Here is a 57671-nt window from a genome sequence, read left to right on the forward strand (position 1 = left end):
TGCATGTATTAGGCACGCCGCCAGCGTTCGTCCTGAGCCAGGATCAAACTCTCCAAATTGGTGTTTGACTTGCTCAAAAACTTTTATCGCTTTTTCGCTCATCCCGAAGGATTTGCGAGGCAGTTTGTTACTCGTTGTTCAGTTTTCAAAGAGCAATCTTATCTTTCTTGTTTTGCTTGCCGTCCGCGTGTATCTCTCGGCCGGAATTAGAATATACCATGTATGCCTAGACTATTGCAAGTGTTTTTTTAAAATAAATAATAATTAGTTCTTTTATAATCATTTATTTAAGCATTTTAATATTAAGTCTACTATTAAAGAAGTATAGAAGCTCCAATATATCTTTATATAATAATTAATTTCACCTATTCCCCATTATAATACGATTCTATTTCATAATGAGACCGTCTCTAAATGAGAGAGTTACATGTCATTCACTAAGTACTTGGAAATGTGATAAAAAAAAACACTCCTTCCCTACATTTTTTTGATAAAATCAATCCATAGATAACTTTGCTTGAGAGTGGGCGTTGCCTCCTTGGATACAATCACTATTGTGCAACATGCAATCGATTATATAGAAGAACATCTCTACGACCCTATCGAGCTGGATCAAATAGCTGATGCTGCGGCAATATCAAGACCTCAGTTATATCGGATCTTCTACACCGTATCTGGTCACTCCATTAAAGAATACGTCCGAAAACGTAGAATAAGCGACTCTGCACGTATGCTGCATAAAACAACTGCACCTATTATTGAAATTGGTTTTTAGTTTGGGTTTGAATCCTATCAGATAGCCGACTATTGTTCCAAAGGCACTTAAACTAATTCATGGAGGGATTGCAATGAATGATCAGCAGCAGTCCGTAACGAATGCCGTCAAAAAAAGCCCAATAATGAATAAAATCGGTAGTGTATTCATTCCCGTTAGAGATATCCAGAAAGCTCGAAGCTGGTATTGCCGAGTGCTTGGCTTTCAGGAAAAGGACTGCGAAATCATTTTTGACCACCTATGCCCGCTTCCGATGCAAGGCCCCGGAATTATTTTGGACACGATGCCTATGTGGGGCGGCAAAGAGCCTGAAGGAGCACCAACCATTCAAACACCTGCTTTTATGCTTCTAACAGATGATTTGCAAAGCTCGCTAAGCTATATGAAAGAGCTCGGTGTAGAGCTGGTAACCGAAATTGAAAATGATCAATGGTTCGTTATGAAGGATCCTGATGGAAATAAGCTTATGGTTTGTCGTCAATAACACACTCCAATTGCGATTCAGCAGAGGTTCTATTCCGTAATCTAAGCTGAATACTTTATCGTTTTATTGCCATATTACTAGAGGTGAGTTAAAATGAAGACTTTCATCCTTACTCGTTTAGCATCCTTTTACGATAAAGGGGCTTCATAGACTAAAGAAAACGCGCAGGTGACCAAAATGATTGAGATTAAAACTTCCAAACTTAGTGATGGAGAGTTCAATAGAGGGGTATTTGCAAAACAAGACATCTCCAAAGGCGCCCTTATCCATGAAGCACCCGTAATTCCTTATCTTAACGAAGAGCATGTTCATATTGAGAAAACATTCCTCGCTGACTACGTGTTTGAGTATGGTGCTCATCACACTGCTCTCTTGCTAGGATACGGCATGCTATTTAATCATTCTTATGAGCCAAATGCCGATTATGAGATTAACTTTGATAACCATACGGTTGATTTCTTCGCTTACACAGATATTAAGGCTGGCGACGAAATCCTTATCAATTATAATGGTGAAGTCGATAACGAAGAGCCGCTATGGTTTAATAAAGACAATACAGAAGAAGATACAGAACAGAACGATGATTCACAAAAGGAAGATAACCATTAGGTTGCTCTCCAATAATTAGACAACAGGCTGTCAGCTCTTGCTGGCAGCCTGTTTTTTTATGAGACCGATAAGGAGGCTGCTTATAAAACAAAGTCGCAACCATCGAAGGGTAACCCCGCTTGAATAAGCTTTACAGCATGTTCAATCGCATCTTTTTGAGCAACCGAAAGCTTACCTTCATCTCCATCCCAGCCGTTGAGCCACCAGAAGTAAGAGCATATATTTCTATATTCCATAAACATCGGAATCTGTTCTACCCAATACCTATCCAACTGATTGTATGTAAAGTAGCCCTCTAAAAACGCATGTAAAAATTGCTTAGCAAATTCATTTTTGGATTTTCGATCATCCTTTGGCGAGCCCCACCAAACGGCGTGAGTAGCTGCAATTGCAATATCTAATGCAAACCAGCCATAAATACTATCATCAAAGTCAAAAACAGTAATTTCGCCTTTATCGATAAAAAAGTTATAAGGATGAAAGTCATTGTGGATCAGACCATAGGAGTCACTACTTTTTGGAAACTCATTGATCTTATTTTCGAGCGATTTCAATTTTTGAACGAGTATACTATACGGAGCCTGCTGAAGAAAGGGATTTGCAATATCCATCATGCTCCAGTTATCTCTTTTTGAAACAATGTCAGAAGAGGAATAGGATTGGGTCAGCATATGCATATTCCCCATCGTTTCACCCCATTTATTGAAAATAGCGGGACCCCAAAGCTGTGGATCATTTTTGTCAAAGCTCACGCCCACTGCCATATGGAAAGCAGTTGCTATAAACAGCTTACCCTCCTCATCATATATAGCCATTAATTTATTATCTCTAGTCTTAATCGGCATGGATGCCTGTACACCATGCTCGACTAAATAACTTATCCAATCTACTTCCGCCTTTATTTTATCTGCATATAAGGAAGGCTTCTCAGATAGTCGCAATATGTAAAACTTATTGTTTCTTGCGAAGCGATATACTTCATTACACGAGTTACTTATAAAAACCAATGTATTGGCATGAAATTGAAACGAATCTGCTGCTTTTGCCAATAACGTCTGACTAACCATTTTAGACTTCCGCCTCTCAAGTGTTTCCCGGCCGGGTATGCATCTAGATTAATGGATTTCCCTAAAAAGATATAGACTTATGTTTTTCTCTCAATTAAACTAATAATTAAGTAATGAGCTATTTTATTCCATGTAAAAAATAAAAGAGCGGCAATCAGGAACATGAACTTCATGTTTCAGATTGCTGCTCTATTCATGTAATAGAAATCCTCTTATTTTGGTATCTCTTTTAGATCATACTGCAAAGCCTCTAGTACCTTTTGTGTAACACTTGTCTTGATGTGAATGTTGCCAAACTTCGTTCCCATTATTCTCCTCCAATGGCTTCACTGAATAAACGTTTGATAAATTCTGCCGTTCCCTCAATCCTCGATATTGCTTTCCTAACATCAACCCTCACTTTTCCTCAGCTCCCAAAAGCAATTAATTTGTTCGTGATACTCTTATTCGTGACAATATGAAGAAATCACTTCTTACGCGGAATCGTTAACGTGTTCCATTCGCTTGTCTTCACAAGCTTGGCTATATAGACGATTTGACCAACGTGATAAGAATAATGTGACATTTGACGTTCAATCGCTTTTATAACGGTATGAGGTTCATTTCGGATGGTAACTATTTTTAATAGATCATCTTCTTGTATATCCTCCAGTGCAGTAAAGAAAATACGCCAACCCCGCTCCCATACCTCCAAGACATGCTGCTTAGTTTGTATTTTATTAACAAATTCAGAATCTCTGTCTCGCGAATTCTTTTCGCCGTCTGAGGTGAAGAAATCGGTCCAACGAGAGATCATATTGCCACTCATATGTTTCACAATAACAGCGATGCTATTGGAATCTTCATTAGAAGACCAAAATAGTTCCTCTTCCCTTATTTGTTCCATTGCTTTTTCAGCCGTACCTTTTATTCCTTTAAACTGGTGGATAGCTGTTTTTAAATACTCCGAGCCTATGGTCATACATTCACCCTCCATTAATCATCTATTACTCATTCTTTCATTTGAGTCTATTTCTCCAATTCATGTTAAAATCAAAATATAGTGGAAATTCGATTAGGGTGGTGATAGCTTGGAAATTAATTACGGGCTCGATCTCGATAGAGGAGCTCTGGAGGAGCTGCTCCAGCTGGATACATTGGTTTATGAAGCAGAGCAACTCGGTGATACTCAAAGTGTTTGGGAGAGATACGAGAAAAATAAAAATAGTTTTACGATTACTATGGTAAATGGGCTGCCGATTGGCTATGTCTGTGCTTTCCCTATTATTGATGAATTGTATGACATCATTAAAGCGAAGGAAATGCTCATTGACTCACAAATTTCGCCAGAACAAATCAAAGACTATGAAACGGGTAAAACCTATAATCTCTATATAATATCTTTCGTTATACATCCAGATTTCCAAGGTTCTGATGCTTTGAAATATATATTACTTGGCTTTGCGAATCGAATACATGCTCTGCAGGAGCAGGGTATGAAATTCAATAAGATACTAGCGCATGCGATCTCACCAAAAGGCTATAAGCTGCTTGAATCACTAGGATTCCAAACCGTTGCCAAAACACAAGAAAACTCCGCCATAATGGAGACCTTTGTGAAAACAGTTATTGATAGCATTCAAAACCGACTTAAGAATAGGATGTGAGACAACTGTGGTTCAAACAGCAGAACGTACAGATAATCAAGAGGAGCCAAGGGTTGAAATAGAATGGACACAATATCCTCCATTAGATCTTTATATCATGATTCCTTGCGTAAAAGAAAAGGAATTAATCATCCCTCAAGCTGTTAACGCCCCGTCACAAAGAGTAGGTAATCTCTTTTTGAAAGCTATTTCAACGGTTTCCTCTTATGAAATGGAGGATGGCTTCTCTGTAGACTTAACTCGTTTGCTGCTTTGTCAGGTTAGCATCGTTTGCCAAACGGATGATGTTCAAAATAAGGTTGAACTAGGGAGGCAGACGGTCAATGTTTATTTGACGACTCATAAGGGGACAGGTCTAGCTAGTGTGACACTTGTTTTTCCTGACATCACTCTATCGGTAACCCATATCTTGGATCAAATGTCTCGCAACGAGCTCCTAATCGATGATAAGGGGAATACAAAATGTCTATTAGAATGGCTGCACGAAAATTTCGGGTTGAAACGGATGGGTATGAGTCGTTCCTTTTCAAACCTCTCTTCCAAAGTTGATGAAAAGGAGCTTATTTATTTACTTGCTAATGAAGTCAATGGAAGCCAAATGATGAAACATCATTTGATCGGCTCTAACTTTAAAGAAGCAGCCAACAAAAATGTCGCCCAGTATGACTTAAGTGAAATTTACATACAAGAAACAAGCATTGTCCAAATCTACAAGGAATACCAGAACTCCTATGAAGAACGTATTCAAGATCATGTATTAACCCTATTTATTATGGAACTCCTCCTCATGCAGGATGTCGCTATTTCACGAGTCAGCCATCGCGTCTCAGAGGAGCTGCAGGGCAAGTCCGACATATCATTGAAGGTAATTGAAGAACTCAATCTTGATTTTGCTAAAACCATGTTTCTTTGGAACTTAAATAACTTTAAATACAGTGCAACGCAAGCCGTTGCTAACTCCTTTATCAAGGGATTCAAGATTCAAGAACAATTAGAAACTTATAAAACAAATAAGGGATTTCTTGAAGATCTCATTACAGTCATTACAGCTCGCAGCACGGATCGAAAAAATTGGATTTTAAATATAGGCATTATATTTTTAACTATTTCCCAGGTGCTGCCCATCTATTATGATATTACAAAAAAAATTGTTGAAGGCAACATCACTGCATTCGATATCCGGTTTGCAAGCTCCACGACTTTAATAGCTGTTGCAGCACTGATTCTCATTCGTTCATTCACAAAGCGTTCAAAAAAATAAATAAGGCTTTTAAAATCAAATGGTCTTCTATAAAAGAGGAGCCTTTGTATAAAGAGCTCCTCTACTGTTCTTCATTCTTTCAAGTGCCCTATCACTTATCACTATTTCTTTACGGCGATAATTAGTCCCGTAGACCAATTCATCTTAGTCAAAAATAAATCTTCCCTCTCAGCCGGTATATCCATAATTATACTTCGGAAGAACAAGATCTACATCCGTTATTATTTGCCCCGTAATCTTGTTCGAAAGAAAACGATTGAAAGAATTAGTGCAAAGCCAAGGACTATATACAAAACATAGTTGGTTTTCCACTGGGGTTCTGTCATCCCATCAAGAGCTTTCATTTCTTTCGTTGCGTCCTCATCTGCAATCAGTTTATTGCCGCTGCAAATACTCGTTGTTTCTTGGCCTTTGACATTTTCGGTGTAGATCAAATACTTATTTCCTTCTACAAACTCTGTCCCGCACATACCGTTGAAACCGCTAAACACATAACCGTCTTTCAGCTCGCCCTTCCAAACCTTATCCACACTAAAAATATTTCCGCCTTCTGTATCCCTGCTCACTACAGTACCTGTGAAGACAACACTCGATCGCTCAAGTTTCTCTTTGACGATTGGTTCAAAGCAACTACATGCTTGCACTTTATTGGGACTTAGAAAACTGACCAATAGGATTATAAAAAACACAAATGGAAACATTTTTTTCATTTCATCTTCACCCCTTAATCAAGGTTTTAATTGTAAATATAGACGAATTATAGGAGTTTAAGTTGCACTCACTCCGCATTGGCAGATGCAGACTGTTAATCATGTCCAAGTTTCATAACCCTATTAATAGGGTAACTATAATTAACGTTAACTAAAAGGAGATGTTGATTATGAGTAACCATAATGGCACAAGCGATAAAATTAAAGGCGGTATTTCCAAAGCAAAGGGTGAGATCAAAGATCAGGTTGGAAATATGACAGACAATCACCGTCTTCAAGCCGAGGGAAAAATAGATAAGGTTAAAGGTGAGGTTCAAGAAAAAATCGGTGAGTTAAAAAATAAACACTAATCAAAAGAACATCCCCTTCAAAGCATTAGCCTTTGAGGGGGTGTTCTTTTTTTTAAAACAATGATTCATCTATCCTGCATAGAGGTTAAATGAATGTAAGATGGTTGTAATCCTATTCCTCTTGATTTCGCAAAGAATAATTACATGATCAAGCGGAATACTAGATTGGAAATATGTGAGCAGAACTGGAGGTCATATAAATGGATAAGAAAACAAGTGAGAAATTAATAGCTTCAACTGATCCACGTGTAAAGGATAAGGTTGCAGTTATAACGGGTGCTGGTTCAGGTATTGGAAGAGCAACTGCATTACGATTGGCACAGCAAGGTGCTAAGATTTGTCTCATTGATCTCAATGACAATCGAACGGAATCGGTTGAGGAACAAATTAAAGAGTTAGGCGGAGAATCCTTTTTTGTAGATACAGATGTATCGAACCCTGAACGTGTCCAGAAAGCGATAGAAGAAGCAGCCAAACGTTTTGGTCGTATAGATATTGTATTTGCGAATGCTGGTATTAACGGCACCGTCGCGCCCATCGAGGATTTAACACCCGAGTCATGGGACGAAACCTTAACCACGAATTTAAAGGGCACTTTTCTCACAGTAAAATATGCCATTCCGCATATGAAGGAAAATGGCGGAAGCATTATTATTACGAGCTCCATTAACGGCAATCGCAAGTTTTCCAGTTTCGGCATGTCTGCTTATAGTGCTTCCAAATCCGGTCAAGTCGCCTTTGCCAAAATGGCTGCGCTGGAGCTGGCTCGCTATAAAATACGTGTAAATGTTATTTGCCCTGGTGCTATTCAAACGAACATTGGAGAGAATACAAATAAAACGCCTGAAGTTGATAAAATAACAATCCCAGTTAAATACCCCGAGGGCAGTCAGCCGCTGGAGCATGGACCGGGTCAACCCGAACAAGTAGCGGATTTAGTGCTGTTTCTCGCATCACAGGAATCTAGTCATATTTCCGGAACGGAGGTTTACATCGACGGAACGGAAACCTTACTTTAAAATAGAGCAGCGATGCTCTTTTTTTGCGACGCAACATAGTTGGCCTTCTTTCCGTCTATCCATAAAAAGGGAGGCCTAACATTTAAATATGAAAAAAAAGTTTATTATCATTTTCACATCTGTATCGCTAATATGTTTCTTGCTCATATTTGCATTGATTCGCTCAAACATTGATTTTATTCGACAATTCCAAAGCTTTACCGTCACCATACATAATGAATCAGATTACGATATCGTTTCCATAGAAACAGGAACTATTGAAAGTGATTCAACAGACACAGGAATTGTTGAGGGCTCCTCTAAGGATGTTTCTTCGAAGACCATTAAGAGCGGTGACAAATTGAAAATCAAGCCCAAACTGAGCCTAACTGGTGAAGGCGGCGTTTATTTGAAATATACCGATTCAAGGGGAGAAACTGTTAAAAAAGGGGTTTGCTCCTATACAGAATCTTTATCTGGCTATTCAACTGTTACCATCAAAAATGAGAAGACAACCGTTGAAGAAAAATGTATGTAGAGAACGATGAGATTTCATAACAAAAAGATGATGCTGGCGTTAAACCGACATCATCTTTTTGTTGTTCAGAGAGACTTCTTTCTTCTAGATATGCATAAAACCAAATATCCCAAGCCAAGAAAACAAAGCGGCAGGACCGGATAAAAATATCTAGGAGTCGGTGAGAAAGGAAGATAGAGCAATATGCTTACAAAAGCAAGCATGGCAACCATCATGTACGCGCCATTCCTTCTTTCGTGAATGAGCATTTTCAGTAAGCCAAGCAGCCCTACACAGACTAGAATGATATGGATGCTAATAATCGTTGAACTTATCATCGGATTGACCGTTAAATAACTTAATCCCGGAAATATTTCACGGATAAAAAACATCATTTTACCCCATGTATACCAGCTGAAATAAACAAAAAAGTCATTGCTGAAGCCTTCGATAATACGTTGATATGCCATTCTCCCCATTTCTGCTGCATCTAGACCAGCCTCAACATTGGGAAAGCGCGTGAATGGAAATGAGCCCCATAACAATGGACTTCCACCCTGTTCGGCTAGCAATAAAATTCGATCTAGTGCAACCAAATTACGTATCCACCACGGAAGCATGATGAGAACAAATCCGATAATGATCGCCGAAAGCGACTTCCACAGGGATACTTCACGCTGTTTTCTGACAAAAATAAAGACACCAGCCAAAAGCACTGCAATGAAAGGTACAATAGCAGGACGAATGAGAATGCAAATGCCAAAGACCATGCCTACACCGAGGAACCTTCTTATACTTAAGCCTTGCATAACCCGTACTAATAGATAAATAAACAACAAGAAGAAGAAACCGTATAACGTTTCTGTCAGAAGGAATAAAGGCGACAATATAAATGATGGATGAAATAATATACAACTCATCATCAACAAACTAATTCCTCTATGTTCAAACAATCTTCTTGATATCGCATAGAATAAAACTGCACTCAGCAATTGAATAAGGATTTGCAGAGCTTGAATTTGAGCAATAGGCGGTTTATCACCGTCGTAACCAAAAATGACATAACAGCCTGCTAGAAATAACGGGTAGCCTGGTGTTGTAAACGCATTGGGCTCTTTGGAATAATCATATGGTGTGTAGCCATAAACGCCCTCATGGAGCAGCTGGAGCACCATTTTGTTATAGCCGACTTCATCGCCTACCAGTTTTTTATTCCAATCCGTATAATAACAGCGAAGAACAAGACCCACTAGCAATAGAATCATAAAAATAAGCGTCTTGGTTTTTGCAGATCGTATGATTAAAAACTCCCTTTACTGTTGATTGACAGCTCTTGCTGCTGAACCACAAAAAGTAGCCTATTAGAATCATAGCATGAGATGTAACATTATCCCAAAAGTTAGCTCCCGTTTCAGATAAAAAAAGATGCCCCAACAGCTCCACTTCACTGCTAGGTCATCCTCTTAATTTGATCATTAGATTACACGGTTTGAAATACCTTTTCCTCTGAGTAAAGCTCCTTCATAATCGCTTCGATCGGCAGCGCTTCAATCGCCATATCAATGATGCCATATACTTCGTTGAATTCACTTATAAACCGCTTTAGAGGCAATAGGGAGGTGTCTATTTCCAGTTCCACCTCAAACGGAGCTATTCGTTCCAGTATTCGCAAGCCTCTCTGCTCGATATCAGGAACAACAATATCTGTTGTTAGACGAACAGATTTTTTATCACCAAGACGGCTTCTTAATCCGCTTAACGAATCATCAACAACAATCTCTCCATGATTAATAACCATGACCCGCTCCGCCAGCAGCTCAACATCACCCAAATCATGAGTCGTCAATATAAAGGTTACCCCCTGACGATTCATGCTTCGAATAAAGCCGCGAATATTTTCTTTCGCAATCATATCAAGACCGATAGTTGGTTCGTCGAGGAAAACGAGCTCAGGACGATGCAGCATCGCCATAATGAATTCGCATTTCATCCTCTCTCCGAGAGAGAGCTGGCGAGTCGGCTTTCGCATAACGTCCCCTACCTGCAGAAGCTCTACTAGCTCATCCAGTGTTGCTCGATATTCATGATTAGGGACACCATATATTGCTTTATTCATATAGAAAGCATCCGCAGGAGGGATATCCCAGAGCAGCTGTGATTTCTGGCCAAATACAGCACCGATTCTCGCTACATAATCCCGCCTTTGTTTCCATGGGACAAGTCCTAGCGCCCGCACTTCCCCTGATGTTGGATGAAGAACGCCAGTCAGCATCTTAAGTGTCGTTGATTTGCCAGCTCCGTTGGGACCAAGGAAGGCGACCATCTCCCCCTTCTCCACAGTAAAGGATAAATCATTTACCGCACGTACTTCCTTCATTGGACGACGAATAAGGTTTTTAGCTACATCTCGCAGTGTGTGGCCTCGTTCATGCGTCATATAGGTTTTCATTAGATTACGAACTTCTATCATTTCGACTCTACTCCTCCTTTGCCGTTGCGTGCTATGGGTTAACCTCCTGCGCTAGTGTAGCTTTTCAGCATACGGTTCCAAAACAAAACGCCAAGTAAAAGGAAGACAAAAGCAGGCAGTAACGCCCATAGCGTCCCCCAGCTGTTCCTTCCAAGGAGAGCCGAGGCTGGTACGAATGCAATTAATCCGACAGGCAGCACGTAAGTAAAAATATTTTGCAGCGATTTCGAGAAAATCGTTCCTGGATACATGCCAAAGCTGGTCACTGCATCAAATATATCAAATACCCTGCTGCTGCCAACCCATCGGAACAACATGCCTGATAGGAAGAGTGATACCGAGCAGAGAATGGCAATCGATGCAATAAACAACATCGCAAATTGGAGCCATGCCTCCCAAGATGGACTCGCAATGCCGCTTAGTGCATAACCGAACAATACCGATCCGCTAACCAGCCTGCCAAAATCATCCGGATCAAAGCCGCTAAGCATAGACATTAGCATAACAGGACGCGGTCTCAGAAGAAGCAAGTCAAAGGTACCTTCTCTCACTTGAGAAAGAGTCGTTCCAACCATGCCGAAGAAAAACGGAAACGCTACACCTTTAGCCAGTGCGAAGACAGCCTGCACAAGCAAAGCCTCATACAAGGTCCAGCCAGGGAAGGATGCTCCTGAACGGTAAACGAGTAACGTAACAAACGGAACGACCAAATCTCCAATTATGAGAAGCAATACGCTTAATGCAAAATGGCTGCGATAAGCCATCTGCTCCGCTAGCTTTGTTCGCAATACGGCAGCCCAGCAATACAGGATACCCTTCATACGCCCACCCCCGAGAACCGTCTAAGCGCAGCATGATACAATACGATCATGACTAATCCTGCTGCGGCTACAGCAATCGCTTGAAGACCTACTGCTTGTCCCAGCGTCAAGTGTATGCCCGCCAGCTCGTATTCCCCTATATAGACACGGGTCGGCAAATACGTAATGAATTGAAAGGGCAGAAAAAACAGTATCTTTTGCAGCACTTCCGGAAAGAAGGAGAGAGGAAGGAATACACCTGCACTCACATCCTTTAGCAGCAAAAATACCCGTCGAACCCCCTCTGCTCGAACCAGCCAGAATGCGGTAAGTCCAACGCAGTAATTAATAAAAAAGTTCATCAGAAAACTAAGCAATATGGAGAGGATTGCCCAGCCGGGAGCAGCAGGCTTCATATTGACGCCAAACACGAAAATGAACAGCGCCATAACTGGAAGCACCTCGATCCATAATGCAAGTGAGCGATGCCCCATCTTCTGCGCCAAAGCGAATAGCCAATGCGGCATTGGCCGCAGCGCGAAGGTTACGAACTTCCCGCTGCGAACCAGCATTTGCAAATTCCAATCGGCAAAATCAAAAGCAACATAATGAATCAGCGTTGCCACACCGAAGTACGAGAGCATTTGTGAATACGACAATCCGTTTATCAATTCCTTGCCATCATACATCGCTTGCCAAATAAAGACTTGAACTAAGAACAGGACAGGGCCGACAAGCAATGAAGCCGCCATATGCGACCGGAATGCAGCCCATTCCTTATAGGTTGCAAATCCGATCGCTTGTATTACGGCTATTGATCTCCTTAAACCCATCCTGAACCAATAATGTTTTGCGTTCCCGTTATCGACTCTGGGCACCAGTCCACATTAGATGGTACGAAAAAAACGATTACCGCTTTCGCTTTCGCATCAATGACCAGCTTACAGCGTCCTGCTCCCTCATGTCCGTATGAACCTTCCGCAATCCATTCTCCTGCACCAGTTAGCGATGCTCCAATACCGTAAGTCATTGAAGCGATTTTGCCGCCCCAACAGTAAGCTTTTGTATTGGCATTGAGCGTGTTTTCTGTCATTTTCTCTACGGATTTGCGTGATAGAATACGAACACCATCCAGGGTACCGCCGTTTAGCAGCATTTGTCCAAAGCGGAACAAATCATCAAGCGTCGAATACAGTCCTCCGCCAGCACGGGGCGGTGCATAAGTGCGATCATTATGATTAGTCAACTTTTTGGCTTCATACTCATTAATGATGCAAAGCTCAGCTTGCAGCTCGCTTGGCACATCAAAGAATGTGCGACTCATGCCAAGAGGCTCTACGATATGCTCCATAATGTATTGCTCATAAGGAATTCCGCTGGCACGTTTTATAATCTCCCCTAGAATGGCATAGCCTGCCGATGAATACATCCACTGCTCACCTGGTCCCGCGAGAGGTTTACCCGACAATACTGCTCGAATCCACGCTGATTTCCGTTGTTTCTCCAGCTCAGCTTCATTGGTTTCGGAAGAGGAATGATCCGTATCCGGTTCGAATGCGAATAAAATGTCCCACCAGCCCATTGGATAGGGCTCAAGAAAATAACCAGGATCAGCTTGCAGGCCAGAAGTATGCGTAAGCAAGTCAAAAATCGTCATTTTCTCGAACATTGGCTGTTTGAATTCCTCGATCCATTCCGCCGCCGATTGCCGAAGAAAAAGTTTGCCTCGTTCCACGAGCTGGAATATAGCAGCTGCCGTAAACAGCTTCGTAACGGAGGCAACGCGTCGAATGGAGTCCTTTTGAAATACGGCATCAGACCCATCAAATCGCAGCTTTCCAACGGCATGATCCGCGAATACCGCACCATGCCTTGCAAGCAGATAGGAACCACATTGTATTTTTTCTTTCTGAACCATCTCTTCAAAATGCTGCTCCAGCCTAGTTAGAACCAATTCATCGAAACCAGCCTCTTGCAGTCCAATTCTATTAGCTTCTCTTGTTACGGTCATGCTTTCCCCTCCATTTTCGTATCAAGTTTTAGAGCATTTATGTGTTAACTTACCTTCCTAAGGTTGCATGGGCTAGAGGATTCCCGACCATACAAGGGCACGTGGTGTTACAACGGATTCATTGGTAAATCCTTTTGCGCTTGGAACCATAAAGACAAATATTAGATCCTCAACCGGATCAACGAACAATCCGCAATGTCCGAAGCCCTCATGAGAGAAAGTTCCTCTGCTGCATAAATCAAAATGCTCTAACGACCATCCCAATCCATATTTATAATCCTTCTGCTTGCTGCCCCAACCATTATGCTCTACCCCATTAAGATGATTGGATGTTTGCAGCTCAACCGCTCGTTTCGACAGTATTCTACTCCCTGCCCATTCGCCGCCGCCAAGCATCATCTGTCCAAATTTCAACAAATCATCTAATGTTGAATACATACCGTTGCCTGCTTTAGGGGGCGTACCCTCTTTTTCTTCCAATGGTCTTGTCAGCGTTTCTTCTTCCCAATCATTCGTACAACATACTTTATCCGTAAGGGAGTCCGGTACTCGAAAAAAGGAATGAGTCATACCAAGAGGAGTCAATATTTCATCATGGATGTATTGTTCATAATGCCTGCCGGATACTTGAGTAATAATTTCGCCCAAAATAGCGTAACAGCTCGTGGAATAAATCCATTCTTTTCCCGGCAGGTTTTGCAGCGGCCCCGACAAGATCGCTTTAACCCAACCAATGTCATTTCTCTGCTTCTTTAGCTCTCGCACAGCCCACTCAAACCAAGGCTGCGAATTCGGCTCATTAAAAAATCCAGGATCTCCTCGGAGCCCTGATGTATGGGTCAACAAATGAAAGATTGTAATGTCACGATGCTTGTTCGTATCAAACTCGGGTAAAATACTGCTCACCTGTTGATTAAGAAACAACTGTCCACGATCGATAAGCTGATGAATGGCTACAGCTGTAATCGCTTTCGTAATGGAATATACTTTTCGAATGGAATCCGTCTGTAGTTCCGGACTGCTCTCTGAGGAGCGCAGCTTGCCCATTGCGCGATGCGCAATAACTTTGCCGCGTCTCGATAACAGATAGCTTGCGCCTTGGATCGTTTTCTGATTGATCAGTTCGGCATAATGATCATCTAGTCTCTGAATAGCTCCCGCATCATAACCAACGTCCTCCGGCTTCGCATCCGTCCAACCTTCATGTATCCCTATCGTTTGTTGCATAATCAAACACCCCTCCTAGTTTGGATATATTTGTAATTAGAAGCATGAATTTCATTTTAAGGGATGCCATACACTCTGTCTACTCATTTTTCATCCAAAAATTGTTTTAATAAACTAAGAAAAGCCGAGAAAAAACGAGCAATTTCAAGCATTCATTTTCAGAAAAGTCTCTGCGCCCTAGTCTTATCTAGCAGATCATTTATACGAACACACGTTTTTACCGTTTGACCTTATTTGGAAGCGACTGCTACGATACATCTACTTTCATTTTCAAAAGGGTGGTTACTTGCTTGTTTAAAATGCCGGAATGGATGGTTTTCTTTATAGCACAATTAAGCCGCGCTAAAGGGGCTTTCGTGCTGATTAGTTTGCTGACGGTGACAGCCGTTATTTGTGGAGCTGCAGCTCCTGTATTAATTGGAAAATTAATAGACAACATCACTCTTCACAGCGGAAAACATATGATTCAAATCTCATTACTATTGCTTAGCGCTTTGCTGTTAACAGAGCTTTGCTTCTCTTTTCGGGCGTATGTTTCTGCAAAAGCTATGCTTCGTCTTTCCTACTCGCTTATTGAAGAGACGCTTGCTGCTGTATTACGCACCTCATCCCCTTTTTTCACAAAAACAGCTCGCGGCGAACTCCTTCAACGCATTACACAAGACACGAGAGTCATACAGCAATTTGGCTTATCCACGCTTCCCGGGTTTATTCAAGAGCTTCTTCTCGCCAGTGCGGCCATGCTCGTCATCTTCAATTGGAACTGGCAGCTTGCTGTGATTCTAATAGCCTCCTATCTGCTTGTGTTCATTCCTGTACATATTTTCGGAAAAAAAAGAGGTATTGCTCGAAAAAAGCTAGTTCTCCATGATGCTTCTCTACGTCAAAGCCTTCTCGAAAAACTGGATACAATGAAGCAAACCAAAATATACGGAACCGAGCGTCAACAATTTGAAAGCTTCAGCACGGAGCAACAGAAATGGTCTGATCTTAAATATCAGGAAGGACTCGTAGAGAGTATGTATCGAACATTCCCGCGCGTACCTGATTCATTGGCACCAGCACTTATCTTTCTATTTGCTGGATGGCAAATGATTAGAGGTGAAGCTTCTGTTGGACAATTAGTTACGATAATCGCTTTTATACCGGCAATTAATGCGCCAGTGCGCTCCTTTTTCGAATTATATGTAAGTCTTGCGGATATAGGGGCTCGCATTCACGGCATTTTAGAATATTTACGTCTTCCCAGTGAGCCCGGCAAACAAATCGGATTGAAAAAAATGGGCAGCTATCGTGAAAGAGCTATTTCATTCAAGGGTGTCCATGTCGCCGGTGAACGAGGTGACTTGCTTCGGAATCTTAGCTTTATGATTGCACCAGGCGAGCATGTCGCCATAGTTGGTCCTAGCGGTGGAGGAAAGAGCACACTGCTTAAGCTTATTTTACGCTTGCAGGAGCCAACAGCAGGTCATATTGCGATCGGCAGTGTTCCTCTGCAGGAGCTGGATGCGTCTACCCTCCGCAGCCGAGTCGGCTATGTCATGCAGGAAGGTGTTTGGTTCAGAGACACGCTCTATCGCAACTTAACTTATCTTGCAGGAGCAGATGAAGCCTCACTGGATCAATGGATGAGGGTGTTTGGCGCAGATAACATTATTGCTGGACTTCCCACAGGCTATGAATCTATGTTAGGTCCTAATGGGGATACGCTCTCAGGCGGACAACGGCAATTACTCGAATTTGTCCGCATTATGCTCAAGAGACCAGACATCCTGCTGCTCGATGAAGCCACCTCCTCACTGGATCAGAAGAGCGAAACCAACGTCTATGACGCTTTAAATAAGTTTGCTAAAGGCATAACGCGAATCAATGTCACTCATCGACTGCGCGGAGCTGTTATGGCTGACCGTATTCTAGTCATTGACCAAGGCGAATTAGTAGAGCAGGGAACTCATGAGGAGCTTTTGCGTGCAGGAGGTCTTTACAGCAAGCTTTGGCAGCAGGAGATGAATGATGTACAGCAATCGAATCAACATTTAACGATGGAAGGAGGGGAGAATCATGAACGAGAGCCTATTGCCAGCATTAAATAAAAAGGAAGCTATTGCACGTTATGTAAAGGAACAGCTATTAGCCTATCGAAACAATATTTCTCTTATTTTAATGAAAAACATACTAGGAAGCCTCTTATTTATGATTCCTCCCTTCCTATCGAAGTACATATTAGAAACTATCCTTCCGCAGCAAAATTGGAATCTCCTCGTTATTGTTACTTTATGCATGGTGGTCGCACCACTTACAGGCAGTATGATGATTATATTTGAGAACATGTGGGGCAGAGTCTTCATTCGCTTATCTGCTGGAGGACGTGCAGATTTGTATAATGGCATCCAGCATCAACCACTGGATTGGCTGAGCAAGCGCCGATATGGCGATCTTATGACTCGCATACTAGATGACACTCGGTTATTGACCGAGATGGTTAACGGGCATCTAGGATTTATGATTTTCCACATTGTTACTATTATTAGCGGTTCGATCATTTTAATTTATTTACAGCCCGCATTAGGCGGAGTCGTTCTCATCATATGGGCTGGACAAGCTGTTCTCACGTCGATTCTAGGTCCAAAAGTAAAACGCCAGGCTGCTTTAACAGCAAAGCAAAACTCTTCTGTATCGGAAAAAGTACGAGAACTTGTATCGAGTGCTTCCTTCATCAAAGCAACTGGACAAGAAGAACACGCGCTCGGGAATGTTAAAGACTTCTTGAATCAGGAATGGATCTACACGAAACAAAACATGATGACCACACATCTTGTTCGTCTGGTCACTTCGCTATTAAACGCAATCATTCTTGTAGTCGTTTACGTGGTTGGCGGCTGGTTTGTTCTGCAACAGCAGCTGTCCATCGGTTCTTTAGTGGCCTTTGTCACTGTTTATAATTGGCTGCGCCCATTTGGTGTTTCTTTTATTGAAATGGTTCTGGACGTCATAAGAGCTGTTCCGGCAGTTGAGCGTACAGCAGCTATCAGCTTTCCAGTAAAGCAAGATCGCAATGGATCTATACCCACGGTGCCGCTGAGGCTGGAAGGCGAGCATTTGTCCTTCTCTTATGAGGAGAAGCAAGTGTTGCAAGAGCTTAACTTTTGCATAGAAGAAGGCTCTGTTGTTTCCATTGTAGGGCATCGAGGGTCAGGCAAATCAACGCTTGGTGAACTGATGGTAGGGCTTCGACAACCCCATGCTGGTTATATAGGTTTGAATGGTACTCCTCTTCATCAATTGGATATGATTTGGTATAGAAGCAAGGTGCTAGCGGTTACGCAGGATATTATGCTTAGAAGCGGAACAATTCTAGACAATATTTTATACGGCAGTGAGGCGTTCAAGATCGAATCCGTTCTTGAAGCTGTCCGTATGGCAGAATTGGAAGAGTGGATTTCTAGTCTGCCCGAGGGCTTGTATACGCAAGTTGGTGAACAGGCTCTGCAAATATCAGGCGGAGAACGGCAGCGAATCAGTATGGCGCGCGCATTTCTTCGGAAGCCAGCTATCCTCATTCTTGATGAGGCAACCTCTTCACTAGATCAAGGAACCGAGCGAAGAATGCTTGATAACATGCTTGCAAAAATGAAAGGAACGACGCTTATTTTCATAACACATCGATTGAATATTGCTTTACGCTCTGATGTTATTTTCGTAATGGATAACGGTCAAATTACCGCACAAGGCAAACATGATCAATTACTCATGTGCTCTGATATATATACGGAGCTTTGGTCAGAGCAAACGCAATAATCATCATTCCATGTAAAAAAAGAAAAAGGCATCCCCGAAATGGTTCATGATCGGGATAGCCTCATTCATTTTATATTATTTATATAACGCAACAAGCAGAATACCTAAACTATCCTGATAAATTTCCTCAAGCTGCGTTAATGGCAGCGGATTGGTACCTTGGCCAACCTCAATCGTAAAGCCAGGTCTACGCCAATCTTGAATAAACCAATCTTTATAGCCTGCAAAGCTGTCTGCATATTGAACGGCTCTATAACCGCTGACTCTCGCAAACTCATTTACAAGTATTTGTGATTCTGGCAGAGGTTCAAGACCCTGAAAGCCCCAGAAGATTACTTTTCCTTGTGTATGAAATGCCAGGATACGACTGAAATTATTGTTACGCGTTAGCTCTGCCATCGCTTGCGATTCCGGTTCCGTAAGCGGGCCTGTACCCGCATAGTCCCGGGGCGCAGGAACGCGAGGACCTCTCTCTGCTTCTTGCTGCCATAATGCAGGGAATTGGTTATTTAAATCCACTCCGCGAATATTGGCTTTCCAGCCGCTAAAGTCTTCGCTTCCTCCATTTATGGCAAGCACATTGCTTCGATATGGCTCTTGGCTTGGCCGGCCGTTAATAACAAGATCCACGCCGTCAGGATTCACCATTGGAACGAGAGACAGCGTCGTTGACAAATAAAGAGGATTCATTGCAAGTCCACGAATGCTGCCGTTGTTCGTCAGCGCCAATAAATATTCATTAAGAAAACGTATGAGCACCGGTGTCGTAATCCACTCGTTTGCATGAAAGGACGCATTTGCATGAACGACTTTCAAGCCTCTGCCAATACGAATTTCCGGGAGAGCTTTCCCCATAACAGAGGAACCGATGCTTTGACGACGCATAAAGGGATAGATCGCTGCAAGCCGGTCAAGATCCTCCAGCATATCGCCATAATCATAAGGACGTGTCGTTTGAACAACCATCGCTGTTACGCGCTTAGGAATCCGAATCATGTGTCCAACACGCAGCGCATTAGGCTGCACCATAGGATTAAGCAGCATGAGCGCATCCAATGAAACTCCGTTAACGTTCGCAATCTGCCAAAGCGTTTCCCCTTGTGCTACTTTGTGAACACTAACCGTATAACCCGGTATTTCAATGGTCTGACCTAGCATTAATGCATCCGGATTGACGTTTGGGTTAGAATCAAGCAGCAGTGGAAGCGTTATTTGGAATAACTGACTGTAAGCCCATAATGTATCGCCACGACGCACGGTTATCTTCATGTCTGTCGTATCCTCCTAAAGGTTTTCGAAGCCATATTAGCCTCGATAACATGAGCATAAGCCCACTTTCTTTATTGTATGGAGGGGACAAGTTGAAGATTCAAGTGATACAAGTCATTCCAGCAAAAGAAACGCTTATACCAGCACTTTGCCAAAAACACCGTCGAAATAAGCTGTAAGATCCACTTTAATAGGCATAAAATAAATATTGCTATTCGTTTGCTCCGTATAAGCTAGCGCTCTTCTCGAAAAATCGATATTCCACTCTAGTGTCGGTTGAAAGTCCTTAGGAAAAACGACATTATTTCTCGTTTCCCAGTATTTTTTGGACTTGTCCGAAATGACAGGCGAAACACCCCAGAATATATCAGCGCCATCCAGCATTTCCGAATAAAGCTCCATTAATCGCAGATCAAAGAAAGGCTGAGTGAAGAAGCCATCCGTACCCGCCTCCAGCTTCCTTTGCACATAATCATATTCCTTGCGAATACTGTCTCTGTAAGGATCGATCGCCGAATATACCTTCATGTGCGGATGCTCTCGTTTGATTTTTGAAATCAGTTCAATACAGGTCGTAGGATAAACCTCATGATCGCTATTTTTAGGAGCATCTCCCGTAACAACGAGCACTTCAGCAATTTGGTGCGTATCCAGAAACTCAATCATTCGAAAGGGCTCTCTAGCATCAAAGTCCATTGCACGTATATGCGGAATAGAATTTTTATAGAAAGGTTTGGAGAGGCTTGTTGCCTCCCAGCTTCTAAGGTCGAACCTCGTTAAATCTGGAATATTAATCGTATTGATAGAAGGAAATTGAGATTTTATTAGTGCCAGCTCTTCTCTTAGCCCTTCTGCATCTCTTGGAACAAGCTCTAGCGAAACTCTCACTTCATAGTCCCCTTACTTCATGCTTAATAATAGAATATAAGTTTATGATAAAACTTATTTAAATCCGACTCTTTTTATATACATTGTATAATAATACATAATATCGAATTTTAATACCATTTACCAATAAGTATAATGATGTTTATTTATCATAAATTCTTATATTACATATAACCCCTTTGATGAGTCTGCATGCTTAAACAGGCTTTGTTTTATGCCCCGCCAGCCTTTAACAGCTCATTCATTTTGAATAAGGATGGGTAAGCTAGTCCCTCTTTTTTCAAGTTCGCTCTGATAACCCTTCTGAAGGCCGTAAAAAAACACTAAAGCTGCCCGCTTTAGTGTCGTGATTTCATTCCATTTATTATATACTTCCTACAATAATTGCTCAACTCTTTCTGAGGAGATCAGATAAAATACGGGTGTCCAAATCTTCTCCACCATATGAAAGCAATGGAGACACCTCAAACTCTCCTGATCCCAGTTCCTCAATCGGCATACCAGCCGCAAGCAGCCATTTCTCATGCAGCTGAAGAACAAGCTTACGTGCGCTTTCTGGGCTATCTTCTCCATCTTTATTTTTCACAGGGGCAAACTCTTCCTCACGCCTCCCCATCAATACGGTCATTTCCGCTGTCAAAGGAAAAAAGTCAAAAATAAAACGTTCAAGCTTATAAGCATTAGGCTCATCCGGTGAAATCATACTGCCCTTTGCATCCATATAGTCCATCTTCTTGGAAGCGACATGGAAGGGAATGTCCGCGTCCGCATACGCCTCTACAAAATCCACTTTAAACAAATGGATAGATATGTTGCCCAAATGATAAAGCAATCTGCCGCTAGGCTCTCTCTCTTTCAATAGCTGATCTGGAATCTCGTTATATTCAAAAACAGTCGGACGACCATTGTTCAAACAAAGGATACCGATCTTCTCATCTGGATTCATCTTCTCAACCACTTTCGTTGCAATGGGATGATCCTTCGTGGCTGCGACGCCAATAAAAGCAGGGTCAGCTATTTTAATAAGAGCATTATCTACGTTGCAATAAAATAACCAGTTTAGACCTCGTCGCTTGATATCCGCCAGTGCTCCGGATCTCTTCAAGGAAGCGAAGCAATCCCCATGCCCGCTTGGCGCTAGCTTTAGTGAAGCATCCTCCGAAAGGATCAACCTGCCCTCATGATCCAAGGCAGGCATCGTATTTTGCTGAAAGAAGAAGCAGTCCTCCGACGGATAACCGAAATACTGAGCAGCTTCAAAAAAATCTACCGTATCCTGATGATTTTCTGGACTCGTCATGATATACCAGGGTATGTATTTCCCAGCTTGAGCGGAGAGTTTCAGTAAACGCTCCCCTTGCAGTTGGAATAACGACTTGCCTGATGGAAGACCAATATCCAATGTCCCTTTTGGACCATCATGGCCTAAGCGGCTCCCTTGTCCTCCAGCAACTACGATAACGCCAACTTCCCCATTTTGCAGAAGTTCCATCCCTTTTTTCGTAAAAGCATCTTGTTCCTCTTTATTATAGTTGTACCAGTCTTCATCATATATTTGCGAAATGTTTCGCGGTTGGGCGGTAGCTGCGTCTTTGTTATGTATAACCGTCATTAGCTGTTCAAGATCAATGGCACTCAATTGTTCTGTTAGTTTATTTTTCTCCGTTATCGGTAATTTATCCAGAAGAGGCAGCAAATGCTCCTGATTATATTGCTTCAGCTTTATTCTCAACTCATTTATAGGATTAGTCATTTGTTATGCTTCACCTCATTAGACTGAACTATAACTCCTCACGAAAGCTCTCGATAAACTGTTTCGCACGTTTGGACAAATAGTGATCCTTTAACCACAGGATTCCGACATCGGACTCAAAGTCGGCATCTTCAATATGCAGCATTTTCACAACGGTGCTGGGGAAGGAAGACATGACCGATTTCGGAAACACTGTGGCACCAATACCGCCTGCTATTAAGGACATAATAATCGCAACACTTGAGCATTCACAGATAATATTAGGCACAAAGCCGTGGTGTTTGCATTCATTCACAACCTGCTCATGCATGCGAGTCGTTTTGTCTGTCTTTAATGTAAGGAAAGGAAACTGCGCTAGATCCATCATGTGGATCGTTTCCTTGCTGGAGTATTCCGTCCATGAGCTTGGAATAACTGCAACAAATGGATCAGACGGCAGCGGTAATACGGAATACTGCTGTGGATGCTTCTGCGCTTCAAATGGAAGTCTAGCTACCACCAGATCAATCGCCCGCTTCTCCAGCTTATCGCCTAAATAAAAGTGATCACCCTCGGATATCTTAAAAGTAACCTGAGGATACCTTTCCCGAAACAGCTCAATTCGCTTTGGCAGCAGGGAAATGCAGGAAACAACGGAGCCGATCGATAGGATGCCGCGCACCCCTTCCTCCATTCCTTTCACTTCTCTTATGGATTCATCGAATTGAAGAAGAAGCGATTCTGCTTTTTTCTTAAGCAATTCTCCTGATTCAGTGAGGTTAAGCCCCTTCCCATTTCTTTCAAAGAGCTTAACGCCAAGCTCCTCTTCCATTAGCTTTAACTGTCTGCTGAGGGGAGGTTGTTCAATGTTTAGTACCTTTGCTGCGCGCGTAACTTGTCCTTCTTGTGCTATAGTTAAGAAATACTTTAATTGCCGTATGTCCATATCGATCACCCCGATCATGTATACCCAAAAGGTATGGCCATTCAATAAAATAGATATTTTAAATATATCGCATGTAGTGTTAGCATTCAATTAACCAATTCATTTATCGATCATTAAAGGGAGATGGACCATTTGCCTCAATCATTTGAAATCGAATTAACGAAAAACAAGAAACAACAACCATCCGCCGATCAGCTTGGATTCGGCAATCATTTTACGGACCATATGTTTATTATGGATTACCATTCCGATAAGGGCTGGCATTCACCGCGTATTATCCCGTATCAACCAATCGTATTGGACCCTGCAGCTAAAGTATTTCATTACGGTCAAACCATTTTCGAAGGTTTAAAAGCTTACAAAACCGATGATGGTCGTGTTCTACTATTTAGACCACAAAAAAATATACAACGGATGAACCGTTCTAATGAACGTTTAAGCGTTCCTGAGCTTGATGTCGATTTTACAATCGAAGCATTGAAGAAGCTGATTGATGTTGATCAGGATTGGATTCCTACAGCCCCAAGCACGTCGCTGTATATTCGTCCTTTTGTTATTGCAACTCAGCCGCAGCTTGGTGTAGCACCATCCACACAATATCAATTCATCATCATCATGTCGCCGGTAGGCGCCTACTATTCAGAAGGTGTTAATCCGGTTAAAATCTTCGTTGAATCGCATTTCGTTCGCTCTGTAAAAGGCGGCGTGGGTGAAGCGAAGACTGCCGGCAACTATGCTGCTGGTCTTAAAGCACAGGAGCTTGCTTCCGCAAAAGGTTATTCGCAGGTGCTCTGGCTCGACGGCGTTCACCGCAAATATATCGAAGAGGTTGGCAGCATGAACGTCTTCTTCAAAATTAACGGCACCGTTCATACACCAATGCTAAACGGCAGTATTTTGGACGGCGTGACTCGCAACTCTATTATTCATCTATTGAAGCATTGGAATATTCCTGTTGAAGAGCGTCCAATTACGATTGAAGAGCTATATGAGGCTAGTCGTAACGGCCAGCTGGAGGAAGCTTTCGGTACGGGTACCGCAGCAGTTATTTCACCGATCGGTGAGTTGAACTGGCAGGATGAGGTTCTTGTTATCAACGAAGGCCAAACCGGTGAGCTTTCCAAAAAGCTATATGACACTCTAACCGGCATTCAAATGGGCAAAATTGCTGATCCATTTGGCTGGATGGTTGAAGCAACGAATGTTTATGCTTAAGTAATAAAGAAAAGGGCTGTCTCGCAAGGTCAATGACCTTGTGGGACAGCCTTTTTTCTTTGGAGTTGATGGGTTTGTAGCGAGTTTTCGTCGGTTTGCGGCGTACGGGATTAGAATAGAGCTAATTTTTAGCTCTATTTGGTCGGTTTTGGTTAGTTTGGAGTGATTAGAGCTAGTTTCTAGCTCTAATCACTTGCTTATGGTGGATTTGAGGTGGTTTTTGGGCATTGGCGATATGAATAGAGCTAATTTCTAGCTCTATTTGTTCAGTTTTAGCTAGTTTGGAGTGATTAGAGCTAGTTTCTAGCTCTATTCACTTGCTTATGGCGGATTTGAGCTGGTTTTTGGACATAGGCGATATGAATAGAGCTAATTTCTAGCTCTATTTGTTCAGTTTTAGCTAGTTTGGAGTGATTAGAGCTAGTTTCTAGCTCTATTTCCTTGCTTATGGTGGATTTGAGGTGGTTTTTGGGCATTGGCGATTAGAATAGAGCTAATTTCTAGCTCTATTTGTTCAGTTTTAGCTAGTTTGGAGTGATTAGAGCTAGTTTCTAGCTCTAATCACTTGCTTATGATGGATTTGAGGTGGTTTTTGGGCATTGACGATCTGAATAGAGCTAATTTTTAGCTCTACACCTGATCTATGAACCGCTCGGGTCGCCATCCGTACCGCCAAAGGCTAGATGATAGCCATCCATATCCTCAACTACGAATTCCTTCCACGGTCCACCGTTTGCATAAATCATCGGCTCTACTGAAATAATGGCGCCTTTACTGCGAAACTCTTCATATAAGGCATCCAATTGTCGCCAAGTGCTGGTGTATACCTGAATATCTACGGCATAACCACCGCCTGCGGGACGTGGATTCGGTCGTACATCAGCAGGATTAGCTGCTTGAAACAGCTTTAATGCTACGCCCTCCAAGCCGCCGCGCTCTGCCCACCAATCGGTAACGTTGAAGCCTAATATATCACGATAAAACGTTTGAGCCTTCGGCAAATCAGAAACCATTAATATGCTAAGCGAGCTAAGCTTTTCGGACATGTTCCACTTCTCCTCATTATCATTTTTTGAATTCAATCGCTGCTATATAGTCAAAGCATCTCAAAGATTAAGCGATTGAAATGCTTTAAACGCTTTACCCGTATTAATCTCATCAAAGATCAATTTAGCGCTCTCCTGCGCATTCATCTGGTCGGTATTTACCTCTATATCGTAATTTCCATGAGCGTGCATACTTTCGAATTGCGATTTCGCTAATCCGATATGTCTGTCCCCTCTTGCTGTCTCTCTTCTCTCCAGCTCCTCCAGTGAGCATTTCACTCCTACATACATAACCGGATTGCCCTCTAACAACTGGACACACTCCGAAAGCCACTCCTTATTGGCTCCCGCTACATGATCGACAATGACAGTCGTGCCAATCTCTGAAAGACATTTAATGGTCGTATGAAAGAGAGTAACAAGAGGTTTTGTTAATATTTCACCGCAAGCTTGCTTCTGTTCTTCGCTAATTTCTTCTAGCTTAGGGTTTTGACTCTGCATCCATCCTAAATAGCTTTGAAAGATACCCATTGAAAACTCATCAACAGATAGATGCATAAATGACATATCTGATAATTCTATTAAGCTCTTTGATATACTTGTTTTCCCTGCACTAGAAGTTCCGTTCAGAAATACAATAAGTCCTTTTTCCATTAGAAATCTCCTTTCGCTTAAGCTCATTTCTTTTACAAAGCGTTCCTGCAAATATACTCGTTTCTTATATTTCTATAGAATTAGATGTAAAACGAACAACTGGTAATAGTTGGATTATTGGGATGAAGATTATTATAATATAGGTAAATAAAAAAGAATAGCGTGTATTTTTGGAGCGAAACTAAGAGACACCGGACTGGCATTTATAGGAGAATAACCTATTATCGCATGCCGATGAATCTTCTCTTCCTTCAAATTAACAATGCAAAAACACCCCCAAAGCCAAAGCTCTAAGGGTGTCATCGTATTCACATGAATGTTCTATTGCTCCGTCAAAATAAGAGGACCATCCTCTGTTATCGCAAGCGTGTGCTCATATTGAGCCGAAAGACCGCCGTCAACTGTTCTTGCGGTCCATCCATCTGAATCTATTTTGGCATGATACGTACCCGTATTCAACATGGGCTCAATCGTAATCACCATACCTGGCTTAAGGCGTGTACCGCGATTTGCCGGCCCGTAATGGGGAACCTGAGGCTCCTCATGCATTTTTTGACCAATGCCATGGCCAATAAAATCTCTTACTACAGAGAAGCCCTGAGCCTCTGAATAGACCTGAATAGCATTGGCAATATCTCCGATCTTATTGCCGACTACAGCTTTTTCAATCCCTTTATAAAGGGCTTCCTTCGTCGTATCGAGCAGCTTCTGTGACGTTTCAGACACATTGCCTACACCGTATGACCAAGCAGAGTCAGCCAGCCAGCCATTATAATTAACAACCATATCAACCGTTATTATATCTCCATCCGCCAACACTGTATTGTTCGGAAAACCATGACAAATGACATCATTGACGGAGGTACAAGTAGCGTAAGGATAGCCGTGGTAACCCTTTTGTTCAGGTGTAGCGCCGTGATTTTTCATGAAAGTCTCAGCAAACTGATTGATTTCCATTGTGGTTATACCAGACGTAATGATTTTTTTTAGCTCTCGGTGACAGGCTGCTAAAATTTCACCAGCAGCTTTCATTTTCAGTATCTCTTCTTTAGTCTTGATAATTATCATATCAGTCTCCTTGCTTTGATCATTGTACTTGTTGCATATATGCTTTCCATCGATAACTTTAATTACAATTATACCTCTCCATCCTTTATTATTCACTATGCTTCCAGAAAGTTATCAAGGATGACTCTTTTTCAAGCTTACTGCTTGACTTCCTTTGTCGTTGCTGTAATACTCGATTTTAAAACGGAAGGCGGAGAAGATATGCTACATACATTCGTTATCAAACCAGAGACGTTTATCGCCTTTGAAGATGAAGCGGAACAAATGGAACAATGCAAAGAGTGGGGCTTGCTGTCTGGCAAAGCCGCAAAGACGAAAGCTTTTTTCTATAAAGGAAACGGAATGAATCTATCCTGCAGTATTATAGGTTATGCCGATAGAATGACTGCGGTCATTCAATTTGAAAATGAACAGCAGCACTGCATCCATCCCTCTTACTTGAAGGAGATGCAGGCGGCGAATTACGGTCAAAAGGTTAGCTTAGTTAGTGAAGAAGCTGCTCAGACTGAAGGTGCGGAGCTTGAAATACAGCTGGATGAGGCTGCTAGTGAAGCTATGGCTGTTTCTGTTGAGGAAGCAAAAATAGCAGTGGCATCAACAGAGAATCTTGAGTCGGATGCCCCCCCAGCAGAAGCAAAGCCAAAGAGCAAAGCCAAGAAAGAAAAAGCGCCAAAGCTTCAATTGCCTGAAGAGAAGGTTAAAGTGACAGCTACAGTAAAAGAGTTCACGACAGTGCCTAACAACTTCTCCGATACCGAGGATGAAGTCGTTATCTACGAAGCAGTTTCTATTTTGGAGCCTGAAACCGCGCTTGAAACAGCCTGGTCAAGCCATAGCAATACGCTTAAAAAATTCGAGCTGGAAGTTGGCGATGTTCTCACCTTTGAATGTAAGGTTGTCGCTAAGAAGCTAACGAAGCATCCCGTTCCTTACAAAATCAATAATCCTGCGAAAATACAAAAACAAGAAGCTTAAGGAAAAAGAAGGAGGAGAGTATGCATGTCGCATACTCTCCTCCTTCTTTTATGACTCTCCATGCACATTTGCTAAGCGCTACGATTAACGAGCGTTATAGAATGCTTCAAGCTCACGCACAATCGCTTCTAGCGAACCGTCTACACGTGTCTGACGCTGTGGTTTCTCGAATAAAGCCGAGATTTGCTCAGGAAATTGCTGCTCTAAGCCGCAAAGCACAATCGCTTCATTAAACTTTGCAGGATGAGCAGTGGCAAGTGATATCGTAATGCCTTGCTCGCTGCTGTATTTATCCGCTGCTGCTACGCCGCAAGCGGAATGCGGATCCAGCAAATAGCCATTATCCGACTCATATTTCTTAATTGTTTCTAGACATTCTTGCCCTTGTACGCCATGCGCACCGAACTCTGCTTGCACCTTGATTAGTGCTTCGCCAGAGATAACAATTTGTCCATCTGCCTTGAATCCATCCATCAGCTTACGGATTTGTTCGGAATCCTCGCCCAACACATAATACAAATAGCGCTCGAAGTTGCTCGCGACTTGAATATCCATTGATGGGCTGTATGTGCTGCGGAAATCGCCTGGCTTGTATACACCCTCAAGAATAAATCGCTCTAAAATATTATTTTCATTGGTAGCCAGAATGAGCTTGCCTACTGGAAGTCCCATCCGCTTAGCCAAATAACCTGCGAAAATATCGCCAAAGTTGCCTGTTGGAACGCTAAAGTTTACTTCTTTGGCATCCGTTTCCTTCGCAACTTGGAAGTAAGCATAGAAGTAATAAACCGTTTGCGCCAAAATTCGTACAAAGTTGATGGAATTAATAGCAGCAAGCTGGTTCGTCGCCTTGAAGTCAAGGTCTGCGAACAGATCCTTAATCATACGTTGGCAATCATCAAAGTTGCCGTCAACCGACAGGTTTAATACATTATCATCTTGTACAGTCGTCATTTGCAGCTCTTGCACCTTGCTCACTTTGCCATGCGGATGCAAAATACAAATTTTGATGCCGTCTTTGCCCTTCACGCCTTCAATTGCGGATGCTCCAGTATCACCTGAAGTCGCGCCAAGAATGTGAATTTTCTTATTCTGTTTGGCAGCTACATACGTATAGAGCTGACCCATAAACTGCAATGCAATATCTTTAAAAGCGAAGGTCGGCCCATGGAACAGCTCAAGCAAATAAAGGTCATCCTTCAATTTGCGAACCGGCGTCACTTCTGGATCACGGAAAGTGGAGTAGCTCGCGTACACCATTTCTTTTAGATCCTGCTCTGGAATTTCACCGTTTGTAAAATAAGAAAAAATACGAAGCACCAGCTCCTGATAGCTGAGCTCCTGCCATTCCTTCAATGTCTCAGCTGAAAAAACCGGAATATCTTTTGGAACCAGCAAACCTCCGTCATTTCCTAGACCCATCATAAAGGCATCGATAAAACCTATTTTCCCAACATTACCTCTTGTACTGATGTACTCCATCTGTAACTAGCCTCCTATAAGCGTGCAATTAATCGTCGTTTTTCTTTGTCTAAATCATATCATCGTTTTCCATATTAATCGAATCTTTTTGAACAATTATATCATTTTTTAAGGTCGAACAAACGTTAGCAGCATCCACTTATAGGAATATGCATGAACTCGTTGAATGAAAGGGGTAAAGACTTTTTTGACATGCCCTCCGACATTAACTATTCTAATAGGTAGATAACGGTTACAACAGATGCTAGATTATGCTCCAAGATATTTTACCATACCATAAACGAATATGATGATCGCTCTAACAACTAAGGAGGCTAGCCCATGCCTGGAATAAGGATCGTTACAGATTCCACAACAGACCTGCCTAGAGAACTGCTGGAACAACATAAGGTGGAAGTCATTCCTTTATCCGTTTATGTAGACGGGGAAACCTATGAAGATAATGTCAACATTTCTCCTATTGAGTTTATTCAGAAAATGAAAACCGCTCCGGAGCTCCCGAAAACATCTCAGCCATCTGTAGGTATATTTGTAGAAACCTATGATCGTCTTGGAAGCAACGGCGATTTGATTCTCTCCATTCATATGACAGGCGGAATGAGCGGCACCTATGCAACAGCTTGTGCGGCAGCGGAGATGTCATCAAGCAATGTCGTTGTCGTCGATTCCCAGATGATTTCGCAAGCACTTGGATTTCAAGTCATTGAAGCAGCAAAGATGGCCGAAGAGAAATCCTCACTCGAATCGATTACTCAGCGTCTAAAAGAAATTCTGACTAATACCACTTTATTTGTAGTCGTATTAACACTTGATAATCTGGTCAAGGGAGGACGTATCGGCAAAGCAAAAGGCTGGATTAGCACAGTCCTTAGCATCAAGCCGATTGCTATGCTGGAACAAGGAGTTTATACACCCTTTGCCAAGGTTCGAACAACGACTCAAATCGTCCAACGATTAATGGAACGGTTCATTGAGGATATTAAAGGAAAAGAAGTTGCTGAAATTGGCATTTCTCATGCGGATAACCTTTCATTAGCTGAAAAGCTTCGTGAAGAAATTGGCCGCATTGTTTCTGTACCCGTACGTATACAACCCGCTACTCCTGTCATTACGACACATACAGGGCCGGGAGCAATTGGCTTTATGTATTACACCAAATAAAGATTATCCACTTGGGATCATGAAATGGCTGGCGCTTTCTTTCTTTGAAATTGAGGGCCATTTCGTAATTCTAGACTCCTGAGTAAGAAGAAAGCCCCAGCCTCCAACCATGCCCCATGCCCCATGCCCCAAGTATTCGGTTACTCCTCGTTCAATGAACCATCATTAACAATCAATCCAAAGGTAGTCGCGAGCGTAACTGCTTGTGCAGGGGATATGATGCAGCGTCTTAAATCCTCAATGGTCACGCCTAAACCATTAAACTCACAGGTACTAATATCGATACCGCCCAGCTTCGTCTGAGAAAGCTGAACTTGATCAATATTCGATTCCTTCAAATAGAATTTAGAGATGGTCAAATTGGACATATCTGCCTTAGCCATTGAACATTTTTCAAATTTAACATCCTTTGCATTCATGAAGCGCAAAACAGCATAATCGGCATAGGACTGCTGAAAGACTACATTCCGTAACGTTGAACCTGTAAGATCCATCCCTAATAGCTTACAGTTTTGAAAACTCACACGGTGAAAAATCGCCTCGCTCAGGTCAATATTCGACAAATCACAATTTTCAAAGGATACATCGGTAAACTCAGCCTGCCGCAAAATCGTTCCGCGAAACACAACATTATTAAACACGACACGATCGAAACAAGGCTTATAGGCAGACTGATTATTGATATTGCAATCTTTGATCATGCTATCGCTTATTTCATATTCATCCGCCCACTCGTAATCCGGTACGTCTAATAATTCTAAACCCTCTGGTATTTTTGGCGCTTCAATTTTTTCTTTCTTGCCCGACATATTATAATTGCCTCCTTAAGCAAAAGCTGCTAATGACTTTCTTTATCTCCACCTATTATAAACGATTGTCATACAACGCTGGACGATAAACTTATTAGCATGCTTAACACCCGCTCCATAAGGGGTACTAATGACTTATCCATCACACACATTTATAATGTGAGTAAACGTACAACCTAGGAATATGGAAAATGGAAGCTGGAGGTACAAGATGAAGTACGAATTAACAATGGAGCAGCGCGATTCTATTATGGAGCAGCTGTCTGAAGAGCAGCGTCATTTTGTTCATCATGAGCTGGTTAGAGGAAGAAGAACGCTTTTCGCGCGTCAGCTTGCACGTAAAAAATGCCAATTCATCCCGGAGGATGCTGAATTCGAGGATGTTCAAGCTTTAATAGAGGAATGGGATTATGTGGGCTTTACCGATAGTGGAGAGGTGTCTCCCTTAACGAAATGCGAATGCGGGCGATCGCTGCGCTATCAGCATCAAGTGCTGCATTTGCCAACGAATACGATGCGTTATTTTGGTATCGAGCATTTACAGCTGCATACTGGTATAGATGCCAAAGCAATTACCGCTATTTTAAAGGGCTTTGATGTACTTGATGCTGAAATGAATGAGGTGCTTTGCAAGTTTCGGGACAACTGGCAGCTAAGCCAGCATATGTTCCTGCCGCTTCCCGCCGAGCTCGACATTCCGCAGGATATTGAGGCACAGCTCTCAGTTAAGCTCCCTCTGCTCGACAGACAGGTTGCTCGTCTTCGCAATAGAATGCGCGAGATCGATCAAGCCAGCAGACAAAAGCGGATTGTAAATGCAATGCGCTACAACACTCCTACAACATCCTCGACAGCAATGAATGAGTCAATCGCTGATAATGCTGATACAGACCAAGACCTGGCCCAGGAGGGTGAAACTGAAGTTAGTCAAGGTCAAGGCTCTTTCGACTTTGGAGAAACAAACCTAGATGGAGCTTCCGTTGTTTTCGAAGACTCTTCTAAGGGACAGGCTGCTTTCTTATTTGACGATCTCTCATCTGGCCAAGGTGAATTTGTTTTTGATGAGCCCGAAAATAGTCAGGGGAGTTTCTCTATTGAGGAGAGCAATAAGGATACTTCATCCCAAATTACCGATAGTGCCAAGTCAAAATCACCTTTCGCAGAGACGGCGTCTCATGCTCACCAGATTCCGTCTAGCAAAAACCCCTTCTACCTGCCCCCAGCAGCTCAGAAAGTTGTGGATGATGCACTGCCTTTCGGTAGAATAAGTACGCGTTCCCTATCTGAATTTCTTATCGAGCAGAAGCTGGTTCGTGACGATCGGATGTCGACAAGCAAGCCTGCTATCTATCTAGGCGTTGCTGCCTATTTGGACAGGCTGGAGGCAGCTGGCAAATGTGAGCTAGTAACGGCAACCTCCGAGGATCGTATTTATATGAATATCAAACCTATGTGATCAACTTGTAACGTTCGGAATTATTATTGCGCTAATAACAATACGAAATAATAATTCCGATGCATCATATTTGTATATATTCCCATAATAGAGTTTGATGCAACCTTACAAGAAAGCTACTCGTTTGAATACATGTAAAACAAAAAAACACACCAAGGAGATTGAACAGAATGAAAAAAAGTTACATGTCTTTTATGCTTGTTATTGTACTAGGGTTGCTGCTTACAGCATGCTCCGACACCAATAAGAATACGAATGGCAATACGAACGGCAACGGTACTGCAGAAGAGCAGTACACGACGACACAAACGACCAAACAAATGGTTGATGCTATGCTTGCTAAGATTGAACAGCCTGCACTTATGGAAATGAAAGACGATATGGTAAAACAAATGTATTACTTTGACGCTTCTCTACTTGAAGAATATACCATTATGAGTCCACTAATGAACGTTAAAACTAATGAAATCGCCGTTCTCAAAGTGAAGAATGCAGCTGATGTTGCTGCAGTTGAAGAGGGCGTTAAGAAACGTGCCGCTGACGTACAGAAGCAATTCGAGACGTATCTTCCTGATCAATATGAGAATGCAAAGAACTACAAGCTCGTAGTAAAAGGCAACTATGTATTTTTTGTCATCTCTGATGTGGCTGATAAATTTCTAACTGAATTTGATACGTTCTTCGCGAAAAAATAACATTGGTATTCAGCAGCCTACTCTTTCTATTTCTATTTCTGCCTGCTGTATTACTTGTCTATTTCCTCTCTCCTTGGCGACTTAAAAACTTTGTTTTATTCGTCACAAGCCTTATCTTCTACGCTTGGGGAGAGCCTGTATACATTGTAATCATGTTGCTCTCCACAGTTACGGATTACAGCTTTGGACTGCTTCTTAGCCGTCCAAAGCTGAGCAACATCCAGCGGAAATGGATTGTTGTCGCCTCTATCATCGTCAATTTAAGCTTACTCGGATATTTTAAATACGCCGATTTCCTAATCAATAATGTTAACTCTTTATTAGGTACTCAAATTCCGTTAACCGAGCTGGCTTTGCCGATCGGTATATCATTTTATACGTTCCAATCGATGTCCTACATTATAGACATCTACAGAGGAACGGCAAAAGCACAGCGCAACTGGATCGATTTCGGTACATTCGTTGCTTTATTTCCTCAACTGGTCGCTGGACCTATCGTCCAGTACTCCACGATCGCGGAACAGCTGCGTCATCGTACGATTGATGTAACGCTATTTGCTGAAGGCGTTAGACGTTTTATTATCGGCTTGGCCAAAAAAGTGCTGCTTGCCAACAATATCGGTTTGCTTTGGAATACCATATCCAGCTCAAGCTCGGATACACTTCCTGCATTAACCGCATGGATAGGCATTATTGCCTTTGCATTCCAAATTTACTTTGATTTCAGCGGATACTCTGACATGGCAATTGGGCTCGGACTTATGTTGGGTTTCCGGTTTAATGAGAACTTCAATAGGCCATACACCGCGCAAAGCATTACTGATTTCTGGCGACGATGGCATATTTCACTGAGCACATGGTTTCGCGATTACGTGTATATACCGCTTGGAGGCAATCGCAAAGGCATATGGAAGCAGCTGCGGAACATACTGATCGTATGGCTTCTCACAGGGATATGGCATGGTGCAAGCTGGAACTTCTTGCTGTGGGGATTATATTTCGGGGTCGTCCTTATTTTTGAAAAATGGGTCGGGCTCAGATGGCTGCAAAAGCTGCCCATTTGGCTGCGACACAGCTATGCCCTCTTCCTTATCCTGATTGGCTGGGTATTCTTCGCGTTCGAAGAGTTGCCGAATATGTCCGCTTATTTTAGTGCGATGTTTGGCGCAAACGGTGGTCCCCTTTGGGATAATGAAAGCTTATATTTGCTGTACACAAACGCTATTTTATTTGTTTTATTAGTCATGGCTTCAATGCCGAAGCTTACATTCAAACGAAGCTTTCATCCAATATTGAATCTTAGCTGGCATGCCGTATTATTTCTCATGTCAGTTGCTTACTTGGTTGATGCTGCGTTTAATCCATTCCTGTATTTCCGTTTTTAATAGTAGAGGAGGCCCGCAGCTATGAGCAGAAAAACGGACCTTGCATTCGTATGGGGCTTCGTAGTCATTCTGTTTCTCATGTCCTTGCTGTTTTTTACGCTTCCGATCAAATCCTTCTCCGATCTCGAAAATCGCTATTTGCAAAAGATGCCGAAGCTGTCTTGGGAAAATATATGGTCAAAGAAGTTTACCGATGAAACGGAAACCTATGTTACCGATCATTTTCCATTTCGGGATCAGTGGGTATGGAGCAAGTCGATGCTGGAACAGCTCCGTTTACAGCAAGAAAACAACGGAATCTATAAGGGCAAGGATGGCTATTTGTTTGAAAAGTTCGATAAACCAAATGCTGAAGACATTCAGAAATATACAGATGCTGTCCGCGCATATGCGGAGAAGCATCCAGATGTCAAAATGACCTTCATGCTTGCACCAACCTCCATTGGCTTATATTCAGAAAAATTGCCATGGCTGGCTGAAGCATATCCGCAAGCAGAAGTGAATCAATCCATCGGAGAGCAGGTTGGAGACAGCTTAACGTTTATGAACGGGTTTGATTTTCTGCCCGCCGCTTCCTCTGATTCACGTCCTGTCTTCTATAAGACGGATCATCATTGGACGACCTATGGCGCATACCTTGCCTATACGGCTTATGCCAAGCAAATGGGCTGGACACCGCTTTCCGAGAAGGAATTCCATATCGAAACGATAACGGACTCTTTCCTTGGCAGCTACCATACACGCGGTCAGTTCAGCGGCTTAACGCCTGACTCCATCCAAGCTTATATCCCAAACAACGATACCGCTACAGAGGTATATGTTGCGGATACCAACGAGACATTGGATAGTATGTATGACAGCAGCTTCCTTGCGAAGAAGGATAAATATTCTTACTTCCAAGGTGGCGTTCATGCGTTAATGACGCTTCATACGTCGCTTCCTCCTGAAAAAATGGATCTGGAGAAGCTGCTTGTAATCAAGGATTCTTATGCACATAGCGTACTGCCTTTCCTAACCCAGCATGTGCAGGACATTCATGTCATAGACATTCGTTATTACAACGGAAGTATTAACGCTTATATGGAGGAACAAGGCATCAAGGATGTCCTTCTTCTATTCAATACCGCAACCTATATTACCGAGCAGAATTTATTGAAATTGGGATGATGCTCGGTAATCCCTTATCTTCGTTTCATGCCGCGAATCAATGTTTTTGTTTCCATATCCACGCGCAAGGACTCCGTTATTTTTTGCAGCGCTTTATTATAGGTCATATCATCCAGTGTGTTGCTCATTAAGTATTTCATCGTTGGCTCAGGCAGCTTCACATAACAAATAGATAGAGCCCATGCGACTGCCATTTTGACATAGTAATCCTTGCTTGTGATGGAATCCAGATGGTTCAGCACTCTTACAATGTATTCTTCCTCTATATAAAAATTCAGCAGCATGACAACTGCGAAGCGTATTTCATACTCTTTTTCCGATAGGAGATACGGCTGCAAAAAAGCCCATACGCTTTCTTTATTTCGTGCAGTGAACTTTAATCCTAAACAAAAGCTGTCACATACGGACCAATTATCGATTTTTGGAACAAAGTCCGCAACATAGCGCAGGATCTCTTCCGTATCGGTTTTGACGTAACCGATTACCATCCCTTGCAGCATCATTTCCTCAAAATAATTCCCTTCAGCATTTGCAAGATAGGAGCGCCAATCCTCCTTCGCGATCTTTTTCGCAAGCTTGCGCAGCTCAGGCAGGCGTATGCCCAAAATGTTTTTGACGTTGGGAATCAAGGAACTTGAAAATTTCTGATACTTCTCATCAACTAGTTCAAATAGCTGTTCTTTTATTGATTTTTCCACAGCGCTGCTCCTTGTCATGCATCCGTTTTATATATGTACTATAGCTGACCAGAGGCTGTTTGTACGATTAATCGAATATAATAGCAAGATAACGAAATGAATAATGTATGCTTATCCTCTTTACGTCTAATTCAAATAACGGAATTCCTTGAATGCAGCAGCTTGACCCCTATATTGATCATTCTCATCTATGATATTCCAGACTGTCGCATTCATAATAAAAAATCGACGTCCGGTGCTTGAAATGCGTATACCTGTATAATCATCAACGAAACCGTTGGCAGTCACCGCTTCAAAAAAACGATCCCGCTCCTGCCGCTCCATCGGCTCTGCTGTCAGCCTCGAAGGTGTCCGGATGAAGGTTTGCCAATCCATTTCCCAAAGTTCGAGCCCTTTGCGGTTTCCAAAATTCAGTACGGGATCCTCTTCAGTTCCATGTGACAAAATAACAATAGGTGCTTGAAAAAGCTGTTCCTGAGCAGTTTTGGATGGACCTAGCTGTATAAGCTCTAACCCCGTCCATCTTCGGTAGCTGTCTAAAAGCCTTTTCGCATGCTCCTCGGTAGCTCCGATTCCCGTTATAGGCAATTGCATTTCCATGTAAATCTCCCTGCCTCCCCCGCTTTGTTTGTTTTCCTTTATATATCACGGAGTTATGCAATTGTCTACTTCCAGATCAGGAGTGGGCTATATAAAATTAATGTTTTTCTAGCTTACGCAATTGAAGCAGCGCCGTTAATATAATTAAAAACGCGACAAGCGCAAGCATGGGAATGGTAATGAATCCAAACCAGTTCAAATAGTCTCCCTGACAAGAAACGGGTCCGCATGCGGCAAGCGGAGAGTCATGAGGAAGCTTTTGCAGTACTGTATGATAAACCGAGAATCCCCCGCCAATAACAACAAGAGGCAAGGCATACGATACAATCGCTATATCGCTTTTCGTATATGCAATTCCTAATATGATACCCAAGGGGTACATGAATATGCGCTGAAACCAGCAAAGGCTGCAAGGGGCAAAATGCAAAAACTCACTTAAATATAAGCTTCCAGCTGTCGCAAGAACTGCTGCTGCCCAGGCAAGAAACAGCCAAAATGATCGTTTTTTATCTAATTTCTCCATTTCTATATCCATTTCCATTTCCGTATTTATTTCCTCATGATTCTTCTCATTCATTTTCGCAACCTTCTCCTTTTTTTTTTCGATTTTTAAGCCACCTATCATTTTCACCCGAACACGAGGGCTGCGTCATGACACGAAAGAGCTATAGTATGTGACTATATGAAGAATTATTTATTTCCAACAAAAAAACCATGACAAAATGGCTGTCATGGTTCCGTATTTCGCAGCTTCTGCTCAATAACATTATTTGCTACTGATGCGCGCTTTATGAGACGTGTCGAGAGTAGCACATGCTCAGGCGTTATATTTCCGTCTTCGATACGCCGCATTATCATTTGTGCTGCTCGAGCACCGATATCCGCCTTAGGCACACGCACCGTCGTTAGCTTTGGCGTCATAATTTCTGCCAATGATAAATCATCAAAACCAATGACAGAGACTTGACCTGGGCAGCTTATTTTCCATTCATTCAATAGCTTTAAAGACTCAACCGCTATGAGATCATTTGCGCAAAATAATCCGGTCAAAGGCTGCTCCGACTTCATCTGTCGCCCCAGACCTTTCCCAAATTCTGGCGCCATATAGATGCCCGTTTCGTTCATACCAATTCCGTCGATCATTACCGCAGCAGCATCCCCATTGTCCTTGCGATTAAAGTCGCGAATAGCTTCTTCATAGCCGCGTCCTCTTTCTCGGAAGCTCCATGTCATTTCCGTATCACCTACGAATCCAAGTCTGCGATGTCCGCATTCTAGAAGATAGCTTGTCGCATGATAGGCGCCGAGAAAATCATTTGCCAAAACATGATCAATCGATGAATCGAGCAGATTGGCATTCACCATAATAAGAGGCGTACCGCTCTCCCTTAGCGCTTCCATGTAACTGTCCGGCAAATGTCCCATTACGACTGCTCCGTCCACACCTTTCTCATTGATGCTGGAAAGCAGACCCTCCCTGGGAGGAAGCGATGTATCGATGCTGGACAATATCATACTAAAGCTGTGGGCAGCAAGCTCCTTCTCCATGCCATGGATGACCTTCCCCCAATATTCCATATCATCCAAATAGGCTCTTGGCATAAGCACAGCCAGATTTCCCGTACGCGAGGCTGGGGTTGTATGACGAGAGAATTTCATTCTGTAGCCCATTTTCTCTGCTGTTTTCCAAATTGTTTCCTTCGTCATTTCATTTACGGCTGAATTATTGGATAAAGCTTTCGATACCAGCGCCTTGGATACGCCGAGCTCGTCTGCGATAAGTTGCAATGTGATTTTTTTCATCCTTGGCACTGCCGTCCTTTCAACAAACCATTCTATATCTACATCATAAAGGTTTCTTCAACAAATTTAAACAAAGGAGTGGCAAGCCCATCTCACAAAAAAACAGCTAAGCAAAGAAAACAAAAATGGTGTTTTCCTTGCTTAGCTGCTTCCGGTTCTTACTTCAGTAGCGTAATCCAAATCTGCGAGATTGTCATCCTTCTACGTCTTTTTGCTTTCGCTTCTTCCTTACTTTATATCCAACAACAATGACAAGTACAACTACTGCGGCAATAATAGTAAAGAATAAGTTTTCATTTGCAGCAGAAATGACGCCGTGAGCGACTGCCGAGAGGACCAAAGAATAGATCATGTTGCCTAGAGCTGTAGCCATGATAAAATGCTTAGTCTTGATAGTGCTGATGCCTGCGGATAAGTTAATTAAATTAGTGGGTACAAAAGGAAAAATTCTCCCCATCAAAACAAATGAAAAACCGTTCTTTTCTACCTTCTTCAAATATTTTCGATCCAAATTCTTTGTAAGCAGGCTTTGAAACCAATAGCGAGTTGCCAAAAAAATAAGTGTACTTCCAATGACACTACAGATCCAGCTAAATAAATATCCTTTTACAAAGCCGAATAACGACATGTTAACGGAGATGACAAGAATTAGCGGGATAAATGTAAATAAATTTTGGAGAATCATGATCACTAGCATGATGAGCAATATCAAAGCAATATTATTATGCGCTAATGATCGGATACTGTCCTGATCCATATGCAGTAAAAATTTCATGCCGCCTGTTGCATACAAAATAAACAGTATGATAGCCAGAGCAGCAAAGGGTATGATTCTAAGTTTTTTCCTTCTGTTGTTGATGTCTGTTCACCTGCGTTCATGGATTTAAAATTGGTTTACTACTAAAGTAATATATAGAATACATGAGTAACAGTCAATGCTTAAATAAGGAATGGAACTCTGCTGAACAAAAAAAGGACTGCGATTTGGTGAAAACATCCACCATAGGCGCAGCCCTTTCTTTACAAACTAGCTTAGATCCTCCAATTACAATCTTACAAATAGACAAATTCTTATTTTCCGTTAATCAAAGCTAAATTTTCTTGCCATCTTTCTGTACGGAATTTATTAACCTTCTCAAAACCAAGACCGTTTGTTGTCTTCTTCGCTTCCTCAATTAGGCTAAGCACCTCAGTATCGGATTTCGCGAATAAAATTTTACCAAAGTATTCAGCTGCGCTCTCGTTAACCTGCTGATTAATGATACCCTCATCCGACTCTGGAGCTGGATCGATGTTATTGTATTGCGTCATGTTCATCGATGTTTTCCAAGCGATATTCAGTTGAGCTAAAGCCCCCCAGTTTCGTTGATCTTCAGGCAAGGATTGTTCAATCTTTTGTTTGCTTGTATCAACAAAAGTCGCATTTCCTGCCCATACATAGGCTTCCAATTTGTCCTTGTCCTTCTGTTCTTGCGTTGTGCTGAACCATTTGTCATTCGGAACCGGAGCTCCGTCAGCATCAATGTCATCCCAATATAATCCTTTTGGTCCAAAGAACATCACACGCGTGCCCTCTTCACCAGTCATCCAATCCAGATAAGCAAAGATCGCTTCTGGATTTTTTGCATGAGTTGTAATGACATTTACGTTCCAACCTAGTGCGTTATAGCCATTTGGATATATTTTATTTTTATCCAAGCCAGTCTTAACGATTGGCCAAATAAATTCATAACCAGCATCTGGATCTTGTGCTTTTAAAGCATTATGACCTTCACGACCCATGTTTGTTGCATTGCCGCCTACGAACACGGCTACTTTACCGGAAGCAAGTTTTTCTTTAACTTGATCATCCTTTTGCGTCATCGCATCCTGCGACATGAGACCTTCTCTAAAGAGTTTGCTTGCGAACAGCATCGTTTCTTTCCAAGATTCATTGTTATAGATCGTGTCAAACTTATCCCCATTCGGATACGCCTTCATAGAATGGAATGCGCTCGCAGCCCCCTCCTGGAAGCTAGGGAACATGACTTCTACACCTGAACCGCTTCCGCCCACTTCTAATGGTACAACGTCAGGATATTTCGCTTTAACAGCTTGCAGATAAGCGTACAAGTCATCAGTCGTTTCAAGCTTTGGTGAACCTAGCTCCTTGTACATTTTCTTATTAACAAACCATCCGCCGTTACCTGTTGGAGCAGCCGTATACCAGTTCGGGAACTGATAGATTTTTCCGTCGCTGGAACGAAGCATGTTCAATGTTTCTTCTCCAGCCCATTTTTTCAGGTTCGGATACTTGTCGATGTAATCATCAAGCGGAACCAGTGCACCAGCTGCTCTTAAACGTTCAACTTCAGCCCCTTTATCCATCATAATAGCGTCAGGAAGCTCCTTGGAAGCGATCATTGTACTCAATTTCTGCGCTGCTGCACCGCCAGATTGAATCGGCTGCACTGTTACCTTCAGGTTATCCTGTACCCATTTGCTGTTCGGGCTTACTCCCCATGGTTCAGTTGTCCACCAGTCATAGTGTACGTAATAAGAGAATGATACCGGTTCTTCCCCTAAAACAAAGCCAGCACTCGTATCTTCTTTATTGGAACCCGTATTGCTTGGTTTTCCTGCGTTGCCAGAGTTTGCTCCATTGTTGCCGGAACAGCCAGCGAGCAATACCGTTCCTGCAAGTCCAACGGTCATAAGCGCCGTTAGCAGCTTTCTTCCTTTCATATTCATACCCCTCTCCATTTTCATTATCTATACTCATACCCATAGCCGAAGCAGGGTCGAATACCGAAGCTACTCTTTTAAAGAGCCGATCATAACGCCTTTTACAAAGAATCGTTGAACGAACGGATAGACGAGAACAATCGGAATCGTAGCTACCATCATTGTGGCCATCGTTAATGATTTGCTCGTTACACCCTGCATTCGGCTTAGTGCGTCAGTCGCAGCTCCGCTTCCTTGCGAAGCCATAGACAGCTGCTCACTCATCGTGTTCGAATTCATAATTTGCTGTAAAAAGGTTTGAATGGGATACAGCTTAGCGTCGTTGATAAAAATCGTAGCCGTAAACCAATCATTCCAATGATAGACCGCTGTGAATAATGAAAGCGTAGCCAAAACTGGACCTGATAAAGGAAACACAATTTTGAAAAAGATTCCAAACGTGCTTGCTCCATCTATCTTCGCTGATTCCTCCAGCCCATCGGGCAAGCCCATAAAGAAGGTTCGGAATATAATCATATTCCATACGCTTACCGCTGAAGGAATGACCATAACCCAGAACGTATCCATAAGACCAAGCTCACGGTTAAGCAAATAGAAAGGAATAAGCCCACCGCTGAAATACATCGTAATAATGGCGAAGATCATATAATATTTCTTACCGATTACACCTTTAACCGATAAGCCGTAAGCGAAGATTGCCGTTAAGAAAATAGAGATTGCTGTCCCAGCAAGAGTACGAAGCACGGATACAAGGAAAGCATCAAGAATCCGTTTGTTTTGGAACACGATATTATAATTTTCCAGTGTGAAGGCTCTCGGCCAAATCGTAATTCCGCCCCTTGCCGTATCTAATCCCTCATTAAACGAGATGACCGCTGAGTTCCAGAACGGATATAACGTAGCCAGTCCTAGCAGCACTAGGAAGAAATAGATGAATACCTGCAATGTTTTATCACCGCTGCTCAGCTTCACTGGACTTCACCACTTTTCCCAATATTGGCAGGCTTAATCGGTTTTACCATAGGCTTGTACCCGCTCTTCTAGCCAAAAAGTTTGCCATCGTCAGCAAGCCAACACTAATAACTGCTTTGAACAATCCAACCGCTGCTGCATACGAGAATCGGTTATTTATGATACCTACACGGTACGCATACGTATCGATAACATCCGCCACATCACGAAGCATCGCGCTTCTGCCCAGCAAGAGCAAATCATCAAATCCGGCATTTAATAGGCTTCCGATGTTCAAGATAAGAAAAATAATAATAACCGGTGTAATGGATGGAAGCGTTATGAGAAATATTTGTTTAAACTTGCTTGCACCGTCAATAGAGGCTGCCTCATACAGACTCGGATTCACGCCTGCAATGGCTGCCAAATAGACGATCGTCGCAAAACCAATTTCCTTCCACAAATTCGTCGTAACGATAATGCCCCAAAAATATTCCGGCAGCGACAAGAAGTTAATGGGCTTATCAATCAGTCCAAGACCTTGCAGTGCAATATTTAGGCTTCCGTTATCAACGGATAGAATGGAAATGGTGAATCCCGACACGATTACCCAAGATAAGAAATGCGGCAAATAACTGATCGTTTGAATAACTCTCTTGAATACCATGTTTCTCACTTCATTCAGCATGAGTGCAAGAAGAATGGGAGCAGGAAAATTAATGACTAGCTTCAGCAGACTAATCACGATCGTATTGCGAATGACCCGGTAGAAGTCTGGCGAGTTGAAGAACATTTCAAAATGTTTAAATCCAGCCCAGGAGCTTCCGAAAAAACCTTTGAACAAGCTGTAATCCTGAAAGGCCATCAGCACGCCATACATCGGAAAATAGTTAAAAATCAAAATAAAGAGCAAAGCCGGAAAAATCATCACCTGTACTTGCCATTGTGCCAAAAACCGCCGCCAAAGCGGTTTTTCTGTTCGCGCCAAGCTTGCCGTTGCTTTCGGTGCAGCAGATGATTGCATGCTTTTTCCGCCTCCTTTGTTTTGACCAGCCTAGCCCTTCACCGCTCCAGCCGTTATACCGCGTGACATTTGCTCGGTAAACAATAAATAAATGATGACAGTTGGCAAAGCGATCATCGTCATGACTGCGAATTGTGCGCCATAATTAGATGAATATTGCCCAGTGAACTTCATAATAGAAAATGGCAGTGTCTTGAAGGTTTCAGAGGTTAGAAATGTGTTCGCCATAATGAATTCATTCCACCAGCTAATAAAATTCATAATGCACACCGTCGCAATCGCTGGCTTCGTCATCGGCATAATAATACGGAAGATGACGCCGAATACGGAGCAGCCGTCCATAACTGCTGATTCCTCTATGCTCTTCGGAATCGTCTCCAGAAAGCCTGAAATAATGAGCAGGCTGATCGGCAAAGAGAATGCGATATAAGGTAGAATTAATGACAATGGATTATCAATGAGATTCAGCTTATCGAACAAAATAAAATTCGGAAGCAGCGTAGCATGAATCGGAACGATCATGCCTAGCATAATAAATCCCATTGCCGGACCGCGCAGCTTCCATTCCATTCTCGTAAACGCGTAGCTAAGCATAAGCGCCAAGAAGGCTGCCACCAATATGGTAACGGTCGTAATAAATAGACTGTTTAATAGGAACCTTGGAACGCTACCATATGTGAATGCATTCACATAGTTATTCCATTCAAATGATTTAGGCCATTTCAAAATTCCGCTGCCAAAGAAATCTCCGCTCTTCAGAAAGGAATAATTAATGAGCCAGATGAGCGGAAAAATTTGAAGCAGCGCCACACTCCATAGAATGACATGAAGAATGATTTTTAATACTGGTGAAGCAGCGTCCTTCTTATTGCCGCTGATCGCTTGCCGATTGGTCTTAGCTGCAATGGCTCCCACTAGCAAACCTCCTAAAAATTCGTATAACTGAGTACGCATACGGTGCCTGCGTTAGAACTCGCCTACATCCTTCTTAAACGCCTTATTCATTGCCATCGTAATGATGAGGCAAATGATAACGAACACCACAGATATCGCGTTTCCGTATCCGTAGAGCGAGGAAGAAAACGCCGTCTTGTACAGGTAGTTACCAATGAATTGCGTCGTATTAGCCGGACCGCCGTTCGTCATTAGAAATACGGTCTCCATCTGCTTTAAGCAAGCGGTAACGGCTATGACGATGGCTACTCTTACCATCGGCGTAAGAAGCGGAATGACTACTCTCGTATACAGCTTCACTCTTCCTGCACCATCAAGCTCAGCAGCTTCAAAGAGATCCTTCGGTATGCCTTGTAGTCCCGCATAATAAAGGAGCAGTGCATAACCGAAGCCTTGCCACATCACCACAACAATAATGCACCAAATCGCTAATTTGGGATCGCCTAGCCAGTCTTGCTTCCATGCACTGAGGCCTAAGCCTTGCAGCGCTTTATTCAACATCCCGAAGTTCGGATGAAATACGCTTACCCACATTTTCGAAGTGACGACGATTGATATAACAGCCGGTATAAAAAATATAGCTCTAAACCATTTCTCAAGCTTTCCTGCATGAGTAACAAATATGGCGAACAATAACGCAATCGGATGTTGAATGAGAAGCGTAGCTGCCAAGAGCAGCAGGGCGTTAAACAATGACCGCCAAAAAACACCGTCATGAAACAATATCTTCATATAATTATCGAGTCCTACGAACTCATAAGCGCCAATCCCTGTCCAGTTCGTCGTTCCGTAATACCCACTCATGATAATCGGAAGGCAGACCATGAAGAGAAACAGCATAAAGCCAGGTGCGACTAGCCAAAATATCGTAATCCGATTACTCATCAGTTTGTGCATGGTTCTCCCCGCTCTCTCTCTTAAGCAGGAGGCAAGAGCAGTCGAACCCAATTCGCCTGCTCCGCCACTGCTAGATTGATCTATTTATTTTAAAACTGCGACTGCTGCATCCATTTCCACTAGGAATTGTTCAGGTGTAATTTGTTTGCCGAACAGCTTCTGATGGGCTTCCATCACTTTTGTCTTAAATTCATCTGTACCATTGTCATGTACAGGCGTGCCGCTGGAAGAAGTCATTGCACTGAAAATATCAACCAGTTGTTTTTGAAGCGCTGTCTCATTACCCGTTAAATAATCATCGAACTTCTGAGCTGGCGTGCCCGAACCTGTTTGCCATACTTGCTTCGGCCAGTTGTCAGGCGAGAAGAAATATTTCAAGAATGCTACTGCTTCTTCTTGGTGCTTCGAGTTTTTGGATACCGAGTAACCGCCGCCATACCAAGCCGCTACATCCGTCGCTTTTCCTTTATCAGAAGCAGGGTATGAGATCGCACCTACATTATTCCGGAACTCTTCTGGGAAGTTCTCGTCTGTAGCAAGTCCTGCTTCCCAGTTGCCCATTACGAACATCGCCGCTTGACCTTGACCAAACAGGTTGCGGGACGTTCCATAATCTGCCGTTAAGAAGCCGTCTGCGAGTCCCTTATTTTCAGCAAGTGCAGCAATATCCTGCGCTGCTGCTAAGAAATCAGCATCTCCAGAAAATTTGGCTTCACCTTTCAATACGGCATCCATTTTGTTGAAATCGCCAGTGTGGCGTTGTGCTGCATATTCGAACCATATCGGAAGCGACCAGCCTTCCATTGCATTTGTTGTAATCGGATTAATGCCTTTCGCTCTTAGCTGCTTCGAAACCTCAAGCAATTCCGCTGTCGTTGTCGGAACGGTTAAGCCATTGTCGTCAAAAATCTTTTTGTTATAGTAGATAACCAAGAAATCTGTTCCACGCGGCAAGCCGTACAGCTTACCATCTTGAGAGAAGCCGTCCTTCGCGCCAGGAACAAAGTTGCTGCCATCAAATTCAGCCTCGTTCAGCTCTAGCAGCAAATTGTTGTCGATAAGCGGTTTGATGAATGAAGTCTGACCCCAAGCTTGAATAATGTCAGGTACGGCATTCGTTGATGCGTATACTTTAATTTTCGCTTTATAAGGCTCATCTTGAAGCGCCTCGACTTCAATTTTCACATTCTTGTTTTCTGCCATATAACTATCAATGATAGCTTGCTCGATCTTACCAGCACCGTTTGATCGGTCTGCCAGAGCCGTAAAGAACTTCAGTGTAACAGGCTCCGCTGGCTTCTCCTCTTTCACTGCTTCCGTTTCCTTCGGTTCGCTGGTTGGACTAGGTCCTCCGTTTTTGTTTCCGCCATTATTGCCAGAGCTGCATGCTGCCACCGAGAACACCATAACTATGGCAACTAGCATAATCCATATCTTTTTCATCGCTACCCCACCTTTATTTATTTGAGCAGGCATTTCCTGTTCTGTTCCCCATTATAGCTTGTAGTTTCATGGTAAAATATGGCCCATATTTTAGAATAGATGCCTCATTTTTTGGATCATATGCAAAATTCAACTTCCATTATCTATTTCTTGATATACTGTGGATACAAATTTCAGTGGCTAAAGGTGAAGCATATGAGAGTATTTTTCCCTCCATTTCGGCATTTAACTTTACAAAGCAAACTGCTCACGCTAGTCATTCCTTTACTTATCGTAACCGTTGGTATTACCGGCCTTTATTCCTATTACATCGCTTCCGGCGAGGTCGTAGACAAGATTCGTCAATCCCAAATGAATATGGCAACCAAGACGAAGGATCAACTTGATTATTTTGCGAATAGCACACTAAGCTTCTCTAATTATTTATTTCTTAATCCGACCGTACAGAAAATGGTTATGAATGGTGATACAGCACAGCAGCGTGATCAGGTATACAAAAATCTGCTTCCGTTAATGGTTAGCGGCGAATCTATTCAATCACTGATTCTTTATCCGATCTCAGAAGCCAATCACTTTGGGCAGCCCTTTGCCATTACGCAAACCGGCATTGCCAGCGCTGTCAGCTACGACCGCTTCACAAAAACACGTTTTTATACGAAGCTTGCTTCAGACACTAACGGAGTCATATGGGATATGTTCCTTCCATCGGACCTCATCCTCTCCGGCGACTACCATCACAAGCTCGTATTAATAAAGCCTTACAAAAACTTTTACAACTATGCCCGGAATGGTTTGCTGATCATTGGAATGGACGCTGATCGACTGAGTAAAAATCTTTATCATGCCAATGAGGATGCCGTACAGCTCATTATGAACGATGAAGGTATTGTACTGGCAGCAACAGACCTGCAATGGATCGGAAAAGCAATTACAACACTGCCCGTGTTCCAGCAAGCAGGCATCGCCGAAGTTCAGCCAGAGCTCGGGCTAGCCTCGCTCAAGCAAAAGGATCAGTATATCGTTTCCGACTCCGTATCCGACATCACAGGCTGGCACGCCGTTGTTATTCAGGATCGCAGCAAGCTGGTCGTTGAGCTGAAGCATATTGGGTCTGTTACTTTTTATATCATGGCTGTCGTCTCTCTCATGGCGATCTTGCTCTCATGGATCATTGCCCGCATCATTACGAATCCTATGAAAAAACTGATGTTTTCTATGAAAGCGCTTCAGACAGGTGACTTTACGCAGCGCGTTTATTTTAACGGAAATGACGAAATAGGACGGCTAGGCCATTTGTACAATACGATGGTTGGACGGATCAAAACATTAATTGATGACGTGTACGCCTCTCGCTTGCAGCAAAAAGAAGCGGAGCTAAAAGCGCTGCAATCGCAAATTAATCCGCACTTTCTATATAACACTTTAAATATGATCAACTGGAGCGCTGTTCAGAAGGGGGATAAGGAAATATCTGAAATGGTCGTCTCTCTCTCTCAGGTTTTCCGGCTCAGCCTTAACAGCGGCAACGACTTTGCTCCTTTGGAGCAAGAGATCGAGCTTCTTCGAAACTATTTATTTCTGCAAAAGAAACGATTTACGACGCGTTTTAATTTCGAAATCGATTCGGAGCCATCTATCCAGCATTTCCGTATGCCGAAGCTGCTCCTTCAGCCGCTCGTCGAAAATGCGATTATTCATGCCATCGAGCCCTCTGGCGGCAACGGACATATTCAAATTCGTTCCTATATTGAAAAGGAGTGGATTATTTTGGAGGTGTCCGATAACGGTCCCGGCATGTCGGAGCAGCAGGTTGCTTCTTTAAATGAAATCCAGCTCAAGGAGCCGCTCAAAAATCTGCAAATTAATTCCACTCATTCTGGGATGGCGCTGACCAATATAAAGGAGAGACTCGCATTATTTTACGCAGGGGCAGAATTAGTAATCGAGAGCAAAGAGGGTTTAGGTACAAGGGTTCAAATTCGAATTAAACAGGGGGTTTAACGAATATGACGCTTAAAATGATCGTTGCAGAGGATGAGCAATCCTTCCGTGAAGGCATTCTTACGATGGTGGATTGGAAGCTGTATGACATCGAGATTTCCGGAGAAGCTGCTAACGGCATGCAGGCTTTGGAAATGATCAAAAATGATCCTCCTGATTTATTGCTTACTGATATCCAAATGCCTCACCTAAATGGTCTTGATCTGATAAGAGAAGCTAAGGCAGCAGGTCTGGAATTCCATTCTGTGCTGCTTACTGGATACAATGAATTCGAATATGCGAAGGAAGCTATTAAGCTTGGTGTATCGGATTATTTGTTAAAGCCATGTATGCCGCATGATATCATTCGAGTTATTTTGGAGCTGAAACAAAAGATTGAAGCATCTGAAAACGAAGATAAGGTCATGAACGAGCTGAATCGCAGCTGGAATCGAAATATTCATTTATTAAAAAATCAAATTCTATCTCAGTGGATTCAGCAGCCGGTTATGCCTCTTGAGAATCGGACGAACGTTATGAATGAAGTAGATATTTCTCTAAATACTGGACCGATTCAAGTTGGAATTATACGAATTGACTCTACCGGACCAAGCGCATTTGCCTCCAAGAAGGATTTGGAGCTCATACGCTACGCCCTGCTCAATGTTACAGGCGAGACCCTATCTCCTCTGTATACCGATAGACTGGAGGTATTCCGGCATGGTGATGAGATGCTCTGGATTGGAAATAGTCCTTTAGATGTAACGACAGAGAGAATGGATGAAGCACTGAAGGCTCTTCAGCGAAATCTAGAATCCTATCTGAAGCTATCCATCAGCCTGTCCATCAGCTCGCCAAAACCGTCCGTTGATTATGCGCATGTTGGCTATCAAGAAGCGATTCAAGCGATGGAAGCAAGATTTTATCAGGGCAGAGGCGGTATTTTCTTTTATCACAATCTAGAGAAGCAGCCGGCAGCCAAAGCATCTATCTTGGAGGATGCATTCCTTTTTCAAATGGAGAAAAATATGCTCATATCCTTACAGAATGAACAATATGAGCAGACGGTTGATTCCATTGAAGCTGGCATGTCCCATATTCGCAACAACTCGGTTTATAGTAAAGCAGAGGTTCATTTACGTGTAACAAGCCTTATCCTTGAGCTTCAAAAGTTTGCTCAGGAGCGCAAAGTAGCATCCATAGAATGGCAGGACAGCTTCGTCAACTGGCTCGAGAAAATACCGAATATGGAAACGCTCGATGATTGTATCGTCGTCTTGCAGAAGATCGTGCAAAGCATCGTCGAGGCGATGTCGAAACAAAAATCACTTCATCGAACCGTTCATGCTACGATTGAGCTGATTAAGCAAAAATATAATACAAATTTGACGTTGGAGCTTGCTGCCAAGGAGACATTCGTAAGCAACTCCTATCTGAGCTCCCTCTTCAAGCAAGAGCTCGGAGTCAATTTCCTTGACTATTTGCACCAATATCGAGTGGAGTGCTCCAAGGAGCTGCTTCGCCAAAGCTATAAAATTTATGCTGTCTCCAAGCTGGTTGGCTATCAGGAGGAGCGCCATTTCAGCTCCACCTTCAAGAAATGGACCGGTATTACTCCACGGCAGTATCAGAAAAATTATAACGCTGATCATTGATTCCTTATATTAGAAAAGGATAGCAAAGAGGCGAAGTGCATATATGCACTTCGCCTCTTTCTTGTGTTCATTAGCTATTTACTTATTGTAAATACCATACATAATAATGGCTGCCTCTGCGCGAGTTGTGTATCCCAGAGGATTCAGCTTGGAGCCATCGCCTTTCACAATATCATTCGCTACAAGAAGAGCGGCACCCTCTGTTGCATAAGGAGCAAGCTTCGCGATATCTGTAAAGGCTTCAAGCCCAGCTGAGCTTCCAGCTGCTAGCTTTTTGCCCGAGAGATTTAGCGCTCTAGCTGTCATCGCGATCATTTCTTGTCTTGTAATAGAGGCATTAGGATCGAATAATTCATTTGCGCGACCTGTTACAATACCCAGCTTCTTAGCTATAGCAACGGGCTCATAATAGTATGCATCCTCTGATACGTCTTTAAAGCCGTCTTCAATTATTGCGCTTAGACCAAGTGTATGGATAAGCAGTGTAATGAAATCTGCTCGTTTCACCCTTTGAGCTGGCGCATATTCCGTTTCCGATACGCCATTAATGACCCCTTTGGAGGCCATGACCTCGATCGCTTGCTTCGCCCATTCGTGCTTGCTCAAATCTGTAAATGATTTGTTCACGTATACGACTCCATAAGCACTGAAATGATTAACCGAAAAGGCTACTACACCTTGAGCTTTGTTGTATTTGCCGCTTGGAACAGCTGTAAGCTTGCCGGCAGTATCTACATACCAAATCGTGATATGCTCATCATTCTTTTGTTCCTCTTCAGTCGGCGTGTAGGCAAGCAGTACTTTTACAGATGCGTTCGGATTACTCCATTCTGCTTTCTTACCGTTTACGAATAAGCTTAGCTCAACAACTGGACGATTGCCGATTGCTTTGCGCGCTTCCTCGCTAAGCTTGGTCTTGTCTGCGGCTGAAATAACAATCGATAGACTGCTTGCATCAGAAGGCATTGTGCTCAGCATATTGCTTGGTACAACAATCGTGCCTTCCTTCGTCTTGATCTCATATTGCATCGTCAAGCTCGCAGCGCTAATTGCATTTTTCGGCAGCTGAACCTCATATCCTACAGCCCCGCTCACGCTTGAAACCTCAATTTGAATAGTTTGTACCGCACTGGTTGTACCTTGACCTGGCAGCGAAACCTCATCAATCTGAGCCTGCGTTATTACTGTCTTCGCAAGTCCGCTAGCTGAGTCTAGTACCGGTGCCGGTGCTTTGATCACTTTACTAGCATTACCGCTAGTATTACCGCCGTTATCACCACCATTGTTCCCTCCATTGTTGCCGCCGTTGTTTCCTCCATTATTCCCGCCATCTTCGCCAGGGGTAATGATGTACGTAAATGGAGCAACAAAGCTATCCGTCATACCGGCTTTGACAGCAATGACACGAAGTACTGTTAGATCCTTCAGCGTAAGCGCTCCACTATACTTTTGACCATTCATGCTGCTTGGCAGTGTTCCGTCCATTGTATAGTAGATATCCGCTCCATCCGTAGCAGATGTTAAAATAATTGATTTTGTCCCCTTATATGCTCCCGCTTTTAGGGATGCTTTTGGCAAGGAAACAACGCCTGTAATCGGTGCAACTGCTTCTGTCTCTTCGAGTAAAATCCAATCTAAATTTGCACCATCATTATTGCTTGTAAATTGTAAGATTTGTTCACCCTCATGCAATTCAACAATACCTGATGCTTTCGCATAAGTGCCCCATCCGCCTGTTGCGCCTAATGTCGTTGTAGACAGCTTATTGCCGTTAACGGATAACGTAGCGCTGACACCAGCTTGCGGTGTTGCATAATGATAAGTCACCTTGTAAAAGCCTGTCTTTGCAACATGGATATCAAAATACAGGGATCCTGCCGCAGCGATAAAGCCGACGTTTTTGAAATCCAAAACATCTCCTGCCATATTGCTTTGAACAGCAGCCGCATCCGCACGGCTATAGCTTTCTGCCTCAATTGTCATCGTACCGTTAGCATCCATCATTTGTGCTGCATGTGACTCGAACTTGATACCTTTCAGCTCATAGCCGGACGCGCCAGCCATAATGCGAAGCTTCTGATCCCCAGCTTTCAAATCCAGCAACGCACGCATTTCTACAGTCTGATTGTACAGATTAGGTACAGTCAATGATTGCCTTACTGCGCCATTCTCTGTCTCTACTACAATTCCATTCGTAATTTGCGAATTAGAAGTTGCAGTAAAGGTAACGATGTAACGTCCGGCTGATGGTACATGAATCAAATAATCAGCATAATCGCCACCGCTTTTTGCTGTCAGCTTGCTATTGCTACCTGTTCCTGAAAGGGCAAAGCCCTTCAATCGATTGAATGCATCCAGCGAATTAAAGCTAAGCAAATCAATAGCTTGTATTACGTTTTCTGTTCCGAGCAATATTGTTTTCGCTGTTAACGCTCTATCACCCGTTGAATCGTCATATGCCGTTGTAGGAACCTGAACTCGCAGCTCCAGCTCGTCATAATAGGTTTTCTTATTCCAGCCAAGCGTTAGCTTAACCTTAGTTGACGTGAGCAGCTCAATTGCATGAAGCGTTACACCGCCTTGATCAACAGCCGGTCCAGCTAATGAGATTCCGTTCAATCCTTCCTCTGCAAAGGTTCCGCCTGCTAGAGATAGGATAAGTTCCTTCCCATCAACATCATATGGAACTGCAGACTGGGATAAGGATACGGTCTCCGGATCATCAATCGCTTTGAAGACGATTGGCGCTCTCATTGTTTGACCTATTATTCCTGATGCAGCTTCATATACACTTGCTGTAACCGTTGCCTTCCTATCCCTGTCATAATCTCTAACCGTTGTACTGGCAAATACAAGCTTGGCGGTATGGTCATCCACGCGATATACGCTATCCACTACCGTTCCCGCATAGCCCTCAAGCGACCAATTAGAAGCCGTCAATTCAGGCTTGAATTGATCATTGAGCAAGCTTATCGTAATTGCTCCACCCCGCTCTGAGCCTTCCAAAAAGGTTGGATTCTCCGCAACAATGGAAGGTCCCATTGCAATAGCATGTAAGTTAAAGCCCTGATCTACAATTCGTATACGAAGTGTATGAACACCTTGGGTCAACGAAATCGTATCTGTAGCAGCAGCTCTTGTCTCCCAGCTTTTGCTGCTTGGCAGCTCGGTCGTTATTAGAACGCCAGCTTCTGTTGAAAGCTCTGCCTTCGCTCCATCATTTAGAGTGGCATACTGATACGTAATGCCGTAATCACCATTTTCAGGGACATCTATAACATATTCCATCCAGTCATTCGGATCAGCATAGCTAACCGTTGAACCGTCGACCAACACATTTAAGGAATCGGTGAACTTGCTCCCCTCTATTCGTGCAGGAAGCTGAATTGGTGCGGTTTCCGCTTTCGTGAACGTGATGCTCTTTATATTGTAATCGTTTTTGCTAACCTCCATCGTTAGCTTATGTGTACCTGCCGGGAGCGTAACCCGTACACGATGCTTCGCGAAATATTCCCATTGGTAAGTCGGCTGCTTGATAGCCAGCGTTGTTAGCTCTTCACCATTAAGCTTGAAGCTTACCGCTCCATCTGTTTGATAGCCAGCAAGCGCAAGATCCAAATCAAATTCGCCTGCTTCTGCAACATTAACTGCATAATGGAATGAAGCCATGCCATTCTCAGCGAAGGATCCCAAATATCCATTCGGATTAACAGTGAATACGCCTTCCGCCGAAGCAAAGCTCGTTGCATCAATTTCAGCCGGAATATTCGTAACTTCTGTTCGGTTCCAACGATAGGTAGCAGCTGATTTTGCCGGAATAACCGCATTGATTTGCGTTCCGTCCACTAATATTTTGAATGGCTGCGCATCAGCTGTTTGGTTAATGACTACCGTTACAATTTCTTTGCCATCGGGACTCGCGAAAGCAACATTCGTCACCGTCGCAGCTGAGCCGTAATTGCTATCAATTCTTACATAGCCTGGTTTAACAAACTTCGTAAACTGACCCATGAGATAATACTCCGGCAGCTTCCAGTAGTTATCAGGGTTGGAAGAGTCCTGAACGATTGGTGTAGGATCAGGAATGCCTACCCATTGATGCGTCGAGATGTCGCTGTCGAGCATCGTAACCCAGCTGTTATAGCTCTTGGCATAATTGCGGAAGTATTGTGCAATTCGGTCTGCACCTGATGTTCCCCATACTGCTCGCTCTGTTAAATACACACTTTTCTCTGGGAACAAGTTATGCAGCTGCGTCATCATAGACAGCTCGCCGCCGTAGTCATGGAATGCCGTTCCTTCAATCGCATCATAAGCCCCGTCAACGGAGTTACCCAGAATTTGAGCGGGATAAGCCATCGTATCGCCTGGATTGTGATCGAACATCCATAGCTTAACGTTTTTGATTTTCGCATTGCTATTTGCGTCTAATTTCTCTCGCAGCAGCTTCGCAAGCCTTGAGGCTTGCTGCCAAGACATAGCCGTACTAGGATATTCGATTTCGAGCAGCGGTTCATTTTGCAAGGTCATCGCTTCGAAATAAATACCATGCTCCGCATACGCCTCTAAATATTTCACATAGTAGGATGCAAGCACGGGAAGATACTCTTCCTTCACCGTACCCTTAATCATACTGTCAGTCGTTTTCATCCAGCCTGGAGGACTCCAAGGCGATGCGAAAAATTTCAAATCTGGATTAATCGCCTGCATTTTCTTCACCGTTGGAATGATGCCAAAGTCGATATCCTTTTGGATAGAAAACTTCTTAAGCTCTACATCTGTTTCTCCAGCAGGCAAATCATTATAGGAATAGAAGGTTTGCGCTGTAAAATCAGACGTGCCAATCGTCAGACGAACCATACTCATACCAATTCCGTTTTCCTTGTCGATCAAGCCTCGAAGCAGCTCATCTCCTTTTTCGGGAGACATTTTCACAAGATTATGAATCGTCGCTTCCTCCATGGAAGATCCAATCCCAAGCATGGTTTGATATTTCTTGTCTGGGTCCATGGTAATCGTTGTAGCAGCACTGCCATCAGGAAGCGTAATATCAAGATCTGGCTGCTGCTCCAGCTTTTTATCTCCCGCCTGTGAACGATCTCCATAATACCATTTGCGATCTCCAGCATCACGCTCCGTTGATATCCATGATTCAACAGCTCCTTTGATTAACGCCGGTTGATCTCCTCCGCCATTTCCAGGCTCTGGTCCCCCGCCATTTCCGCCGTCAGCTGGTACGTCGCCGGTACGCGTGAATTCAAACCAGTTAAAATTCATATCTCCTGCGATAAATTCAAGACGCAGCTTCTGAATGCCAGCTTGACTCAGAACGACATCCTTCACAACTGCTGTCTCCCAGCTTTGCCAGCCGCCGGTAGAGCCTACATTCAGCGTACCAATCGTCTTGCCCCATGCATTTTTAATCTTCATTCCCGTTTCTCCCCCATTGCCCGCATAACGAAATGTGACGCTATAGGTGCCCGGTTCAGTTACGTCAACGTTATAATCCAGCCATGCACCGCCCGAAGTCCAGCCGACGTTTAGGCCGCCGCCTGCATCCCCTGTGTTTTCCGTACCCAGCCCACTGCTCTTCGCTGAGAAAGCCTCCGCTTCCACTTTCCCTGGAATTTTCTCGGACGGCAGCTGCGGCTGCTCTGGTTTAACCGGCAAATCAGGTGTAGCCTCTGTGCTCTTCAGGCCATATCCAACCTTGAACAACAGATTTGTGCTTTCATTTGTCATAATGGGATAATTCGATAAGTAAAAAGGCCACTTGATCGGGTTTTTTCCTTTAAACTCTTTGCCGCCGATTAATACATCAGCAACACCTTGTCCTTCTGTACCGGGCAGCCATGCTGCTACTAGAGCATCCCAATCATCCAATTGATCCGCAATCGTAAGCGGACGTCCAGACACAAGTACAACAACGATAGGAATATTGGGATCAGCCGCCTTAATATTGGCAATGGTAGCAAGATCCTCTTCGTCCAGATTCAAGCTTGTACGGTCTCCCGTCGTTTCTGCATATGGCGTTTCGCCAACGACCGCAATAGCTACATCATAGCCTGCTGCGCCTCTTCCATGCTTATTGTAGGTAACCGTCTTCGAATCGCCTGCCACTTCCTTCAAGCCTTCAAAGATCGTCGTTCCCGTCGTAATGGCGCCAGATGCTCCTTGCCATGTAATCGACCAGCCGCCCGCCTGATTACCGATGTCATTCGCATTTTTCCCCGCTACAAAAATTTTGTTCATATCCTTAAGCTGAGACAAA

At 43.0% G+C, this 57671-nt stretch carries 49 protein-coding genes and 1 rRNA gene (1 of these 50 running past the window's edge); 19 read left to right on the forward strand and 31 right to left on the reverse strand.

Going from position 1 to position 57671, the window contains the following annotated elements; translation table 11 throughout:
- A 16S ribosomal RNA gene (locus AC0YOD_RS21075) occupies window positions 1–59 on the reverse strand; the annotation flags it as partial.
- Window positions 60–538: 479 nt separating this feature from the next.
- Here AC0YOD_RS21075 and AC0YOD_RS21080 point away from each other — a divergent pair.
- From AC0YOD_RS21080 to AC0YOD_RS21090, 3 genes are all read left to right on the forward strand, one after another.
- Entirely contained in the window at window positions 539–775 is a 237-nt protein-coding gene (locus AC0YOD_RS21080; protein ID WP_475801307.1) for a helix-turn-helix domain-containing protein, read from the forward strand.
- A gap of 73 nt (window positions 776–848) precedes the next feature.
- Window positions 849–1259: a VOC family protein gene (locus AC0YOD_RS21085; protein WP_475801308.1), complete on the forward strand. Its 411-nt coding sequence runs from the start codon at window positions 849–851 to the stop codon at window positions 1257–1259.
- A 177-nt stretch (window positions 1260–1436) separates the two neighbouring features.
- Window positions 1437–1868, forward strand: coding sequence for an SET domain-containing protein (locus AC0YOD_RS21090; RefSeq protein ID WP_475801309.1), 432 nt, complete (start codon window positions 1437–1439; stop codon window positions 1866–1868).
- An 80-nt stretch (window positions 1869–1948) separates the two neighbouring features.
- Here AC0YOD_RS21090 and AC0YOD_RS21095 read toward each other — a convergent pair whose 3' ends face one another.
- Entirely contained in the window at window positions 1949–2935 is a 987-nt protein-coding gene (locus AC0YOD_RS21095) for a phosphotransferase enzyme family protein (RefSeq protein ID WP_475801310.1), read from the reverse strand.
- A 466-nt stretch (window positions 2936–3401) separates the two neighbouring features.
- Window positions 3402–3896, reverse strand: coding sequence for a DUF1572 family protein (locus AC0YOD_RS21100; protein WP_475801311.1), 495 nt, complete (start codon window positions 3894–3896; stop codon window positions 3402–3404).
- Between the two features lie 109 nt (window positions 3897–4005).
- Here AC0YOD_RS21100 and AC0YOD_RS21105 point away from each other — a divergent pair, with 109 nt between their 5' ends.
- Window positions 4006–4581, forward strand: a complete 576-nt coding sequence (locus AC0YOD_RS21105) for a hypothetical protein (RefSeq protein ID WP_475801312.1) — start codon at window positions 4006–4008, stop codon at window positions 4579–4581.
- Window positions 4582–4588: 7 nt separating this feature from the next.
- Window positions 4589–5842, forward strand: a complete 1254-nt coding sequence (locus AC0YOD_RS21110) for a hypothetical protein (protein ID WP_475801313.1) — start codon at window positions 4589–4591, stop codon at window positions 5840–5842.
- Window positions 5843–6063: 221 nt separating this feature from the next.
- Here the strand turns inward: AC0YOD_RS21110 and AC0YOD_RS21115 are convergent, their stop codons facing one another.
- Complete coding sequence (locus tag AC0YOD_RS21115; RefSeq protein WP_475801314.1) at window positions 6064–6552, reverse strand: hypothetical protein; 489 nt, start codon at window positions 6550–6552, stop codon at window positions 6064–6066.
- A 170-nt stretch (window positions 6553–6722) separates the two neighbouring features.
- Here AC0YOD_RS21115 and AC0YOD_RS21120 point away from each other — a divergent pair, with 170 nt between their 5' ends.
- From AC0YOD_RS21120 to AC0YOD_RS21130, 3 genes are all read left to right on the forward strand, one after another.
- The gene (locus tag AC0YOD_RS21120; RefSeq protein WP_475801315.1) at window positions 6723–6902 is read left to right on the forward strand and encodes a CsbD family protein; all 180 of its coding nucleotides are present in this window, start codon (window positions 6723–6725) and stop codon (window positions 6900–6902) included.
- 200 nt (window positions 6903–7102) lie between these two features.
- Entirely contained in the window at window positions 7103–7921 is an 819-nt protein-coding gene (locus AC0YOD_RS21125; protein ID WP_475801316.1) for an SDR family oxidoreductase, read from the forward strand.
- Window positions 7922–8009: 88 nt separating this feature from the next.
- Window positions 8010–8438, forward strand: coding sequence for a hypothetical protein (locus AC0YOD_RS21130; protein ID WP_475801317.1), 429 nt, complete (start codon window positions 8010–8012; stop codon window positions 8436–8438).
- Window positions 8439–8503: 65 nt separating this feature from the next.
- Here AC0YOD_RS21130 and AC0YOD_RS21135 read toward each other — a convergent pair whose 3' ends face one another.
- The 6 genes from AC0YOD_RS21135 to AC0YOD_RS21160 form a co-directional block, all read right to left on the reverse strand.
- Window positions 8504–9682 (reverse strand): glycosyltransferase family 39 protein, encoded by a 1179-nt coding sequence (locus AC0YOD_RS21135; protein ID WP_475801318.1) that lies wholly within the window; start codon window positions 9680–9682, stop codon window positions 8504–8506.
- A 215-nt stretch (window positions 9683–9897) separates the two neighbouring features.
- Complete coding sequence (locus AC0YOD_RS21140; RefSeq protein WP_475801319.1) at window positions 9898–10887, reverse strand: ABC transporter ATP-binding protein; 990 nt, start codon at window positions 10885–10887, stop codon at window positions 9898–9900.
- A 38-nt stretch (window positions 10888–10925) separates the two neighbouring features.
- Window positions 10926–11708: an ABC transporter permease gene (locus tag AC0YOD_RS21145; RefSeq protein ID WP_475801320.1), complete on the reverse strand. Its 783-nt coding sequence runs from the start codon at window positions 11706–11708 to the stop codon at window positions 10926–10928.
- A complete protein-coding gene (locus tag AC0YOD_RS21150; protein WP_475801321.1) occupies window positions 11705–12520 on the reverse strand; it encodes an ABC transporter permease in 816 nt (271 codons plus the stop codon). Before AC0YOD_RS21150 ends, AC0YOD_RS21145 begins: the two co-directional genes overlap by 4 nt.
- Window positions 12511–13698 (reverse strand): serine hydrolase domain-containing protein, encoded by a 1188-nt coding sequence (locus AC0YOD_RS21155; RefSeq protein ID WP_475801322.1) that lies wholly within the window; start codon window positions 13696–13698, stop codon window positions 12511–12513. The genes AC0YOD_RS21150 and AC0YOD_RS21155 overlap by 10 nt, the downstream gene beginning before the upstream one ends.
- Window positions 13699–13770: 72 nt before the next feature.
- Window positions 13771–14925 carry a serine hydrolase domain-containing protein gene (locus tag AC0YOD_RS21160; RefSeq protein ID WP_475801323.1) on the reverse strand — a complete coding sequence of 385 codons (1155 nt, stop codon included), beginning with the start codon at window positions 14923–14925 and terminating at the stop codon, window positions 13771–13773.
- A gap of 299 nt (window positions 14926–15224) precedes the next feature.
- Between AC0YOD_RS21160 and AC0YOD_RS21165 the strand changes: the two genes are divergently transcribed.
- Together AC0YOD_RS21165 and AC0YOD_RS21170 are read left to right on the forward strand one after the other, a co-directional pair.
- Window positions 15225–17018 carry an ABC transporter ATP-binding protein gene (locus tag AC0YOD_RS21165; RefSeq protein ID WP_475801324.1) on the forward strand — a complete coding sequence of 598 codons (1794 nt, stop codon included), beginning with the start codon at window positions 15225–15227 and terminating at the stop codon, window positions 17016–17018.
- On the forward strand, window positions 16987–18723 hold the full coding sequence (locus tag AC0YOD_RS21170; protein WP_475801325.1) for an ABC transporter ATP-binding protein: 1737 nt from the start codon (window positions 16987–16989) through the stop codon (window positions 18721–18723). The genes AC0YOD_RS21165 and AC0YOD_RS21170 overlap by 32 nt, the downstream gene beginning before the upstream one ends.
- A 75-nt stretch (window positions 18724–18798) precedes the next feature.
- Here AC0YOD_RS21170 and AC0YOD_RS21175 read toward each other — a convergent pair whose 3' ends face one another.
- The 4 genes from AC0YOD_RS21175 to AC0YOD_RS21190 form a co-directional block, all read right to left on the reverse strand.
- Complete coding sequence (locus tag AC0YOD_RS21175) at window positions 18799–19992, reverse strand: M14 family zinc carboxypeptidase (RefSeq protein ID WP_475801326.1); 1194 nt, start codon at window positions 19990–19992, stop codon at window positions 18799–18801.
- A 135-nt stretch (window positions 19993–20127) separates the two neighbouring features.
- Entirely contained in the window at window positions 20128–20880 is a 753-nt protein-coding gene (locus AC0YOD_RS21180) for a methylenetetrahydrofolate reductase (RefSeq protein ID WP_475801327.1), read from the reverse strand.
- 388 nt (window positions 20881–21268) lie between these two features.
- Window positions 21269–22633 carry a UTP--glucose-1-phosphate uridylyltransferase gene (locus AC0YOD_RS21185; RefSeq protein ID WP_475801328.1) on the reverse strand — a complete coding sequence of 455 codons (1365 nt, stop codon included), beginning with the start codon at window positions 22631–22633 and terminating at the stop codon, window positions 21269–21271.
- Window positions 22634–22661: 28 nt separating this feature from the next.
- Window positions 22662–23558, reverse strand: a complete 897-nt coding sequence (locus AC0YOD_RS21190; protein ID WP_475801329.1) for a LysR family transcriptional regulator — start codon at window positions 23556–23558, stop codon at window positions 22662–22664.
- 132 nt (window positions 23559–23690) lie between these two features.
- Here AC0YOD_RS21190 and AC0YOD_RS21195 point away from each other — a divergent pair, with 132 nt between their 5' ends.
- Window positions 23691–24773 (forward strand): branched-chain amino acid aminotransferase, encoded by a 1083-nt coding sequence (locus AC0YOD_RS21195; protein WP_475801330.1) that lies wholly within the window; start codon window positions 23691–23693, stop codon window positions 24771–24773.
- A gap of 641 nt (window positions 24774–25414) precedes the next feature.
- On the opposite strand, the gene AC0YOD_RS21200 is transcribed toward AC0YOD_RS21195, so the two are convergent.
- The 3 genes from AC0YOD_RS21200 to map all read right to left on the reverse strand — a co-directional run bounded on the left by AC0YOD_RS21200 (window position 25415) and on the right by map (window position 27541).
- The gene (locus AC0YOD_RS21200; protein WP_475801331.1) at window positions 25415–25819 is read right to left on the reverse strand and encodes a VOC family protein; all 405 of its coding nucleotides are present in this window, start codon (window positions 25817–25819) and stop codon (window positions 25415–25417) included.
- Between the two features lie 60 nt (window positions 25820–25879).
- Entirely contained in the window at window positions 25880–26473 is a 594-nt protein-coding gene (locus tag AC0YOD_RS21205) for a chloramphenicol phosphotransferase CPT family protein (RefSeq protein WP_475801332.1), read from the reverse strand.
- A 321-nt stretch (window positions 26474–26794) separates the two neighbouring features.
- Complete coding sequence (gene map, locus AC0YOD_RS21210; RefSeq protein WP_475801333.1) at window positions 26795–27541, reverse strand: type I methionyl aminopeptidase; 747 nt, start codon at window positions 27539–27541, stop codon at window positions 26795–26797.
- A 201-nt stretch (window positions 27542–27742) separates the two neighbouring features.
- Here map and AC0YOD_RS21215 point away from each other — a divergent pair, with 201 nt between their 5' ends.
- The gene (locus AC0YOD_RS21215) at window positions 27743–28516 is read left to right on the forward strand and encodes a hypothetical protein (RefSeq protein WP_475801522.1); all 774 of its coding nucleotides are present in this window, start codon (window positions 27743–27745) and stop codon (window positions 28514–28516) included.
- 84 nt (window positions 28517–28600) lie between these two features.
- On the opposite strand, the gene thrC is transcribed toward AC0YOD_RS21215, so the two are convergent.
- Window positions 28601–29998, reverse strand: coding sequence for a threonine synthase (gene thrC, locus AC0YOD_RS21220; RefSeq protein WP_475801334.1), 1398 nt, complete (start codon window positions 29996–29998; stop codon window positions 28601–28603).
- Window positions 29999–30319: 321 nt separating this feature from the next.
- Here thrC and AC0YOD_RS21225 point away from each other — a divergent pair, with 321 nt between their 5' ends.
- Entirely contained in the window at window positions 30320–31159 is an 840-nt protein-coding gene (locus tag AC0YOD_RS21225) for a DegV family protein (RefSeq protein ID WP_475801335.1), read from the forward strand.
- A 140-nt stretch (window positions 31160–31299) separates the two neighbouring features.
- Here the strand turns inward: AC0YOD_RS21225 and AC0YOD_RS21230 are convergent, their stop codons facing one another.
- The gene (locus AC0YOD_RS21230; RefSeq protein WP_475801336.1) at window positions 31300–31968 is read right to left on the reverse strand and encodes a pentapeptide repeat-containing protein; all 669 of its coding nucleotides are present in this window, start codon (window positions 31966–31968) and stop codon (window positions 31300–31302) included.
- A 211-nt stretch (window positions 31969–32179) separates the two neighbouring features.
- Here AC0YOD_RS21230 and AC0YOD_RS21235 point away from each other — a divergent pair, with 211 nt between their 5' ends.
- From AC0YOD_RS21235 to AC0YOD_RS21250, 4 genes are all read left to right on the forward strand, one after another.
- Window positions 32180–33424 (forward strand): hypothetical protein, encoded by a 1245-nt coding sequence (locus tag AC0YOD_RS21235; protein WP_475801337.1) that lies wholly within the window; start codon window positions 32180–32182, stop codon window positions 33422–33424.
- Between the two features lie 170 nt (window positions 33425–33594).
- Window positions 33595–34119, forward strand: a complete 525-nt coding sequence (locus AC0YOD_RS21240) for a DUF4358 domain-containing protein (RefSeq protein ID WP_475801338.1) — start codon at window positions 33595–33597, stop codon at window positions 34117–34119.
- Window positions 34120–34121: 2 nt separating this feature from the next.
- On the forward strand, window positions 34122–35504 hold the full coding sequence (locus AC0YOD_RS21245; protein ID WP_475801339.1) for an MBOAT family O-acyltransferase: 1383 nt from the start codon (window positions 34122–34124) through the stop codon (window positions 35502–35504).
- A gap of 21 nt (window positions 35505–35525) precedes the next feature.
- A complete protein-coding gene (locus AC0YOD_RS21250; RefSeq protein WP_475801340.1) occupies window positions 35526–36671 on the forward strand; it encodes a DHHW family protein in 1146 nt (381 codons plus the stop codon).
- Between the two features lie 14 nt (window positions 36672–36685).
- Here AC0YOD_RS21250 and AC0YOD_RS21255 read toward each other — a convergent pair whose 3' ends face one another.
- The 11 genes from AC0YOD_RS21255 to AC0YOD_RS21305 form a co-directional block, all read right to left on the reverse strand.
- Window positions 36686–37369 (reverse strand): DNA alkylation repair protein, encoded by a 684-nt coding sequence (locus AC0YOD_RS21255; RefSeq protein WP_475801341.1) that lies wholly within the window; start codon window positions 37367–37369, stop codon window positions 36686–36688.
- Between the two features lie 126 nt (window positions 37370–37495).
- Window positions 37496–37969 carry an MEKHLA domain-containing protein gene (locus AC0YOD_RS21260; RefSeq protein ID WP_475801342.1) on the reverse strand — a complete coding sequence of 158 codons (474 nt, stop codon included), beginning with the start codon at window positions 37967–37969 and terminating at the stop codon, window positions 37496–37498.
- 97 nt (window positions 37970–38066) lie between these two features.
- Complete coding sequence (locus tag AC0YOD_RS21265) at window positions 38067–38546, reverse strand: disulfide oxidoreductase (RefSeq protein ID WP_475801343.1); 480 nt, start codon at window positions 38544–38546, stop codon at window positions 38067–38069.
- 152 nt (window positions 38547–38698) lie between these two features.
- The gene (locus tag AC0YOD_RS21270) at window positions 38699–39772 is read right to left on the reverse strand and encodes a LacI family DNA-binding transcriptional regulator (protein WP_475801344.1); all 1074 of its coding nucleotides are present in this window, start codon (window positions 39770–39772) and stop codon (window positions 38699–38701) included.
- A 193-nt stretch (window positions 39773–39965) separates the two neighbouring features.
- Window positions 39966–40547: a TVP38/TMEM64 family protein gene (locus AC0YOD_RS21275; protein ID WP_475801345.1), complete on the reverse strand. Its 582-nt coding sequence runs from the start codon at window positions 40545–40547 to the stop codon at window positions 39966–39968.
- Window positions 40548–40843: 296 nt separating this feature from the next.
- A complete protein-coding gene (locus AC0YOD_RS21280) occupies window positions 40844–42496 on the reverse strand; it encodes an extracellular solute-binding protein (RefSeq protein WP_475801346.1) in 1653 nt (550 codons plus the stop codon).
- 69 nt (window positions 42497–42565) lie between these two features.
- Entirely contained in the window at window positions 42566–43468 is a 903-nt protein-coding gene (locus tag AC0YOD_RS21285; RefSeq protein ID WP_475801347.1) for a carbohydrate ABC transporter permease, read from the reverse strand.
- A gap of 43 nt (window positions 43469–43511) precedes the next feature.
- A complete protein-coding gene (locus AC0YOD_RS21290; protein ID WP_475801348.1) occupies window positions 43512–44471 on the reverse strand; it encodes an ABC transporter permease in 960 nt (319 codons plus the stop codon).
- Window positions 44472–44501: 30 nt separating this feature from the next.
- Window positions 44502–45386, reverse strand: a complete 885-nt coding sequence (locus AC0YOD_RS21295) for a carbohydrate ABC transporter permease (protein WP_475801349.1) — start codon at window positions 45384–45386, stop codon at window positions 44502–44504.
- A gap of 51 nt (window positions 45387–45437) precedes the next feature.
- Entirely contained in the window at window positions 45438–46310 is an 873-nt protein-coding gene (locus AC0YOD_RS21300; protein WP_475801350.1) for a carbohydrate ABC transporter permease, read from the reverse strand.
- Between the two features lie 96 nt (window positions 46311–46406).
- Window positions 46407–47765: an ABC transporter substrate-binding protein gene (locus tag AC0YOD_RS21305; RefSeq protein WP_475801351.1), complete on the reverse strand. Its 1359-nt coding sequence runs from the start codon at window positions 47763–47765 to the stop codon at window positions 46407–46409.
- Between the two features lie 195 nt (window positions 47766–47960).
- Between AC0YOD_RS21305 and AC0YOD_RS21310 the strand changes: the two genes are divergently transcribed.
- Entirely contained in the window at window positions 47961–49766 is a 1806-nt protein-coding gene (locus tag AC0YOD_RS21310) for a sensor histidine kinase (RefSeq protein ID WP_475801352.1), read from the forward strand.
- A 5-nt stretch (window positions 49767–49771) separates the two neighbouring features.
- Window positions 49772–51400 (forward strand): response regulator transcription factor, encoded by a 1629-nt coding sequence (locus tag AC0YOD_RS21315; RefSeq protein WP_475801353.1) that lies wholly within the window; start codon window positions 49772–49774, stop codon window positions 51398–51400.
- Between the two features lie 78 nt (window positions 51401–51478).
- Here AC0YOD_RS21315 and AC0YOD_RS21320 read toward each other — a convergent pair whose 3' ends face one another.
- Window positions 51479–57671, reverse strand: the 3' portion of a protein-coding gene (locus tag AC0YOD_RS21320) for a glycoside hydrolase family 3 N-terminal domain-containing protein (protein WP_475801354.1). Its footprint extends 1313 nt past the window's final position; 6193 of the gene's 7506 nt are visible here — the last part of the coding sequence; the start codon falls outside the window, past its right edge; it ends in the stop codon at window positions 51479–51481.

This window comes from Paenibacillus sp. J31P13 (assembly GCF_056269295.1).

Bases quoted from the DNA above. Each gene is read 5' to 3' on its own strand.
- AC0YOD_RS21085 (WP_475801308.1), top strand. From the start codon at position 849: ATGAATGATCAGCAGCAGTCCGTAACGAATGCCGTCAAAAAAAGCCCA.
- AC0YOD_RS21090 (WP_475801309.1), top strand. From the start codon at position 1,437: ATGATTGAGATTAAAACTTCCAAACTTAGTGATGGAGAGTTCAATAGA.
- AC0YOD_RS21095 (WP_475801310.1), bottom strand. From the start codon at position 2,935: ATGGTTAGTCAGACGTTATTGGCAAAAGCAGCAGATTCGTTTCAATTT.
- AC0YOD_RS21100 (WP_475801311.1), bottom strand. From the start codon at position 3,896: ATGACCATAGGCTCGGAGTATTTAAAAACAGCTATCCACCAGTTTAAA.
- AC0YOD_RS21115 (WP_475801314.1), bottom strand. From the start codon at position 6,552: ATGAAAAAAATGTTTCCATTTGTGTTTTTTATAATCCTATTGGTCAGT.
- AC0YOD_RS21120 (WP_475801315.1), top strand. From the start codon at position 6,723: ATGAGTAACCATAATGGCACAAGCGATAAAATTAAAGGCGGTATTTCC.
- AC0YOD_RS21125 (WP_475801316.1), top strand. From the start codon at position 7,103: ATGGATAAGAAAACAAGTGAGAAATTAATAGCTTCAACTGATCCACGT.
- AC0YOD_RS21130 (WP_475801317.1), top strand. From the start codon at position 8,010: ATGAAAAAAAAGTTTATTATCATTTTCACATCTGTATCGCTAATATGT.
- AC0YOD_RS21135 (WP_475801318.1), bottom strand. From the start codon at position 9,682: ATGATTCTATTGCTAGTGGGTCTTGTTCTTCGCTGTTATTATACGGAT.
- AC0YOD_RS21140 (WP_475801319.1), bottom strand. From the start codon at position 10,887: ATGATAGAAGTTCGTAATCTAATGAAAACCTATATGACGCATGAACGA.
- AC0YOD_RS21145 (WP_475801320.1), bottom strand. From the start codon at position 11,708: ATGAAGGGTATCCTGTATTGCTGGGCTGCCGTATTGCGAACAAAGCTA.
- AC0YOD_RS21150 (WP_475801321.1), bottom strand. From the start codon at position 12,520: ATGGGTTTAAGGAGATCAATAGCCGTAATACAAGCGATCGGATTTGCA.
- AC0YOD_RS21155 (WP_475801322.1), bottom strand. From the start codon at position 13,698: ATGACCGTAACAAGAGAAGCTAATAGAATTGGACTGCAAGAGGCTGGT.
- AC0YOD_RS21160 (WP_475801323.1), bottom strand. From the start codon at position 14,925: ATGCAACAAACGATAGGGATACATGAAGGTTGGACGGATGCGAAGCCG.
- AC0YOD_RS21165 (WP_475801324.1), top strand. From the start codon at position 15,225: ATGCCGGAATGGATGGTTTTCTTTATAGCACAATTAAGCCGCGCTAAA.
- AC0YOD_RS21170 (WP_475801325.1), top strand. From the start codon at position 16,987: ATGAACGAGAGCCTATTGCCAGCATTAAATAAAAAGGAAGCTATTGCA.
- AC0YOD_RS21175 (WP_475801326.1), bottom strand. From the start codon at position 19,992: ATGAAGATAACCGTGCGTCGTGGCGATACATTATGGGCTTACAGTCAG.
- AC0YOD_RS21185 (WP_475801328.1), bottom strand. From the start codon at position 22,633: ATGACTAATCCTATAAATGAGTTGAGAATAAAGCTGAAGCAATATAAT.
- AC0YOD_RS21190 (WP_475801329.1), bottom strand. From the start codon at position 23,558: ATGGACATACGGCAATTAAAGTATTTCTTAACTATAGCACAAGAAGGA.
- AC0YOD_RS21200 (WP_475801331.1), bottom strand. From the start codon at position 25,819: ATGTCCGAAAAGCTTAGCTCGCTTAGCATATTAATGGTTTCTGATTTG.
- AC0YOD_RS21205 (WP_475801332.1), bottom strand. From the start codon at position 26,473: ATGGAAAAAGGACTTATTGTATTTCTGAACGGAACTTCTAGTGCAGGG.
- map (WP_475801333.1), bottom strand. From the start codon at position 27,541: ATGATAATTATCAAGACTAAAGAAGAGATACTGAAAATGAAAGCTGCT.
- AC0YOD_RS21215 (WP_475801522.1), top strand. From the start codon at position 27,743: ATGCTACATACATTCGTTATCAAACCAGAGACGTTTATCGCCTTTGAA.
- thrC (WP_475801334.1), bottom strand. From the start codon at position 29,998: ATGGAGTACATCAGTACAAGAGGTAATGTTGGGAAAATAGGTTTTATC.
- AC0YOD_RS21225 (WP_475801335.1), top strand. From the start codon at position 30,320: ATGCCTGGAATAAGGATCGTTACAGATTCCACAACAGACCTGCCTAGA.
- AC0YOD_RS21230 (WP_475801336.1), bottom strand. From the start codon at position 31,968: ATGTCGGGCAAGAAAGAAAAAATTGAAGCGCCAAAAATACCAGAGGGT.
- AC0YOD_RS21235 (WP_475801337.1), top strand. From the start codon at position 32,180: ATGAAGTACGAATTAACAATGGAGCAGCGCGATTCTATTATGGAGCAG.
- AC0YOD_RS21240 (WP_475801338.1), top strand. From the start codon at position 33,595: ATGAAAAAAAGTTACATGTCTTTTATGCTTGTTATTGTACTAGGGTTG.
- AC0YOD_RS21250 (WP_475801340.1), top strand. From the start codon at position 35,526: ATGAGCAGAAAAACGGACCTTGCATTCGTATGGGGCTTCGTAGTCATT.
- AC0YOD_RS21260 (WP_475801342.1), bottom strand. From the start codon at position 37,969: ATGGAAATGCAATTGCCTATAACGGGAATCGGAGCTACCGAGGAGCAT.
- AC0YOD_RS21265 (WP_475801343.1), bottom strand. From the start codon at position 38,546: ATGAATGAGAAGAATCATGAGGAAATAAATACGGAAATGGAAATGGAT.
- AC0YOD_RS21270 (WP_475801344.1), bottom strand. From the start codon at position 39,772: ATGAAAAAAATCACATTGCAACTTATCGCAGACGAGCTCGGCGTATCC.
- AC0YOD_RS21275 (WP_475801345.1), bottom strand. From the start codon at position 40,547: ATGAAATTTTTACTGCATATGGATCAGGACAGTATCCGATCATTAGCG.
- AC0YOD_RS21280 (WP_475801346.1), bottom strand. From the start codon at position 42,496: ATGAAAGGAAGAAAGCTGCTAACGGCGCTTATGACCGTTGGACTTGCA.
- AC0YOD_RS21290 (WP_475801348.1), bottom strand. From the start codon at position 44,471: ATGCAATCATCTGCTGCACCGAAAGCAACGGCAAGCTTGGCGCGAACA.
- AC0YOD_RS21300 (WP_475801350.1), bottom strand. From the start codon at position 46,310: ATGAGTAATCGGATTACGATATTTTGGCTAGTCGCACCTGGCTTTATG.
- AC0YOD_RS21305 (WP_475801351.1), bottom strand. From the start codon at position 47,765: ATGAAAAAGATATGGATTATGCTAGTTGCCATAGTTATGGTGTTCTCG.
- AC0YOD_RS21310 (WP_475801352.1), top strand. From the start codon at position 47,961: ATGAGAGTATTTTTCCCTCCATTTCGGCATTTAACTTTACAAAGCAAA.
- AC0YOD_RS21315 (WP_475801353.1), top strand. From the start codon at position 49,772: ATGACGCTTAAAATGATCGTTGCAGAGGATGAGCAATCCTTCCGTGAA.